Origin of the sequence: Phaeobacter sp. 11ANDIMAR09 (assembly GCF_001294455.1) — a bacterium.
Classification (GTDB): Bacteria; Pseudomonadota; Alphaproteobacteria; order Rhodobacterales; family Rhodobacteraceae; genus Pseudophaeobacter.
In genome coordinates this window covers 57,214-113,242 of sequence record NZ_LIKT01000008.1, presented here as the reverse complement: position 1 = coordinate 113,242, position 56,029 = coordinate 57,214, and the positions used below count along the sequence as shown (strand labels likewise).

The window sequence follows — 56,029 nt, the reverse complement described above, 5'->3', positions numbered from 1 at the left end:
CATCGCGGGTGTAGATACGATCCAGATCGGTGATGCCTGCCTTGGCGGCGCGGCCCTTTTCGTCGTCGTTGCGGAACAACAGTCGGCCAAACATCTGGCCGCCCATGCATTTCAATGCAGCCGCCGCCAGCACACCCTCGGGAGCGCCACCCTGGCCCATATACATATCAATGCCGGTGGTTTCTGATTCGGCGCAATGCATCACACCGGCAACATCGCCATCGGTGATCAGGCGAATGGCTGCACCAGTTTCGCGCACTTCAGCAATCATCGCCTCATGGCGGGGACGTTCCAGAATGCAAACGGTGATGTCGGAGGGGGCGCAGCCTTTGGCGGCAGCCAGGGCTTCAACCCGCGCGCGCGGCGACATGTCGAGGGAGACAACACCTTCGGGATAGCCAGGGCCAACGGCCAGCTTGTCCATATAGGTATCGGGGGCGTGCAGCATCGAACCCCGGGGGCCCATGGCAATCACGGTCAGCGCGTTTGGCATGTCCTTGGCAGTCAGCGTGGTGCCTTCCAGCGGGTCCAGGGCGATGTCTACGCCAGGGCCGGAGCCGGTTCCGACCTCTTCACCGATATAGAGCATTGGGGCTTCGTCGCGTTCACCTTCACCAATGACCACGACACCCTTGATGTCGAGCAGGTTCAGCTGTTCGCGCATGGCGTTCACGGCGGCTTGGTCTGCAGCTTTTTCATCGCCACGTCCAACCAGCGAGGCAGAGGCCAGGGCGGCCTGTTCCGCGACTCGGGCCAGGCCCAGAGACAGCATGCGGTCGTTGAAAGCGGCGTCGGAGGAGGTCACGGTCATTCTCAATATCCTGTTCAAATCCGGGCGGGTTGCCTGTCGCATAGCCTTTTGCAGGGGGGGCGGGCAAGGGATGATAGCGCAAGCTTAGGCAGGAAGACGCGCGATGTGCCCTCAGAAGAGCAGATTTCGCGCGTCTTGCCGCCAGTTTTGCGGTGGTTCAGAGCTCTTCGATACGCAGAGCGACGGGGTCGCCATCCACAACACTGGTCTGAGCGAGGGCGCTGAGCGCCACCTCCAGGGTCGCAGAGGTGCATTTATGGGTGACGATCAACACCGGGGCAGTGGGTTCGGAATGGCCGTATTGGCGCATCCGGTCGATCGAAATCCCGGCGTCGCCCAGAGCGGCGGCCACTTTGGCCAGGGCGCCGGGTTTGTCTTGCAATGCCAGGCGCAGATAATAGGGCGCGGGCAAGCCGGTCTGAGCTGCGGGGATCTCTTGCAGGCTGGAGGCGGGTTGGCCAAAGGTGGCGATGCGCAACCCCCGTGCCAGATCACAGATATCGCCCAGTACAGCGCTGGCGGTGGGGCCTTCCCCGGCACCGGGGCCACGTAGCACCACCTGCTCCACGGCGTCGCCTTCGATCACGACCATATTGGTGCCGCCTTCCAACTGGCCAAGCGGAGAATTCGCCGGCACCAGGCAGGGGGTCATGCGCTGTTCCAGCCCACGGGCTGTGCGCTGCGCCACCCCCAGCAGTTTGATGCGGTAGCCCATGTCGGCAGCATGGCGAATATCGTCGATGGCAATGCGCTGGATGCCCTGCAAAACCACATCGACAAAGGCGGGTTTGCTGCCAAAGGCGATCGAGGACAACAGGGCCAGCTTATGCCCCGCATCAATGCCGCCCACATCCAGATTGGGATCGGCTTCGAGATAGCCAAGGCGACCACATTCCTCAAACAGAGTGTTGTAGCCGTCGCCGGTGGCTTCCATCCGGGTGAGGATGTAATTGCAGGTGCCGTTCATCACCCCCATGATCCGGGTGACCTGGTTGCCAGCCAGGCCTTCGGTCAGGGATTTGACGACCGGAATACCGCCAGCAACGGCGGCTTCAAAGCGGATCACCTGGCCTGCGGCTTCGGCCTGTTCGGCCAGGGCCTGACCGTGGATGGCCAGCAGCGCCTTATTGGCGGTGACTACATCCTTGCCTGAGGCCAGGGCGGCTTCGGTTGCGGCTTTGGCCGGACCGTCATGCCCGCCCATCAATTCGACAAAAACATCGACATCATCACGCTTGGCCAGCGCAACGGGGTCGCTCTCCCAGGCATATCCGGTGAGGGCAACGCCGCGGTCTTTGGCTGCATCGCGCGCCGAGACGGCAGTGATCACCACCGGGCGGCCCGTGCGCATCTCCAGCATTTCGGCCTGGCGACGGATGATTTTCACCACGCCAACGCCAACCGTGCCCAAACCTGCAATCCCAAGACGAAGCGGTTTTGTCATAGCCGGAGATCCTTTTTGTTCCATCAGTGTTGTCTCGCCTTAGCCGGTTCAGAGAAAGGGTGCAACGGCGCTGGTCGGGGCAGGTGCAAAATCCCATAGCCATAAGCAGAGCGCGCGGTCTTTTTGGGCATGAAAATAGCGCGTATCAGAGAGCGGTCAGCCAGAGCAGCCGGATTTCTGATCCGGCGCGGCGCGCAGGTCTCTCCTAAAGGGGCCTCAGGGGCCTCAAACTAGTGGGTCGCGCGGCGTAGCGCATCTGCCCGACGTTGCAGGCTGGTGCTGCGTGCATCCAGGTTATTTTCCAGCTGCGTGCTTTCTGTTTCAGGCGCGGGCAACAGAGGCGCCAGATCCTCTATCGGCAACAGAGTTGGATAGTCTGCATCGCGGAGTTCGGGCGTGAGTTGGTTTTTCAGCTCTGGATCATTGCTGCACCCGGCCAAAGCCGCAAGGCCGAGGGTGGCAAAGAGAAAGGTCAGGGGCAGCGGGCGGGTCATGTGGTTTTCCTTTGGCCTGGCCCCTTGATGCACAATCACCGTCCAGTGTACAAGCCAGCCCGACCTCAAGCGGCTAAATTTGTGCGCCGGGCGGGGCTGGGCTGGGGCTGCCTCAAATTTGTCCAAGCCTTGCGTTTGGAACAGCTATCTTGTTGTGGGGGTCTTTTTTCTGAACGAATGTTCAGTTACCCTATCCACCATGGCACGTACACAGGGTTCCCATTCTGACATCACCGGACCGCGCATTCGCAGCGCGGCGCTGCAGCTTTTTGCCCAGCATGGCTACGCTGCGGTGTCGATGCGCCAGATTGCCAAGGAGGTCGGGGTGCAGGCCGGGGCGTTGTACAATTACACCCCGGACAAGCAAAGCCTGCTGCATTCCCTGATGGAGGGGCATATGCGCGAGCTTCTGGCGGCCTGGCAGGCGGTTGATACGCCCAAAGATCTACCTGGAGATCCGCTGGACCGGCTGGAGCGTTTTGTGCGGTTTCACATCGGGTTCCATATGCAGCGTCCGGATGCGGTTTTTATCGCCTATATGGAGCTGCGCAATCTGAGTGAAGAGAACTTTGCCGCGATCGAAGCGCTGCGGCGCTCCTATGAGGATGCCTTGGAGGCGATCCTGAAACGGGGGGTGGAGAGCGGACAGTTCACTTTGAGCGACAGCAAGATCGCCACCCTGGCGGTGATTGCCATGCTGAACGGTGTGATGACCTGGTATCGTAGCGGTGGGCGCCTGTCGTTGGATGAGGTGGAAAACGTCTATTGGGATATGGTGCGCAAATCCGTCACCGCCTGAGGCAAACTGGGGAGCGTGACCAAATTGAGCGCTACCGCGCAAGTTTGTTCAGCATTTGGCAAGGCGACGAAGACCGGAGACCGAGGTCTGATCTGAGAGCGGTTCGTAGCTGCTGAGAAGGCTTTGAGGGACAGGACTGCCCCCCAAAGCCCGATGCAATTTTTCATGTTTTGCGCGTCAAGGACAAGCCGCCTTGTCAGGCGGGGCCTGCGGCCTCCTTGACCCGCCAGTCTGGCTTCTATTGGTCAATGGGCCGGTGCGATGAAGGTGCCGTTGCGCAGATCCTTGAAGGCCTGTTGCAGCTCGGCGCGAGTGTTCATTACGATGGGCCCGTGCCAGGCGACGGGCTCTTGGATCGGCGCCCCTGAAATCAGCAAAAAACGCAGACCTTCGGGGCCGGCCTGGACTGTGACCTCATCCCCGGTGCCAAAGCGCACCAGGGTGCGGTTGCCGGAGAGATCGCGGATATTGACCTCTTGGCCGGCAACCTCTTTTTCCAACAGAACGCCCTGCGGGGCAGAGGCATCTACAAAGGCACCAGAGCCCTCAAAAACATAGGCGAAGGCCCGCCGGTAGGTATCGATGCGGAAGCTTTTGGTCCGTCCAGCCGGAACGCGGATGTCGAGATACTGCGGGTCCGAAGCGATCCCATCCACCGGGCCCCGCTTCCCCCAGAACTCACCGGTGATCACCCGGACATGGGTGCCGTCGTCATCCGTCACTTCGGGGATTTCTAGGGCGGCGACATCCTGATAGCGCGGTGCGCACATTTTCTGATCCGAGGGCAGATTGCCCCAGAGCTGAAAACCGTGCATTTGGCCCTTGGCATTGCCGCGCGGCATTTCCTGATGCAGGATGCCGGACCCGGCAGTCATCCATTGCACATCACCTGCCCCAAGGCTGCCGGTATTGCCTAAGGAATCGCTGTGCTCGACCTCGCCCGAGAGCACATAGGTGATGGTCTCGATGCCGCGATGGGGGTGCCAGGGGAAGCCCTGCTGGTAGTCTGCCGGGGTCTCGTTGCGGAAATCGTCAAACAAAAGGAAAGGGTCCAGCTCGCTGGGATCTTGAAAGCCGAAGGCGCGGTGCAGTTTGACACCAGCACCCTCGAGCGTCGGGCGGGCCTGGCGGGTTTCCAGTATAGAGCGGGGCGAAGCAGGGCTGAGTGACATGGGGACGGTCCTGTGCATGGTGACTGTACCGCAAAGCTAGGGGCATGAGCGGCAGCACGAAACACCCAGTAGGTCACCGGAGCTGTGCGGGAATGCACATCTCCCCTCAGCTGGCTTTGCCCGCCTGCTGTTTTTTGTCCTGCGCCCACCACGCACCTGGTTTGACGCGCCCACCGTGGTCTTTGGCCAGGCGCAGGGCCAGTTTGCGAAAGGGGGAGAGCGCCAGCCGCAACCAAAGGCGGTTTTGAATTTTGTCGTAGTTGCGATTAAACGGGCAGACCCGCATGCAGATGGCACAGTCCGAAGCCATCTTGGCCCAGAAGGAGAAGCATTTTTCAGCGTCAGAGGTCCATTTGCGCACGCCCTTGATGGCCGAGATATTGCCGCCGCCCTCTAGTGGCGGGCCAAGAGGCAGGGCCTTGACCGGGCAGGCATCGGCGCATTTGGTGCAGATGTCACAAAAGGCACGCACGCCCAGGGGTTTGGGGGCATCATGGGCGAGTGGCAGGTTGGTGAAGATCTTGGAAAACCGCAGGCGGGGGCCAAATTCAGGGGTGATCACCATCTGGTTGCGGGCGTATTCACCCAGGCCTGCCTTGACCGCATAGGGGATCACCAGGCCAGTGTCATTCATCGAGGGCACTGCCTCATAGCCGAGGTTGCGGATATAGGCGGCCAGCTGCATCACCACCGAGGCCTCGTGGCTGTATTCGCGTCCCGTGGCGGCACCTGCCAGGGCAGACGGGTAGGTGGCGACCAGATCAGCCTCCATTTCATGGCCCAGAACAATGACGCTGTTCAGCCCTTCGGGCAGATCATGGGGGGCTTCGGAAAAATCGCGGGTGTCGACACGGGAGGTGTAAAGCCAGCGGTCATCCAGATCGGTAATGCCACAGAGATCGGCGCCAAAGAATTTTGAGATTCGTTTGACCTCGGCGCTCATCCGGGCGGGATCTTCGATCTCGATGGGCTCAGGGGCGACGGGGGTGTCGCTTTGAATTGCGGCCTGAAACCCCTCGCGGATGCCATCACCGCCGCGACGGTTTGAGATCACATCCGAGATCAGCCAGGCGGCGTTGCGCAGGGCAAAATCGCGTTGGGTGAACCCATCGCCGCGGCGCGGCGCCGCTTCCATCCGATAAGAGGCAAAGAACGTGGCTGTCTGTTTGGATTTCACCTTTGGGTCCCAGAAGGCACGGGTGAAGATATCGTTGCGTTGGGTGAAGCGCTCGAAATTATCGGTAACCTCGATGCCGGCGGCGGTATCGCTGTCCTGGCGGGGAGCTGTGTTTTTGGGCCAATTCATGGCGCGACGGTACTGTCAGCGCGTTGGGCAGGCAAGAGGGATTGGTCAGGACGCTAGCTCTGCCTTTTGGCGGCATGGCCGGGAGGGCTGTTCGTTGCCCCAAATTCAGGATATGGCCTGCGTGACAAAGCCTCCGACGCGGTGGCACGGCATGGCAGGAGAGCAAAAATGACAGATGAAGTCCTGGTAACAGTTGAGGCCTCGGGCCTACGGCGTGTCATGGGTGTCACCATGCTGGCAGTGGTTGGTGTGGCTCTGCTGTCTGTTGCGGTCTCTAACCCGCCATCCCTGGCCTGGCTGGTGTTTCTGCTGGTGGTCGGGCTTGGGGCGCTGTGGTTGGCGGTGCGGATGTGGCAGGGGACGCAATATAAAATCGAGCTGACCGAAGAGGTGCTGCGCTGCACGGATGGCACGGTGATTGCGCAGGTTTCTGATATCGAGGCCATTGATCGCGGATTTTTTGCGTTTAAGCCCTCCAATGGGTTTTTGATCCGCACAGCGACGCCGGGCGCGCGGGTCTGGTTGCCGGGCCTGTGGTGGCGCGCTGGGAGGCGTATTGGCATTGGTGGCGTGACACCAGGATCGCAGAGCAAAACCATGTCAGAGATTTTGTCTGCGATGATCGCCAAGCGTAGCTTCTGATTTAGCGGGTGAGTTTCGCTTACTCTTCTGCGGGCGCATCGTCGTCATGAGAGCCGGAAACAATGTCGACGCCTTCGAAATGAACCAGAGGGGCAAATCGTGGGCGGGAAAAGACAAAATTGTCCAGATCCATTGAGGGCAGGCCAACTTTGAAGGCTGGCTCCAGATCGTTGCGGGTCTCTACCAGGATCACCCGTTCCTGGTCAGGCATGACGGGCAATCTTTCTTCGACTTCACTGATAGTCGCATTGGTCCATTCGACAAAGGATTCGCCGCGCTCTTTGGACCAATCAAGATAATAGCGGTCATCCTCTTCGTCCCAGCGGACCACCGAAATACGGATGGAGGTGGCAGAGTCTGATCGGATCAACAGTTGGCTCATCGCATACATGCTGTCGATATAGGTTTCGTTCAGCTCAGTGGTTTCGCGCGAGACCAAATCCGAAATGGTATAGGCCGCTTTGAGATTGACAGCATCCTGACGAAAGGCGTCAAAGAAGGTGTAGATCGCAGCAAAGGTCCACAACAAGAGTGGTGCTAGGAGCATAAACTCGACGGTCAGTGCGCCTTCGGTATTTTGGCGAAAACCGCGCAGTTGTTTGAGCAATGAAGTCAACATGGCTTTACTGCGGCTCCTGAACAAAGGCCGAAGTGGCCACCAAGCTGACCAACCCAAGACCGGCCCCATCGGCATTGGCAAGGTCTTCGCCCAGGCCCCAACTTGAAAAGATTGGCTTAAACCGCATACAGGCGCGGATCAGCATGAGGTCATTGGAGTTGCCGCTTCTGTTGAACTCGCGCGGGGAGTTGATCACCTCAGGGTCACTGATGCAGTCGGGTTCTGGATCGGGCGCCGCCCAGGCAAAGGGGTCCAATTGGATCATCTCCAACCGCAAGGAGCTTTCACAATTGTCAATCAACCCCGACAGATCGCAGATGGTGTCGCGCATGGTGTCATGGTCCTTCACCGCTCCGGTGTTCAGGCGGACCTCTCGCACAGCGATATCCAGGGCACGCTCCAGTTGGGAGTGGCGCAGATTGACCAATCCAAGCTCCACGGTCGAGATGAGCAAAAGAAGATACAGCGGCATGAGAAGCGCAAATTCGACGGTCACGACGGCGTCATTTTCCCGCCGGAACCGGCGCAACAGAGCGCATGTGGCGGCGCGGATCATTGGGTCAGCCTCAGCTGGCGGATCGAGGTTGCGATGGATTTAAAGGCTTCTTTGATCTCTAGCCCGTCGACATCATAGAAATGCGCGTCGGTGCTGGCGCAGTCCCGCAGAACTGCCCGGCCATCATAGGGGGCTTCAAAACCGATGGTGTAGACAACGATGCCCTGGGCCTTGGCGGCGTCGCAGATTGCTTTGGTGCGAGAGTTCTTTTCGGAGTTGCCATTGGAACTGACAAAACTGCGGTTAACAAGGTAATCGCGCACCCATCTTACTGACGTATATGAAAAGAGCTCGGGATAGCTCAGATTGAAAGCGTTCTGGCCCCCAGCCACAGAGCTCCTCCAACCAGAGCTGTGCCCATACTGGGTTTTGACCCAGTAATAGTAGCTGTTCGTGGTGCTTTTCACCGAATACTGGGCGTTGTTTGGGTCATACCAGACGTCCGATTGGGGGTCTCGGTAAGACGGTTTGATGAAGTATTGGCTGGTGTTCTGTCCATCCGTCATCAGGACGACGATTTTCAGCGTGTCCGCGTCAGGATCGTTATGGGCAAAGGGGCGGTTTGAAAAAACACTGGGAACATCAGCGCCTGCGCCGGAGGACAGGGCCGCGATGGCGGGCTGGGTCGAGGGATCCAGCAGCGCCGTGCCCCATTTCATGCCGATATCGATGGATGTATTGCCCCAGGCTGATAGGTTTTGGATGAAGTTCTTGAGCGTGGTTTCATCTTTCTCCATCACCAAGGCTTCACGCGAGCTCAACGTGTCGCAGACTTCGTTGTTGATATGGCTGCTGCCAAGAGGCGTCTTTCTGTATCTGTACCACGGATCAAAATGCATGGTGCGTTCATAGGTGGCCGACAGCGGCATCGCCGTTGTGTTAAAGTCCGATCCGTCAAAGTTTATGCAATTGGCAAAGGCGTTCACACCGGTGGTATTGAACTGCGCCATTAGACTATCCGAGACCGAAACCTGGGTGGCATAGGGCACGATCGAAACCGACATTTTGCCGTCTTCGGTGTTTGCCACCATGGTTTCGATGAAATCCTTGGCGGCGACTTTCAGGTTGCTGAGGCGGCTGCCCCGCATTGAGCCGGAGACATCCAGAACCAGCGAGATCTCCAGATTGTCGATGCTCTCTTCCGCTTTGGAAGCTGCATAGATAGGCATATCGCTGCCATTGGAAAATTTTAGCAGATGCGCTTCAAAGGTGGCTTCAACGGAAGCCGACACGCTTTTGCGGCCAATGGTTTCGTCATCGACCACGACATTCTCTGCAGAATAATATTCTCCCAAACCTGCCTTATTCAGGTAGTCTTGCACCACCAATTTGCCGTCCAGAGTCTGGTCGAGATCGGCAGCGGCAAGAACCGCGCGATCTAGCGTTGCCTGCAAATGGGTCCTATCCCGCTCCATTCGCATAAAGTCCACGCCGATGCCGCCGATGCCGAGCATCATCAACATAAAGGCAATTGTCGGATAGGTCATGGCGCCGTCATCACTACGCCGGAAGACACGCAGCCGGTTTACGCCCTGTTGTAGGACATAGCGCGGGAGAGCCGTGGCGGTATTGAAGCGCGGGGTCATGAAAAACAACCTCTTTGGCCCCAGGTGTGGAGCATAGGAGTGGAACGGGTTTTGTCTCGTTTACATTTGGTTGGGGAAGATGGCGGAAATGGGGCACCCCCAAGTCCATTTGGTTTCAATTTTATGAATCAAGGGGGTAATCCGGCGTCAAGCCGGGCATTGTTTACGGATTCTTAGCCAATTGGCAGGTCGGCAACTCTGGCAAAGGCGAATCGAGTGTGTGTTTGGTTCTGAACAATTTTTGGAATGGAATGGTCAAAAAGGTCGCACTCTTTAAACATCCGTGCATAGAGTTGCCGTAGCGATAGGAATCAGTCGTTGAAAGAGTACGGAGAACCGCCAATGAGCAGCCCCCAAGAACCCAGTTTCCGCGAAAGCGTTGATCTCATGTTCAACAGAGCCGTCGCCTTGATGGATCTGCCGCCTGGGTTGGAGGAAAAGATCCGCGTTTGCAACGCGACCTATACGGTGCGTTTTGGGGTGCGCCTGCGCGGTGAAATGGTAACCTTTACGGGCTACCGGTCGGTTCATTCCGAACATATGGAGCCGGTAAAGGGCGGGATCCGCTATGCCATCAATGTGCACCAGGACGAGGTCGAGGCGCTCGCAGCGCTGATGACCTATAAATGTGCTTTGGTCGAAGCCCCTTTTGGTGGCTCCAAAGGCGGGCTCTGCATTGATCCGCGCAAATACGAAGAGCACGAGCTGGAGCTGATCACCCGCCGCTTTGCCTATGAGCTGGCCAAGCGTGACCTGATCAATCCCTCGCAAAACGTACCGGCCCCGGATATGGGCACGGGCGAGCGCGAAATGGCCTGGATCGCCGACCAATACGCGCGCATGAATACCACCGACATCAACGCCAGAGCCTGTGTGACAGGCAAGCCGCTCAATGCCGGCGGGATTTCCGGCCGGGTCGAGGCCACCGGGCGCGGGGTCCAATATGCCCTGCGTGAATTCTTCCGTCACCCCGAAGACGTGGCTAAGGCTGGTATGGAAGGCAAGCTGAAAGGCAAGCGGGTCATCGTACAGGGGCTTGGCAATGTGGGTTACCATGCCGCCAAATTCCTCAGCCAGGAAGATGGAGCGCTGATCACGGGCATTATTGAACGCGACGGGGCTCTGTTCCGTCCCGAAGGTCTGGATGTGGATGCGGTGCACAACTGGATTGTCAAACACGGTGGCATTTCCGGCTACCCGGATGCGCAGCTGATGGAAGACGGGGCAAAATTGCTCGAACAGGAATGCGATATCTTGATCCCTGCTGCGCTGGAAGGGGTGATCAATCTGACCAATGCCGATCGGGTCAAGGCGCCCTTGATCATTGAAGCCGCAAACGGCCCGGTGACGGCCGGGGCAGATGAGATCCTGCGCGAAAAGGGCACCGTGATCATTCCCGACATGTATGCCAATGCAGGCGGTGTGACGGTTTCCTATTTTGAATGGGTCAAGAACCTCAGCCATATCCGCTTTGGTCGTATGCAGCGCCGCCAGGAAGAGGCGCGTCACCAGTTGGTGGTGGATGAGCTGGAGGGGCTGTCTGAAAGCATGGGGAAAACCTGGAGCCTGAATGAGGGCTTCAAAGAAAAGTATCTGCGCGGTGCGGATGAACTGGAACTGGTGCGTTCGGGTCTCGATGACACCATGCGGATTGCCTATCAGTCGATGCGCGAGGTCTGGCACAACCGTGATGATGTCACCGATCTGCGTACCGCCGCCTATCTTGTCTCCATTGAGAAGGTCGCCGCCAGCTACCGCGCCAAAGGACTGTAATCCTGCGGTCTTTCTAAGGGCGGGATCCTGTCTGGACATCTTAAACGGCGGGCCTCTGGCTCGCCGTTTTTCTTTGCAGGCCCCTCCATCAGATGGCCTATTTTGCACCCCCTACTAGACAGGGGTGCCCATTATGTGGCCAAGTGCAGGCAAGAGCTTACCTGCCTGTTGAAAAATTTAACGGGGGGCTAGGCGCAATGCGGCAAAGCCGCTAGCAATATCACAGGTTTACCATTGGCTCTTTGCTGGTGATGGGCGGGATGCGAACGGGGAGGGGCGTGATGCGATTTTCAGGATGGCGGGTGCTCAAGGAAGGGCTGACCGGCAATAAGGGCTGGGGCCCGCAGTGGCGTGATCCGGAACCCAAGCGCGACTATGACGTGGTGATCATCGGCGGTGGGGGGCATGGGCTGGCCACTGCCTATTACCTGGCGGCTGAACATGGGATCACTAATGTTGCGGTGCTTGAGAAGGGCTACCTTGGCGGTGGCAATGTCGGGCGCAATACCACCATCGTGCGGGCCAATTATTACCTGCCCGGAAATTCCGAGTTCTACTCTCACTCATTGCGGCTCTGGGAGGGGCTGGAGCAGGAGCTGAATTACAACGCAATGATGTCGCAGCGTGGCATTCTGAATCTCTACCACAATGATGGGCAGCGCGATGCGGCCGTGCGCCGTGGCAATTCGATCATCAACCAGGGCGATGACGCGGAACTGCTGAACCGTGATCAGGTTCGCGCTCTGGCACCCTATCTGAACTTTGACAACAACCGCTTTCCGATCATGGGGGCGCTTATGCAGCGTCGGGCGGGAACCGCGCGCCACGATGCGGTGGCCTGGGGCTTTGCCCGAGGGGCCGATATGCGCGGGGTGGATCTGATCCAGAACTGTGAGGTCACCGGGATTGATGTGGAGGCGGGCAAGGTCACCGGCGTGCAGACCTCACGCGGGGTGATCCGTGCCAAAAAAGTGGCGCTGGCCGCCGCCGGGCGCTCGGGACAAGTGGCCGCCATGGCCGGGCTGACCCTGCCGATCGAGAGCCATGTCCTGCAGGCCTTTGTCTCCGAAGGGGTGAAACCGCTGATTGATCAGGTGATCACCTTTGCCGAGGGTCATCTGTACATCAGCCAGTCCGACAAGGGCGGGCTGGTCTTTGGCAGTTACCTGGATTTTTACAGCTCCTATGCGGCGCGGGGAAATCTGCCCATGGTGGAACATACCATGGAGAACTGTGTGGCCATGGTGCCTGCGGTCAGCAAGGCGCGTTTGTTGCGCAGTTGGGGCGGGATCATGGATATGACCCCGGATGGCTCGCCCATTATTGATCACGCGCCCATCGATGGTCTCTATCTGAATTGTGGTTGGTGTTACGGCGGCTTCAAGGCAACGCCGGGATCGGGCAATGCCTATGCACATCTGATTGCCACGGATCGCCCCCATGGGGCCGCAGCCTGGTTCAAGCTGGATCGGTTTCGTTCTGGCTATGGGTTGATGGATGAGGAGGGGACCGGTGCACAACATAACCTGCATTGAGCCTGTGGCGCGCGGATCTGGGGCTCTGCCCCGTTCGCAGGCGAAACCCTCCTTGGGAGGGTTTCCGGGGAGCCTGCTCTCCCCCCGGAATATTTTTGGAAAGATGATGGGGAGAGGGTCATGAGAATTGCCTGTCCGATCTGTGGTGAGCGTGACCGCCGCGAGTTTTATGTCAAAGGTGCCGCCTTGGAGCGTCCTGTTGAGGGGGCTGGGTTGGAGGCGTGGCATGCCCATGTAAACCTGCGGGCAAACCCCGCTGGGGTCATTGCAGAGCTGTGGTATCACGAAATGGGCTGCGGCAGCTGGCTCACGGTGACACGAAACACTGCGACGCATGAGGTTCTGAAGGTAGAGCTGGCATCTGAGTCCGGGCTGGGAGGTGCGGCATGAGGATCGCGGGTAAGGGGCTTGCAACCGGCAGCAAGACGGTCAATTTCACCTTTAATGGGCGGCATCTGATGGGGCTGGAGGGGGATACGCTTGCCTCGGCACTGCTGGCCAATGATATTCATCTTGTTGGGCGCTCGTTTAAGTACCACCGCCCAAGGGGCATCCTGACCGCTGGCAGTGAAGAGCCCAACGCGCTGGTCACCCTGGGCACTGGTGCGGTGCAGGATCCCAATATTCGCGCCACCACGCAGGAGCTTTATGAGGGGCTGGAGGCGCGAAGCCAGAATTGTTGGCCTGGCGTTGAGTTTGATATCGGCGCGGTCAACAATCTGATGGCGCCCTTTCTGAGCGCGGGGTTTTACTACAAGACCTTCATGTGGCCTGCGGCCTTTTGGGAAAAGCTCTATGAGCCGCTGATCCGCCGCGCGGCGGGTCTGGGCGCGCTGTCTGGAGAGACGGATACCGACAGCTATGAAAAGGCCTTTGCCTTTTGTGATCTTCTAGTGGTTGGCTCGGGGCCTGCAGGGCTGATGGCGGCGCTGACAGCGGGCCGCGCCGGAGCGGATGTTTTGCTGTTGGAAGAGGACCGCGATCTGGGCGGCCGCCTGCTGGTCGAACAGGAAGAAATCGATGGCAAACCGGCTGCGACCTGGCTGGCGGAGGCTGTAGCAGAGCTGCGGAGCCTGGAAAACGTCCGGTTGATGACCCGCACCGCGGTCACAGGCGCCTATGATCAGGGAACCTATGGCGCGCTGGAGCGGGTCGGGCATCATGAACGGCGGCATCATTCCCTGAAGGGTAGCCATCGCCCGCGGGAGTGTTTCTGGCGCATTGCTGCCAAACATTGCATCCTGGCAGCCGGGGCGATCGAGCGCCCGGTGGCTTTTCGCAACAATGACCGGCCCGGGGTGATGATGGCCAGCGCCGTGCGCGCCTACCTCAACCGATGGGGGGTGGCACCGGGTGAGCGCATGACCCTGTTTGCCAATAATGACGACGCCCATCGTACGGCCCGTGATTTGGTCAAGGCGGGCGTTCATCTGGCGGCGGTGATCGACAGTCGCCATGATGCTCCGGAGAGTGATCTTTACCCGGTGATGCGGGGCGCGCAGGTCTGCAATACCGCAGGTGGCAAGCGGCTTGAGAGTGTCACGGTGCGTTCGGTGCGCGGCGAGGAACGGATCCAAACCGATTGTTTGGCGATGTCGGGGGGGTGGAACCCTTCGGTACATTTGACCTGTCACTTGAATGCTCGGCCTGTCTGGCGGCGTGATCTGCTGGCCTTTGTGCCGCGTCCTGACGCGGTGCCTGGGCTGCGGGCCGTCGGGGCCTGCAATGGTACATTCTCTACCCAAGGCGCCTTGAGCGAGGGTGCGGCAGCTGCAGAGGCAGTGCTGGACTCGCTGAGATTGCAGCCTGCGCAGGGTGCCATACCGGTGGCTGAGGATGCGGCTTACGAGATTGCCGCGCTTTGGGCTGTGCCGGGAAAGGGGCGGGCTTGGCTCGATTTTCAGAATGATGTCACGGTCAAGGATGTCACCCAGGCGGCCTCCGAGAACTTCCGGTCGGTTGAGCATATGAAGCGCTATACCACCCAGGGCATGGCCACGGATCAGGGGAAGAACTCCAATGTGGCGGCGCTGGCGGTGCTGGCGGATGTGACCGGGCGCTCTATTCCCGACACCGGTACCACGACTTTCCGGCCGCCCTTTGTGCCGGTGTCAATTGGTGCCATGGGGGCGGGGGCTACTGATCAGGGCTTCAAACCACAACGGTTCCTGACCTCGCATGGTGCCTCCGAGGAGCGCGGCGCCAGCCAGCTGGAGGTGGGGCTGTGGTATCGCGCCGCCTATTTCCCCAAACCTGGGGAAACCAATTGGCGTCAATCCTGTGATCGCGAAGTCATGGCGGTGCGCAAGGCCGTTGGGGTCTGCGATGTTTCTACGCTGGGTAAAATAGACATCCAAGGCACGGATGCGGCCAGGTTATTGGATTTTGTCTATACCAATACCTTTAGCACACTGAAGATTGGCAGGGTGCGCTATGGGCTGATGCTGCGCGAGGACGGTTTTGTCATGGATGACGGCACCTGTGCGCGCCTCGGCGAGAGCCACTATGTGATGACCACCACCACGGCTGCGGCAGGTGAGGTTATGGCGCACCTGGAATTTGTGGCTCAGGTTCTGCGGCCCGAATGGGACGTGCGCTTCACCTCAGTGACGGAGCACTGGGCGCAGTTTGCTGTTGCAGGCCCCAAATCACGGGAGCTGTTGAACAGTCTGCTGGACCAGCCCATAGACAATGACAACTGGCCCTTCATGGCCTGCGGCGAGGTTTCGGTCTTGGGCGTCAAAGGGCGTCTGTTCCGGATCTCCTTTTCCGGGGAAGAGGCCTATGAGTTGGCGCTGCCTGCGGGCTACGGTGACAGCCTGTACCGGAGCTTGCTGGCCCGTGCCGAGGCGCTGGGCGGTGGCGCCTATGGGATGGAGGCCCTGAACGTACTCAGGATCGAGAAGGGCTTTATAACCCATGCCGAGATCAATGGCACGGTGACGGCGCATGATCTGGGCATGGCGGGCCTGCTTTCCAAGAAAAAGGATTTCATCGGCAAAGCTATGGCGCATCGGCCTGGTTTGATTGATGCGGATCGCATGCAGATGATTGGCCTGAGACCCATTGGCGCGGTGAAAGAGCTGAGCGCCGGGGCGCATCTTTTCTCTCCGGAGGATCCGGTGGAGCGGGTGCATGATCAGGGCTATGTTACCTCGGCCGGGTTTTCCCCGGTCTATGGGCATATGATTGCCCTTGGCTTTTTGAAACGGGGCGCCGCCCGGATCGGAGAGCGGGTACGGTTGGTTGATCATATGCGGGGCATCGATACGCTTTGTGAGGTGGTGAAACCGGTGTTTTACGATCCAGAGGGGGAACGGACCCGTGGCTGAACTGCTTGTCAAAACTGCCTGTGATGGGTTTGAGATGCTAAATATCGGCGGGCTCTCCCTGCGCGAGGCCGCACCACAGGCCCTGACTACGATCGCTCCCTTCAAAGGCCAGCATGAGGCGCTGGACAAGGCGATGCAGGCGGCTCATGGGATTGGCTTTCCCGGGCTCAAGGGGGCAAGTTTTGGGCATGATGCGGTGCGGTCGATCTGGTTTGGCCGCGAAATGGCGCTGTTGATCGGAGTAGAGCCCGATGCCGGTCTGGCACAATACGCGGCCCTGACGGATCAAACCGCCGGCTGGGCCGTGCTGGAGCTTGAGGGGCCGGGCTGCGAAGATGTATTGGCCCGATTGTGCCCGGTGGATCTGCGGCTGGCGCAGTTTGGCATCGGCGCGGCTGTACGCACCGAAGCCAAGCACATGATGGCTTCGATCTGCCGCCTAGACAAAGATCGCTTTCAGATCATGGTGTTCCGCTCGATGGCCCGGACAGTTCATCATGATCTCAAAACAGCGATGGAAGCCCGGGCTGCGCGGGGGTAATCTCGGCGGATCATCAACTGATTCCGGGAGCGATCCATGATCCGCATCACCCTTGCTGCCATTTTGTTGGCGGCACCTGCCTATGCCGCTGATTCCAAAGAAGACAGCTGCAAGTATCAGGGCCAGGTCATGGCCGCCGTTCAGACCGCGCGTTTGGATCGGATCAAAGAGGCTGATGTTGAACAGCATATTCTGGCCAGCGAACCCGCCTGGCCCGCGCAATACTCCAAGGCGATCCCGCAATTGACGGCCCATATCTATGCGATGAAGCGCCGGGATCTGAAGGCCACCGAATTTGGCCCTCTGATGGAACAGCAATGTCTGGAAAGCTGGGATCAGATTCAGGCGATGAAACAACAGCTGAATTCTAACTGACATGTCTTTGACGCCTGGATTTCTGGATGAACTGCGCACCCGGATCAGCATCTCTGATGTTGTCGGGCGCAAAGTCATGTGGGATCAGCGCAAATCCAATGTCGGCAAAGGCGACCTCTGGGCGCCTTGCCCCTTTCATCACGAGAAAAGCGCGTCTTTTCACGTGGATGACCGGAAGGGGTACTATTATTGCTTTGGTTGCCAGGCCAAGGGAGACGCACTGAAATTTGTCCAGGAGACCGAAAACGTCGGATTCATGGAGGCGGTGGAGATCCTGGCCCGCGAGGCTGGCATGGAGATGCCCGCGCGGGACCCCAAAGCGCAGCAAAAACAAGACCGCCGCACGCTGTTGGTCGAGGTAATGGAGCAGGCGGTACAATTCTTCCGGCTGCAATTGAAGACCAACAATGCCGCCATGGCCCGCAGCTATCTGCAGGGCAGGGGCTTTACCCCGCCCAGTTTAGACCGTTGGGAGATCGGCTTTGCGCCCAATGGCTGGCAGAATCTTTGGGATCATCTGCGCGGCAAGAATGTACCCGAAGATCTGATCATGGCCGCAGGTCTGGCCAAACCCTCAAGCAAGGGCGGCAAGCCCTATGACACCTTCCGCAACCGGATCATGTTCCCAATCCGCGATGCGCGTGGCCGCGCCATTGCCTTTGGTGGCCGGGCCATGGATCCCAATGACAATGCCAAATATCTGAATTCCCCCGAGACCGAGCTGTTTGACAAGGGCCGGAACCTGTACAATCAGGCCCCGGCGCGAGCGGCGGCCGGGCGCGGAACACCGCTGATCGTGGCCGAAGGCTATATGGACGTAATTGCCCTCTCCGAGGCTGGCTTCCAGTCCTCGGTGGCCCCCTTGGGGACCGCGGTGACGGAAAACCAGCTGCAGATGATGTGGCGCATGTCAGATGAGCCGATCATCGCCCTTGATGGGGATCAGGCAGGGCTGCGCGCCGCCATGCGTGTGGTGGATCTGGCCCTGCCACTGCTGCAGGCGGGCAAATCCCTGCGCTTTGCCATCATGCCGGATGGGCAGGATCCGGATGACCTGATCAAGGCCAAGGGACCACAAGCGGTAAGAGAGGTGCTGGATCAAGCCCTGCCCATGGTGAAGCTGCTGTGGCAGCGCGAAACCGAAGGCAAGGTCTTTGACAGCCCCGAACGCAAGGCCTCCCTGGACAAGGCGCTGCGTGACAAGATCCGCCTGATCCGTGATCCCTCGATCCGCAAGCACTACGGCGAGGATATCAAGGACCTGCGCTGGGAGCTATTTCGCGGCAACCGTCCTGAGGGGCGGAATCGCGACTTTGACACCGGCGGCTCGAGCGAGGGTTGGAAGAGCGGCAACGACTGGAAGCCGGGCCGCAAGGGCGGCTTTGGCGATGGCGCGCGCAGGCCCTGGAAGGGGCAGAAAGTTGCGCCTGCGCCACTGGCCAGCACCCGCAGCTCGCTGGTTGCTGCGGCCGATGAGGCAGAGATTGCCCGGGCCCGCGAGGCGGTGGTGTTGGCCGTGGCCATTTCGACGCCGGAAATGGTTGTTGAGTTCGAGGGTAACCTGGAGCGCATGCACTGTGCCGATGCCGATCTGGGCCGCTTGCGGGATCAAGTGTTGCGATTTGGCATCGATGCTCCACAGGATCTGAAAACCCACATCACGGAAAATCTGGGGCTGCAGGCTCTTGAAAACCTGATGGCGCTTCGCCATGTGGCAATCATCCCTTGCCTGCGTAGACCCAGCGATTTTGATGCGGCCCGACAGACCCTGGCCGAAGAATTTGCCAAACTGGAAGCGATGCGGGGCTTGGATGCTGAGCTGGCCGAGGCCGAGGAAGACCTGACAGGGCTGGCGGATGAGGCCTTAACCTGGCGCTTGAAACAGGCGGCAGAAGCCCGAAACCGTGCCGTGCGCAGTGAGAATGAGGACAAGGCCAACTTTGATGTGGGCGAGAATGGCGCGCGGCTTGATCGCGAAGAGCTCGACGCTTTTGGCGCCCTTTTGGACAGGATTGGCTTCTCTCAGAAGTGATTCGTGTGGCACATGAGTCGTTTTGCTAAGGAAGAGCCAAAGAAAATTCGCTAAACCGGGTGACGAATCACAAGATCGCGCTAATGATTCGGCATCCGAATCGCCCAGCCTCTTAGGGAGCATTGAATGGCCGCCAAAGATAACGACGACCGTAAACCTGACGATCAGGACGCTGAAATTTCTCTGGACATGAGCCAGGCCGCGGTCAAAAAGATGATCGCTGAAGCCCGTGAAAAGGGCTACATCACCTATGATCAGCTCAACCAGGTGCTGCCCCCTGATCAGGTCAGCTCGGAGCAGATCGAAGATGTGATGTCGATGCTGTCAGAGATGGGCATCAACATTATCGAGGATGAGGAAGTCGAAGAGGAAGAGCAGAAGGGCTCGACCGAACTGGTTTCTGCCGAAGGTCCGCGTGAAGTTGCGGTGGCCGGAGCCGCCTCTGAAAAGCTCGACCGTACGGATGATCCGGTCCGGATGTATCTGCGCGAGATGGGCACGGTTGAGCTGCTGAGCCGCGAGGGCGAGATCGCCATCGCCAAGCGGATCGAGGCTGGCCGCAACACCATGATCGCCGGGCTGTGTGAAAGCCCGTTGACCTTTCAGGCGATCACCATCTGGCATGACGAACTTCTCTCCGAGGACATTTTGCTGCGCGACGTGATCGATCTGGAGGCCACCTTTGGCAACCAGATGGATGAAGACGGCGAAGAAGAACCGGTGGTGCCGGTGGTTCCCGGTGCTGCACCCGCTGCGCAGCCTGCCAAGGAAGCGACGCAGGAACTCGACGCCGACGGCAACCCGATTACTGCGGATGATGACGACGACGAAGACGAGCAGGCCAACATGTCGCTGGCTGCGATGGAGGCCGCGCTCAAGGACCGGGTCCTGACCACGCTGGAGCGGATCTCGACCGATTTTGCTCAGCTGTCGGAAATGCAGGACAGCCGGATTTCGGCGACCCTGAACGAGGACGGCTCTTTCGGCAAGCAGGACGAGGCCACCTATCAGGCGCTGCGCTCGGAGATCGTGGAACTGGTGAATGGTCTGCATCTTCACAACAACCGTATTGATGCGTTGATTGACCAGCTCTATGGCATCAACCGCCGCGTCATGCAGATCGACAGCTCGATGGTGAAACTGGCCGACCAGGCCCGCATCAACCGTCGCGAATTTGTCGAGGCCTACCGTGGCCGCGAACTGGACCCCAACTGGCTGTCCGAAATGGGCGAAAAGCCGGGTCGTGGCTGGCAGATGTTCATCGAGCGCTCCACCGAGAAGGTCGAAGAGCTGCGCGCTGACATGGCCCAGGTCGGGCAGTATGTCGGTCTGGATATCTCTGAATTCCGCCGCATCGTGCAGCAGGTTCAGAAGGGCGAAAAAGAAGCCCGTCAGGCGAAGAAGGAAATGGTCGAAGCCAACCTGCGCCTGGTGATTTCGATCGCCAAGAAATACACCAACCGAGGCCTGCAGTTCCTGGACCTGATCCAGGAAGGCAACATCGGCCTGATGAAGGCGGTGGACAAGTTCGAATACCGCCGCGGTTACAAGTTCTCCACCTATGCGACCTGGTGGATCCGTCAGGCCATCACCCGCTCCATCGCGGATCAGGCCCGGACCATCCGTATTCCGGTCCATATGATCGAGACCATCAACAAGCTGGTCCGCACTGGCCGTCAGATGCTGCATGAAATCGGCCGCGAGCCAACGCCGGAAGAGCTGGCCGAAAAGCTGCAGATGCCGCTCGAGAAGGTCCGCAAGGTCATGAAGATCGCCAAGGAGCCGATCTCGCTTGAGACGCCAATTGGCGACGAAGAAGACAGCCAGCTGGGCGATTTCATCGAGGACAAGAATGCCGTGCTGCCGCTGGACAGCGCCATTCAGGAAAACCTCAAAGAAACCACCACCCGGGTTCTGGCCTCGCTCACCCCGCGCGAAGAGCGGGTTCTGCGGATGCGTTTTGGCATTGGCATGAACACCGATCATACGCTGGAAGAAGTCGGTCAGCAGTTCTCTGTGACACGGGAACGAATTCGCCAGATCGAGGCCAAGGCGCTCAGGAAATTGAAGCACCCCAGCCGAAGCCGCAAGCTGCGCAGCTTCCTGGATCAGTAACTAAAGGGCGCCCTGCGGGGCGCCTTTTTCTATTTGGAGGCCAGTTTGCGTTTTTCCTTTTCCTGCTTAGTCCTGTTGGCTTCGGTCCAATCTGCAGGGGCGTGTCCTGTCAGCTCACAAACCCTGGTTTCCTGTTCCTTCAAAGGCGGCAGCAAGGTACTTACAACCTGTTTGTCGGGCAATCAGGTGAGCTACGCCTTTGGGGGCCGGGACGAAGAGCCCGATTTGGCGCTGCGGCGCAACGTGCGGAACGTGGGCATGGTGCCTTGGCCAGGGATCGGAGGGGCGATCTGGGAGGAGTTTACTCTTAAGAACAAAGGTATCTCTTACACGGTGTACTACAGTCAGGAGCGCAATGCAGGCGAAGGGGCACCTCTGACTGGCGGTGTTATTGTCGAACGAGGCGGGGAGGAGCTGGCGCATCTGCGCTGCGATCGAGGCAGTGTTGAAAGTTCCGGTTATGGTCTGCCTTTGTTTGAGGCCAAAGAACGCGCGGGGCAGGTCTATTCGCTGGAAGCCGGGAGCTGGCAATAGGTGCCGGGACCTGGAGGCAAAGGTCGCGCAATCCAGCTGGACCACGATCTCATCGTGTTTGATGGGGAATGCCTGCTTTGCTCGAAGTTTTTCCAGTTCATGCTGCGTTATGACAGATCTCAGCGTTTCTCCTTTGCCACGGCACAATCCGCTCTGGGGCAGCAGCTTTTTCGGGACCAGGGCCTGCCACAGGATGATTTTGAAACCCTGCTCGTTTTTGTGGATGGGCGCTGCTATCAACGTCTGGATGCCATTGCCGCTGCGATGCGGGCCTTGCCGAGGGCTTGGCGCGTTCTGGGGCTCTGTCGCTATCTGCCCGGCGTGCTGAAGGATCCGCTGTACCGCGGACTGGCCCGCAATCGCTACCGCCTCTTTGGTCGTGCCAATCGTTGCATGGTGCCAAACGCTGATATCCGGGCGCGATTTCTGGATTGGGAGCCGGTAGAGGAGGAACCCACTGCCTGATTGCTCCGTTAACCATTGCTTAACGTGATGGCTTGTTGTTCCACACCGGCGAGTTCTACAATATCCCCACCTGTCTCGCTGCCTATCCGAGATAAACATGCCAAGGGGGGACCGATGTCTGCAAATCAAAAACTGACCGAGGCGCTGGCCGTTCTGCAAGGCCAGCTGGAGTCGCTGAAATCCCTGACGGATGCCAATGAGTTCATGGTCACAGCCCTGAAGGAACAGGGTGACGCCCTGAAGTCGATGGAGGCAGAGCCAGCCCGCGAGATGCTGCGTCAGCAGGCGCGGGTGCAGTTCGGCCCGGATCAGGGTCTCTCTCCTGATGCCGCGGTTCTGAATATTCTAGAAAAGAGCCTGGGCAAGGGCCTTGGGGCGGAAATCATCCCCTTTCCGGGGGCTGCGGTGAAACAGGCAGACTAGCGCGTCCCAAGCATGCGAGGGCCGGTTGTGGGACACTCAGCGTGGCCCGGCGTGGTCTTTGCGATCGATCACGGTTTTGCGAGCTTTCCCCTTGGAACCCTGCAAACCGCTCCCTATGTAGGTCGAAACCTGGGAGCATATTTTATGAAAAAATCACTCATTTCATTTGGACTGGCTGCGGCGCTTGTGGCTCCTTTGGCGGCTCAGGCCTTTACCACACCGGGCGGCGTGCGGGTCAATCCAGTCGACAACGAGGTCTTTGAAGTCATCCCCAAATCCTCAGGATCCTTTGACGAATTCTGGTGCGGGGCCTCTGAGTATGCCCGCCGGGTTAAAGGAGCCGCTTGGCAGGACTTAATTTATGTGGTTCAGGGGCGCAGCACCAGCGTGACAACAGGACGAAAATCTGCCGTGCAGTTTTCGCTGTCACCTGAATTGGCCGGTGAACCTCTGCCGTCTCCCTTGGGCTGGCTGGCTTTGGGATTCAAACCTGGAAACAGAATGACGGTGCAAGATGCGCGCAGCTATTGCAACCGCTCCCCGGTGCGCCTCTAGGGCGCATCAACTCCCCTGATTACCCGAGCAATGCCTTTCCGGATCGGGCCTTGTTTTCAGGAGCTCCACACGGTTGCGTGTAGCACAGTGACGTGACTGGCACTGCGGAACAGTTTTCCTATCTTGTATTTCAGACGCAGAGATCCTGGGTCTGATAGACCGGCTGGGAAGTCCGGGCTTTCGAGAAGAAAGGAATGGGTGTGCTATGACAAAACTCTCTATTACAGTCTTGATGCTTGGCTTGTTGAGCCTGGCCGGCGCAGAAGCCAGTGCCTTTACCGCGCGTGAAGGCAGCAGGGTCAACCCTGTCTCCGAAAGGGTGTTTGAGGTGGTGCCAAAGGCCGGTGGGCTGGGGCGCAACTTTTGGTGCGCGGCTGGCGATTATGCGCAACGGGCGCTGAAATCCTCCTGGCAGGCGCATGTTTATGTGTCTCGTGCTCGTGGCAAGAGTGAGACCACTCACCGGCGGTCGGCGGTTCAGTTTACGTTGGACCCAGCTTTGGCCGGGTCGCCGGAAAAAGGGGCCTACCGCAGTGTAAACGCCTTGGAGCGCGGTGATAATATGCGGGTGCGCGACGCTTTTAATCTCTGCAGCCAACTGCCTGTTGGCTTCTGAGGGTGGCGCATTTTGTGATACTTGCAGCGGCTGCTATACTGCTTTGATAGAGGTTGTTCCGGGAACCATCGGAAGAGTGAGCTGGCTTTGCAGAAGATGTTTGAGGGTAAAGGTATCACAAAGGCACTCGCAGCCGGGCTGCTGGCTGGGTTGATCTGCCTGCCAGTGAGCGCGCAGGCTTGGCGGGCCTGGAACCGTCACGAGGTTCTGCCGGTGTCCGAAGGGGTTTGGGAAGTCGTCAACCGGGTTGGTTCGGGCGCACAGGACTATTGGTGTGGTATCGGAGATTTTGCCATTCGTCAGCTGCGCAGCCAGGCCACCCAGCGGATCTATATATGGCAGGGGATTGGTCCTTCGGTACATCGGCCTGGGCGAAAATCTGTGCAGTTTTCTTTGTCTCCACCTCCCGGCAGCGACACCAGCCCGCGTCTGTCGCTTAGCGTTAAGATTCGAGGTGACAATCTGAATGCAGCGACAGCGCGGAATTATTGCTATGACCGCATTGAAGATTGGCGCTTTCGCTTCAAGTGAAACAGGCTGAATGCAAAAGCCGCTGCATTGTCCCCTTGTGAAAGACCCCGACCTGTAGCAGAGCAGACCTATGCAAAAACTGTTTCAGATCTCGACCCGGGGACCGGGGCTTTATGAATTCACCCGGGAGCTCACAAGCTGGCTGCAGGAGGCAGGCTGTAGCGAAGGGCTGCTGACCCTGTTTGTGCGCCACACCTCTTGTTCTTTGCTGATACAGGAAAATGCGGACCCAGAAGTGCAGGACGATCTGCAGGCCTTCTTTTCGCGTCTGGTTCCGCCCTCGACCCATCCTTCGATGGCCTATCTGCGGCATACATATGAGGGGCCGGATGACATGCCTGCCCATATCAAATCGGCCCTGCTGCCTGTCAGCCTGTCGATCCCGATAGCGGGTGGCGTATTGGCCTTGGGAACCTGGCAGGGTGTCTATCTGCTTGAGCATCGAGACGCCCCCCACAGCCGTCGGATTCTGGCGCATATCAGCGGTTGAGCCGCTTGATCTAGGGGGTGAATTTCCCCACTACCCAATTCCTAGCGGCTGCCCTATAGTTGTGGATAACTGTGCAGGTTTTGGCACAAATGGCTGGTATTAAGAAAAGGGGATCCGCAGATGCGCTGTCCGTTTTGCGGGAATATCGATACTCAGGTGAAGGATTCACGCCCCGCCGAGGATCACGTATCCATCCGTCGGCGCCGCTTCTGCCCCGCCTGTGGTGGACGGTTTACCACCTATGAGCGGGTGCAATTGCGGGATCTTGTGGTCGTTAAGACCAACGGCAAACGCGAGGATTTTGATCGCGACAAGCTGGAACGCTCGATCCGCATTTCTATGCAGAAACGCCCCATCGACCCCGAACGCATTGATCAGATGATCTCAGGGATCGTGCGACGGCTGGAAAGCATGGGCGAGACGGATATCTCCTCTAGCAAGATTGGCGAGATCGTCATGGAGGCGCTGGCTCGGATCGATACCGTTGCCTATGTGCGCTTTGCCAGTGTTTATAAAAACTTCCAAGCGGCGGATGACTTTGAGGATTTTGTGCACGAGCTGCGCCCCGATACTCCCGGCGAAGAGTAGAGCGGGGTTCGGGCTTGGCCGGGTGATCCTGGATCATGGCGGCGGGTTATGGCATCGACGGGTAGTGACCTGATTTCAGGCCCGGATTGGCATAGGCCGATCCGGGCCTGTGTGTGACAACAGATAGGTGGGCAAGACGTGACCCAAACAGATAGTCGATATATGGCGCTGGCTCTGTCGCTGGGGCGACGCGGGCAGGGCAATTGCTGGCCCAATCCGGCTGTGGGCTGTGTGCTGGTGCGCGATGGGCGCATTGTCGGGCGTGGCTGGACCCAACCCGGTGGCCGCCCCCATGCCGAGGTTGTGGCGCTGGCGCAGGCTGGCGATCAGGCGCGCGGTGCCACCGCCTATGTCACGCTGGAACCCTGCTCGCACCACGGCAAAACCCCACCCTGCAGCCAGGCGCTGATTGACGCTGGGATTGCCCGGATGGTGGCCGCAGTCGGCGACAGCGATCCACGGGTCTCGGGGCAGGGTTTTGAGATGCTGCGCCAGGCAGGGATTGAGGTTCAGGTTGGAGTGCTGGCTGAGGAGGCCGCGCGCGATCACGCCGGGTTCTTTTACAAGACCGAACAGGGCCGCCCGCTGGTGACGCTCAAGATGGCCAGCAGTTTTGATGGCCGCATTGCCACGGGCACGGGGCAGAGCAAATGGATCACCGGGCCAGAGGCGCGTCGCGCAGTTCATGCCATGCGAGCCCGTCATGATGCGGTCATGGTTGGGGCGGGGACCGCGCGGGCAGATGATCCCTCTTTGACCGTGCGCGACCTCGGCGTTGCACATCAGCCCGTGCGGGTGGTGATCTCGCGGCATCTGGATCTGCCATTGATCAGTCAGTTGGCAACCTCCGCCGCTGAGATACCCCTGTGGCTGTGCCACGGCCAGGGCGCTGACATTGAACGTAAGCAAGCCTGGGAGGGCCTTGGCGCGCGTCTGCTGCCCTGTGCGAGCCGGGGTGTGCAGTTGGATCCGCATGACATTCTGCAACAGCTTGGCGCGGCCGGGCTGACGCGGGTGTTCTGTGAGGGAGGTTCTGCGCTGGCGGCTTCGCTTTTGGCCTTTGATCTGGTGGACGAGCTGATCGGGTTCACCGCCGGTCTGGGTATCGGCGCCGAAGGGTTGCCTTCGATTGGGGCTCTGGGGCTGCACAGTCTGGAGGCCGCCAACCGGTTTGAGCTGATCGAGACCAATTCGGTTGGGGGCGATGTCATGCATCGTTGGCGGCGCGCGGGCTAAGCTGCGGCTAACCGCGCCGCCACAGATGAGCATAGGTGGCCAGTGAACCCTGCAGCTTCGACAGGGCCCTATTGCCCAAGCCAGGCTTGGGCAGGGCGCCGGTCTTCAGTCTTTCTACCACCACCTCGGGCGGGCAGGGGTGCTTGGTGACCGGGTCGAAGTAGCGCGGATAGTCGATCAGGACAGCATGGGCCAGCCCCAACAGATCGGGGCGCGCCTGTCGCCAGGGGGGCGGAGTGCGCTTATCCTGGGTCAGCCCCCAGCCGGCATAAAAGGGGAGACCCAGAGTGGTGACCTTGGCGCCACGCAGCAGGGCTTCAAACCCCAAAAGCGAGGTCATGGTCCAGACCTCCTGCACCATATCCAAAAGCGCCATCGGGTCGCAGTTGCTGGCCACAACATCTGCCAGCTCCTCGGGAACCGCATCAGCCGCCAATCCGCCGGGGCGCAGCCCAGCCTCCACATCCGGGTGCGGCTTATAGATGATCACCGCCTTGGGATTGGCTTTGCGAGTGGCGCGCAACAGTTCCAGATTGGTGTTGATGCGTCCACATCCGGCCTCGATCGAAGCGTCATCCTCCACCTGCCCCGGCACCAAAATACGGTGTCCCTCGGGCAGGGCAGGGGGGGCGCCAGATAGATTGTATTTTGACAGGCTGTTGCGGATCAGTTGTTGGATCAAGGCTTCGGCGCGCAGGGCTTCGGCGGGACCAAGATCGGCGCGTTGGGTGATCAGGTCATCCAGATCTGAAGGTTGCCGGGGATCGTAGTAGATACCCTGCCGGTCCAGCACCAGGGACAGAGGAGGCACCAGTTCGGCCCCCAAGCCGCGTGAGCGCAGAAACCCGTCTTCGACACGGGTGGCACCGGCATGGCTTTTGGCATCGCCTTTGCTGGCCCAGACCATCCAGTTGCGGCCACTCTTGCGCGCCTCTTCGGGGCTTTCGGTGAAAGTGAGCTTTTTGGTCTGGCCAAAGAAACCCTGAAGCGGCTTACGCTTCCACAGGCTCATACCCGAGGCCGCCCAGCCAGCCCGGTCCTGCCGCCAGGCGCGGGTAGTGGCTTCTAGCGTGTCGATGACCCGCTCCAGCTCACATAGGCGATCACTATAGGGGTCGTACCAGGTTGGATAGAGAAACATTGCAGCTGAAAACAGTTGGGCCCGAGTGAGTTTGCGTTGTCTCCGTGGCAGCGGGTCTTCGTCTTGGGTCAAGCCCCAGCCTGCATAGAAGGGCTGGCCAAAGACGCGTGGCTTGTGACCGGCCAGAATGGCCTCAAATCCCAGTTGCGAAGACACGGTATAGACCGCGATGGCCCCTTCCAGCAGATCCCAGGGAGAGACGGCATCGCTGAACAGCGCGATCCGTCCCTGCGCATCCTTGTTGGTGAAATGTCCGGGCCGATGGCCCTCGCGGGTTTCGGGATGGGTCTTGATCAGGATGCGCGCGCCGGGGTGTTCTTCCTGGGCAAAGACCAGCATCTCGAGAAAACGCGCGCGATCCGCCTTGGAGGCTGCAACCGAGGCATCGCCGCGCAGCTGGTCCACCACCAGAACATAGCCGGGATCTGGCACTGGGGCACTGGGTAAGAAGGCATTGTATTTGCTTAAGTTTGCATCCTGCAGTCGACCAATGGCATTGCGCGCGCGCCGCATCATATGGCTGTCATCCAGCGGGTGGTTGGCCAGCAGCTCTTCCAGATCAGAGGGCTGGGCGGGGTCAAAATGCGCCCCCTTGCGGTCCAGCAGCAGCCCTAACGGGGGTTCGCCAGCGCGACCGGGGTGAATGGAGCGCAAAAAAGCGTCTTCCACGCAGAGCAGTTTCGCATCGTATTTTGCGGCAACAGCCCGGCCCCGCTGAGCGGTTGGGGAATTGCCCCAGATGCCAACCAGATCGTCCTGTTGTGGCAAGCCCAACCGGATCGTGTAGCCCGCCAAACTCAGAATGCGGCGCAGCCTCGGCTGCATGACGAAGCCGCCATTGTACACAAAAAGCCGGGAGCGCGGGCCCCCGGCTTTGGTTTTGGCAGATGTGCCGGTCACGTTGCTAGCTGCCGCCAAACAGCGTCTCGACGCTGGCGAGAGGTGTCAGCGGGCTGGCCAGCAGCGAAATGGTTTTGGTCCACTGGGCATAGGGGGCTTCGGTGACATAAAGCGTGTCTTCATCGCGGATCACAAAGTCGCGGGCGATGAACAGCCCGTTGGGCTGGGTGAGGTTCAGCACATAGACCATGCGCTGGGCGCCAACCAGATCGTCGCGGCCCAACACCTGATTGGAAATCTCTGCGGGCTCATTGCGGAAAACAAAGACCCCGGTGGGATCTGAAGAGGTCGAGATCAGGCCGCCAACCTGCGCAATGGCTTCCAGGGCCGACAGGTCCTGGCTTTCAAAAGGTACACGCGCCTGAGCACTGGTGGCGCCAAGCGCGGTAAAGGAACGGCTATCGGTTTCGACCAAAATACGGTCGCCACCGCGCAGAGCGATATCAAGCTCTGGGTGATTGAACAGATCCTGGAACCAGATCTTGCCCTGCTCGTTGCCGCGGATCACAGTGATCTGGGCAATCTCGGGCTCAATTGCAACGCCCCCAGCCCGCGCCAGCATGGTCGACAGTGTGCGGGTCGGGCGCTCAATGGCATAAACGCCCTGGCCACCTACGGCGCCCGTCAGGCTGACCGTCGAGCCATCTCCTGCGACGCGGCGCACCTGCACCTGCGGATCGGGGGTCTGATCTTCGAGCTTTTTGGTAATTTCTTCCCGCAGCTGTTCGGGCGTATTGCCCGCTGCGCGCAACCGACCGGCATAGGGTACAAAAATGTAGCCGCCACTATCGACCTGGACTTCCTCCAGCGCGGTGGCATTGGTGGCCTCGCCAGCCAAAAGCCCGTCATCGACGTTTTCCCAGATGGTCAGACCCAGAACATCACCAGGACGGATGGTGTCTGAGGTCAGTCGCCCAGCGTTGATGAAGCTCTGCGAGAAGCCAAGCGCCGGGACCACGGCAGTGGCGCGGGTGACGCGGTCATTAACGGAGACGATAAAGGCATCGCCTTCTTTTTGGACCGATCCGGCAAAGATCTGGCGTTTGTTGGGGCCGACTTTTGGCAGGCCGCAAGACGCTGCAAGCGTCAATGCAGCAAGAATCGCCACGGGCCGCACCCAAGAAAAGGGGACGTTTTTCACTGCTCGGTCTCCTCGACCTATTATTGTTCTGCCTCAGTTTTTTGAACAACCTAGCGCGGTTCGAGGTGAAAATCCAGTGTTGCGAGCGGTTTCGCCTAGCGGACCACGGATAACTGTTGCCGCGGAGCCGCTGTGCCATGGCGCAGGGCATCATAGGGATCATGTGGAGACAGCATCATATCGACAACATGGCGCAGCAACTGGCGCCGCCCTGAGCGAGAATAAAAACCGCCCGGCACCTGCGAGGTCTCCAAAAGGTAACGCCGGTAGTCCTTATAGGCACGATTGTCCGGGCGGGCCGGTGCGGCAAAGAACTGTGCCAATGGCTGTTCCGAAGTGAACTCGATCTTGTCATAGACCGCAGCGCCAAAGACCTTGAGCGGAATGCCGCGCCAAAGCACCTGCTGCCCGGCGGTCGAATTCACGGTGACGGCAGTGCGGGCTTCGTTCAGCAGTTCCGCCAGCTTGCCACCACGCACATAATGTACCCGATCCTGAATGCCATGTTCGCGAGCCAGACGGCGCAGGTCATGACGGATCGGGCTGCGCCCATCCTCCAGCGGATGCGCCTTGATCACCAGGTGGTGGTGGCGGGGGGCACCGGCGGCAAATCCTGCAATGACCTCGGTCAGAAAACTGCCCATGCTGTCAAAAGGCGAATGCATCTGAAAGGAGCTGTCATGCTCGAGCTGCAATAGCGCCAGATGATAAGGAAAGCCGCCATTGCGAATGCGCCGGGTCGCCAGTCGACGTTCCAGGGCCTGGGCGGGCATCAATAGCAATCGCTTCAGGTAGAGCTGAAACTCGCGGGTCACTGGCAGGGCACGATGGGGCTGGAAATTGCGGTACTTGCGGTTCCAGAACATCACAAACCAGTGGTACAATGCCCCATAAAACACGTGCTGGCGCATATCGCCCCAATGAGAGGGCGGCAACGGAGCCTCCATGTCCGACAGCTCCAGTGCCGTCTGCATCTGGGCCACATCGGTCTGCATCAGACGCGAATGCCCATTAGAGCCGCCCCGCTCATAGGTGACCCAGTAAGGGCGCAGATAGCCCTCTTCAAAGACATGTACCTGCACTCCCAACCGCTGTGCCAGGACGATTGCCTCTGCGTGAATGGGGCGGGTATCGCCATAGAGAACAATATCTGTAATGCCCTTGGTCTGGCAGGTGGTTTCCAAAAATCCCGGCCAGTCGGTAAGAGCCCCGCGAAAGGGCAGATACTGCGCCTTGTCGCGCCAAAAAACCTGATCGCCCGCGTTGAAGCCAATCCGCCAGACATCACAGCCCGCCGTGCGCAGCATCCGACCTAGGGCGTTGAAGAACGGCCCATGGGGTCCTTGCAGGAATAAAAAGACGCGGTGCTTGGCATTGGAGTTTTGCATCGGGGCGAGCTTTGGCACAGGGCGGTTACGGTTGCTGTTGGGCGGATCTGTCGTCAGAGGGTAGCGCTGGACTGGGGCATAACTATGACCGGGATGGGCAGCAAGGCATTCTTGCCACAGTAGGGGCAAGGACACAGTCCCGGCAAGCCGGGCGGCAAACCTTTAAGCGGGGACGGGTGCCCTTGCGTTTTGCTGCAGCGGAGGGCTTGTGAAACAGGGGGGGCTTGGGCTACCTCTTCGGCAGGGATTTTCCGCCAAAGACATAGCCTAGGAGCGCGCAGAATGTTCACCGGTATCGTGACAGACATTGGAACCATTGCTCAGCTGGATCAGCAGGGCGACCTGCGGGTGCGGATTGCCACCAGCTATGATACCGCAGGCATTGATCTGGGCGCTTCCATTGCCTCCGATGGGGTCTGCCTCACGGTGATCGAGCTGGGGTCGGATTGGTATGATGTGCAGATCTCGGCCGAAACCGTATCAAAGACCAATATCGGCGCCTGGCAGATCGGCAAGCGGGTCAACCTGGAACGCGCTTTGAAGGTCGGCGACGAGCTCGGCGGTCATATTGTTTCGGGCCATGTGGACGGCGTGGCCGAGGTGGTCAAGCTGCAGGACGAGGGCGACAGCACCCGCGTCACACTGCGCGCGCCCCAGGATCTGGCGCGCTTTATCGCCCCCAAAGGCTCCGTGGCTCTGAACGGCACCTCGCTGACGGTGAATGATGTGGAGGGCTGCGATTTTGGCATCAACTTCATCCCCCACACCAAAGAGGTCACCACCTGGGGGGATGTCAAACTTGGCGATCAGGTTAATCTCGAGATCGACACTCTGGCGCGCTACGTCGCCCGGTTGCACGAGGCAGGCTAGAGCCTTTTCATTTGGCCCTAAATATCCCGAGGTGAGGCCGAAGGCCGAGGGGCAGCGCCCCTCTCTTTGTTGTTGTCTTCCTACCACATATCTCCAACGGTATAGCCCTGCGGAAAGGGGTCACTAGGATCCAGCGTGTAAGAGGCAAGCCCGTAGATCCAACCCTGACCCGACAGGCTGGGAATGATGGCGGGATGATCCCCAACGGTTGTGGTCTCCAGAATGCGCCCGGTAAAGGTGGTGCCCAGGGGACCCGCATTCACATAGTCTTCGCCAACCCCCAGCAGGCCACGGGCATGCAGCACCGCCATCTTGGCGCAGGTGCCGGTGCCACAGGGGGAGCGATCCAAAATGCCGCTGGCATCCTGGGGGCGGGCCGGATCAAAGGTGCCTGTCGAGATGGTGATGGCCCCGCGCCCATGGGTGCCCTCAGCGATTGGCGGCGCCCAAAGGTTGGAGATGGTCGGCCCAGTGATCTCCGGGTTTTCAGGGTGTTGGACTGGCAATTGCTCGGCGGTGGCATGGCGGATCGCTTCGCTAATGCGCACAATCTCTGCACCATTTTCGGCCGTGGGATCCAGACCGATGGTCTCGCCATTGATCAGAACAAAGAACATGCCGCCCCAGGCGACATCCACCTTGACCGTGCCCAGCCCCGCCACCTCGACCGGCGCATCCAGATGTATGGCAAAAGCGGGGACGTTTTTGAAGGTAACCCGCGTTACCTTGCCATGGCGGCAGTCTGCCCGCACCTTGATCAGCCCGGCAGGCGCTTCCAATGTCAGCTCGGTCACCGGTTCCTGCATCTGCACAATGCCTGTTTCCAAAAGCACAGTGACAACGCAGATGGTATTGGAGCCCGACATGGGCGGGTATTCTGTTTGTTCAAAGATGATGAAACCGGCATCGGCCTCCGGGTGACAGGGTGGCACGATCGCATTGCCACAGAGGCCGGGATTGCCGCGCGGCTCACGCAGCATTTGCAGGCGGATATCATCATGATTTTGCGCCATATCTTGCATTTTCTCAAAGACAGAATTGCCCTTCAGCAAGGGCATGCCACCGGTGATGACACGGCCTGGTTCGCCCTCGGCATGGGCGTCGACGGCTTGTAGGATGCGGGATGCGCGCATGGGGCTCTCTCCGGGATTGTGCATATTGTATCCAATCCTTCCTTTCTGCCCCAAGGCAAACGCCGCGTCTAGCCTTTGCTGTGCCGCAGCTGGGGCTGGCCTTTGCGGCAAGGCTGGGCTATTTCGCCTATATACCCGACGGGCGATGGGCCCCTGGGCATCTGTACCGAAAGGCTATCAGCATGAGCTTTGAAACACCGGGGCCGGTCGAGGCCCGTTTGCGCGCGGCGATCAGCCCGATTGAAGAGATCATCAATGAGGCCCGTGCCGGGCGGATGTTCATCCTGGTCGATCATGAGGACCGCGAGAACGAAGGCGATCTGGTGATCCCGGCTCAGAGCGCAGATGCGGCAGCGATCAATTTCATGGCCACCCATGGGCGGGGTCTGATTTGCCTGACCCTGCCTGCTGAGCGGATCGATGAGCTGGGCCTGCCAATGATGGCAATGCATAATTCCTCGCGTCATGAAACCGCCTTTACTGTCTCGATTGAGGCGCGCGAGGGCGTCTCCACCGGCATTTCCGCAGCCGACCGTGCCCTGACCGTCGCCACGGCAATCGACCCTGAAAAAAGCGCAGCAGATATCGCCACCCCTGGCCATGTCTTCCCGCTGCGCGCGCGGCGCGGTGGGGTACTGGTACGGGCTGGTCACACCGAGGCGGGCTGCGACGTGGCACGCCTGGCCGGGCATTATCCTGCCTCGGTGATCTGCGAGATCATGAACGAGGACGGCACCATGGCCCGCCTGCCGGATCTGGTGGATTATGCCGAGAAGCATGGTCTCAAGATTGGTACGATCTCTGACCTCATCACCTATCGCGCCCGAAATGATAACTTGGTGGTTGAGACCAGCCGCAGCACGGTTACATCGGAGTTCGGTGGGGAATGGGATATGCGGATTTTTACCGACCAAACCCATGGCGTTGAACATGTTGCTTTGATCAAGGGCGATATTGCCTCTGGTGGTCCGGTGCTGACGCGCACCCATGCACTGCACGAAGCCTCCGACATTCTGGGGCTTGGCCCTAAGCCGGTTAAGGAGTTGCCGCGCGCTATGGAGTTGATCGCAGCAGAGGGGCGCGGTGTGGTTTGCCTGTTCCGCGAGCCGCGACACTCGCTCTATGCGCCAGAGGAGGAAGGGCCGCGTACCATCAAGAACACCGGCCTGGGGGCCCAGATTCTGTCAAGTCTGGGCGTCGAGGAGTTGGAGCTGTTGACGGATTCTCCGTCGACGACCTATCTCGGTATTGATGCCTATGGGCTTTCCATTGTCGGCACCCGCCCCATTCTGAAGGAGTCTTGAATATGGCTGGACACGAACAGCACTACATCATGCCGCGCGCTGAATTCGACAAGCCCGTGAAACTCGCCATTGTGATGTCGCCCTATTACAAAGATATCGCAGATAATATGCTGGCCGGGGCAAAGGCCGAGATCGAGGCCGCAGGTGGTTCTTATGAAGTCGTCGAAGTGCCCGGCGCCCTGGAGATCCCTACGGCGATTGCCATTGCGGATCGCAGCTCCAACTTTGATGGCTTTGTGGCCCTAGGCTGCGTCATTCGCGGGGAAACCACCCATTACGACACCGTCTGCAATGATAGCAGTCGCGCCATCCAATTGCTGGGCCTGCAGGGGCTTTGCATTGGCAACGGTATCCTGACGGTTGAGAACCGCAAACAGGCCGAGGTGCGCGCTGACCCGGAAGATCAAAACAAGGGCGGTGGCGCTGCGGCTGCGGCCTTGCATCTTATCGCGCTGACGCGTAAGTGGGGCGCCCAGACCAAGGGAGTCGGCTTTAAGGCGCCTTCCGAAGCCATTCAGCTGGCTGGCACAGAAAACGGACCCCGCACAGCATGACCCATTCGGACAGCGCCCCCAAGGGCAATGGCAAAACCCAGATGAAATCCGCCGCCCGGCTCTATGCCGTGCAGGCGTTGTTTCAGATGGAGCACAGCGATCTGACCTTTGACAAGGTGATTGCTGAATTTGAAAACCATCGCTTTGGCGCTGTGTATGAGGACGCTGAAATGGCCGAGGGCGACACCGGTCTGTTCCGCAAGCTGTTGAAAGATGCGGTGAACTTTCAGGCCAAGATCGATCAGATGACCGACCGGGGCCTGGTGGCTAAATGGCCCATCGATCGCATCGACCCGACGCTGCGGGCGCTGTTTCGCGCAGCCGGGGCTGAGTTCACTCAGTCCAATACGCCACCAAAGGTGGTGATCAACGAGTTTGTCGATATCGCGCGCGCCTTCTTCCCCGAAGGCAAGGAACCAAAGTTCGTCAATGCGGTGCTCGACCACATGGCACGCGAGGCCAAGCCAGAAGCCTTTTGATCCTGCTTCTGCTGCGGCAGCTGTGATTCGTGATGATTTAAAGCGCGCCTTTACCCGGGCGCGCTTTTTCTTTCTTCCCAATTGCCCTGCGCCTCCAGCACGTGCCTGGCCTAGGGTGCGACACTATTTCTGCCGGAAGGCGGGGTTTCTGTGCTGCGAATGCTGGACCTCGCTGGCTTGAGTGCTAGTCTTTATGGGTAACAGAGATGAGGTCGTCATGCCCAAGCTGGTAAAACTCTACATCAAGAATGTTATCATCGGATTTTGCATCGCCGCTGGTTTTGTCGCCATGCTGCTGTGGTTCAATGTGATGAACCTATGGGGGCTGATCAGCCAATCCAGCGATGGGGTGCTGGCTGTGTTCCTGTTGTGGTTCATGAATGGCATCGTTTTTGCCGGGGTTCAGTTTGCCTGGGTCATCATGGCGATGGCCAAAAAGGATGAGGGTCCGCGTGGTGGTACGCCGGTTGCCCATCATTTTGAACCAGCCCCTGTCCGGGCCGAAGCGCCCTCTGGGCAAAAGCGTCAGCTGAGCAAACGCCGCTAAGTCTAGGTGATTGCCTGCACATCGTTGGGGCTAAAACCTTGGCTTCAGACTAGTCGGCACCCTTTACATGTGAAAAACCGCGCGCTCTGAACAGAGTTCGCGGTTTTCATATGTAAAGGCCCGCAGTGGGCAAGTGTGGCGGGACCACCGCGGACGTGCGGTTTTGATTCCCGGGGACCTGTATGTACAGGTGGGCGCCAGATAAACGGACCAGGATCCGAACAGAGCCAGCTCCCGTGGAATTGCTTAAGGCCACTGGAATGCTGCCGGTCACTGAAAGGGCAGAACCCGCCACGCCTCCTAGGTAGTGCCCGGATGCCCGCAACGCAAGAGGCACTGGTTTTGGTGCGGGGGTGTTTTGCGGCTGGTAAGGCCCGGGAGTTACCAGTCTATCAGTGCCCCCAAAGGGTATGCTGCCGTGACAGATGCAGAGGACTTGATTTTTGTTCCCTAATTGTTCACGGTACTTTCATGATGTACTCCACCCGATCCACTGGCCACCCCACTGGCCCTTCCAAGGCGCGGCTCCAGCCAGGGCAGCGCCTGGCCCGAGGTGTGTCGCGTCACCTGCACACGCTGGGCTTTGTCACACTCGAGGAATTTGTGCCAACGCGCGGGCTGCGGGTGGATGTCTTGGGCCTGGGGCCCAAAGGGGAGCTCTGGGTGGTGGAATGCAAATCCAGTCGTGAGGATTTTCAGTCTGACACCAAATGGCAGGGCTATCTGGACTGGTGTGACCGGTATTTTTGGGCTGTGAGCCCGGATTTCCCGGTTGAAGTGCTGCCCCAAGGCACCGGGTTGATTATGGCCGATGACTACGATGCCGAGCTGGTGCGCATGGCGCCAGAAGATCGGTTGGCTGCCCCTCGGCGCAAGAAGCTGACCCAAAAATTTGCCATGGATGCAGCCCGGAGGCTGCAATCCTTGCGTGATCCGCGTCCCGGTCGGAACGGGCAACTCTTTGCTGCGCCTCTGCCCTAGGCTGGACCGGCGAATGACAGGCTGTTTCAGCCTTTGACGAGGCGGGCAGCCTGGGCGGCAGCGCGCATCTCATCCGCGATTTCTTCGGCTTCTTCGGGCTCAAAATCCATCGGAATCTCGATGCCGTCGGCTTCGATAAAGAGCCGAACCATGCCGTGATCGGTGGGGCCGATTTGGATGTTTGCTTCGATATCGCGTTCGGTATTGATACCCATTTTCTACTCCTGCCGCAGATCTAGTGCCAGTCTTTGGTGCTAGCCTGCACTGGGTTGAAAGGCAAGCTGCTCTGGGGTTTGATGGGCTATGGACCCTGTAGCTCTACGCCGATTCGAACCATCAGATTGCCAATGGTTGGTTGCCCGCCACCAGGATCTCTATGCGCGCGACGAAGGCTTTGATGACAGTTTTGGGCCGCTGGTTGCACAGATTCTGCAGGATTTCTGCGAAACCCATGATCCCCATTGTGAACAGGGCTGGATTGCTCATCGCGGTGTCGAGCGTCTGGGCTCGATCTTCTGTGTGCGCCAAAGTGAAACCACAGCAAAATTACGCCTGTTTTTGCTGACACCCGAAGCTCGTGGGCAGGGGTTGGGCAAGAAACTGATGCGTCAATGTATGTCCTTCGCCCGCAGCTCTGGCTACCGCGATATGCGGCTCTGGACCCATGAAAGCCATACTGCGGCCTGTGCGCTTTATGTGGCTTTTGGCTGGCAATTGGTTTCCAGCAAGCCGGTTCACTCCTTTGGGCAGGATTTGATCGAACAAAGCTGGAAAGTTGTGCTATAAAGCTCTTGCGCTTCGGTTTTCTCTAGGCTAAATCGCCCGCAGTGCCGCCTTAGCTCAGTAGGTTAGAGCGCCTGATTGTGGATCAGGAGGTCCCCCGTTCGAGCCGGGGAGGTGGTACCACCAAATCAAAGACTTACCGGTTTTCAAAAATTGTTTCGGAACATGTTTTCGGAAAGTATGATCCGAATTACCCTGAGTTTCTGAGTCGTACCACTCTGTTTGCGTTGTCAGACCTGTGCCGGGAGCAGCGATTTGTAGTCTGAGATTGCAAGTGCTGGGCTGTATCGCGGAATTCGTGTTCACTGACGCCAAGGGATTTTGCCTCAGTAACTGCACCTGCTCTGATGTCCATCATCATGATCTCTTCCGGCACCTTTGCCAATTTGCGCATTCGCTTCCCGGTCTGGTTCCACCCGCTTGTCGTATTGGGGAGGCCTCTGCTGCGCTTGGCAAGAAGGACTGGGCTCACGGCGTTCTGAGGCCATATAGCAAGTAATCGCTCCCGGATCTCTGGAACCGCGGTCAAATCGAACTCTTAGGGCTCTGGCAGCGAGGCCCTCGTTTTCGAGATGAGCTTGGTCATGGTGGTGAGACCAGGATCGACCATGTCCCGAGTTTTCTAATGGGCGTGAGTTTGCAGCTTGGTGCGGACTTGTACCAAGGCAGAAGTCGACCGGTGGGCGACAAATCCTAAGTTGAACCTCAAAAATGGGACAGCGCGATATATGACGATTTCTAATCACAGGCGCAATGGCCGTCATCCGTTGGGCCATCCGGAAAGGTCCACTACCTGGATCACGGCTTGCCAAGATGCTGGTGCGCAAGCCTCGCATGCTGGTGGCGACTGCACTGGCAAACAAGCTTGCCCGTACTGTTTGGGCGTTAACAACCACAAAAGAGAACTATCGAATTCCAACGCTGGCTACATAAGCTTTGCACCATGCGTTGGAGTAAAGCTGCAATGTGAGAAGGGCGAAGGAAAGTAAGGAACAACGGTCATAAGACGGGGGTGGGAAAACCAGATAGAAGCCAGGAGCCACGTGCTCGCATCAACGATTTGGACCCAATCCACGGACGCCATACAGGCCAGCAGTGAGTGAAAGCTGCATGTACAGGCCAGACACACGACTGCGCTGATCACTTGTTCCAAGTAATCTGAAAAACTTCTTGCGTTGAAAGGGGCATCCACACATGGGTTCTACAACCCGCGGAGACGACATTCATCCCTTGGCGGGAAAAGTCCCTTGGCTTTCGAGAGACAGGCTGCCTAACATGAACTGAGAGACCGGAACTTTTGCGTGGTAAGTCCAAACCAAGTGGGTGTCCGCAAGGTACTTGTTTCAGAACAGGCCCAGAAGACAACAACTAAGAACTTAAGAACCTGCACTAGCTAGAAGGAGCAATCCTCGCTATGAAGGAAGATGCGTTCCAATCGCCAGTGACGTAGATTGCGCAGATAGAGATCCTGACAATTGTGCTGCCTAGCCCGGCTTGGCCCAGTCCTCCCAACCGGTGCCAGTGGCCGCAATCGGGCCTTCCCAGGCAAACGGCATTTGATGGATCGATGTGTCCGCCCCGTCAATGAGCAACACAAAGTAAGACGGAGCCATGGGAGCGCCCTTTAGCAATTCCGCTTCGTTGAAATCCGGGATGGACTGGTTGCCGGTCGAAGGTACGCTGGCAAATTGAACCCCGGCAAAACTCCCGTGGATCGGGGCATGCACATGGCCGAAGTGGACATAGTCTAACTTGGCTGCGTGATCCTGGATCAGGTCACGGAAAGGGCCGCGGTCTTCTTCAACCAGGGCAATTTTGTCTACTGCTGGGAGGTTCAACAGCATCGGATTGTGATGCAGAAAGATACGGGCACGGTCGCAGCGAACAAGTTCGTTTTGTAACCATGCGCGACGCGTTTCGCAAAAATGGCCCGCGTGGGTTTGTTCCCCAACACTATCGAGGTAGATGAAGCGCACGTCATCAAGAGTTTCAGCGTGATTTACAAACCCAGCCGTATCAGTGGGATGATCCTTAAAAACGGAGAGGAATGCTCTGCGATTGTCGTGATTTCCGATCATCAGTCGCACTGGTGTTTGCTGACCTGCGATTGCCTGTTGCAGCGCTTCATAGGCCGCCTGTTCACCCCAATGGGTCAGATCACCAGTTATGATGATACGCGCTGCATCAGCATGATGGGTGGCGATATCCGCCAGCGCCTGTTCAAAACGCGCATGGGGGTCCAATCCGCCCATCTCTTCGCCGGGAACTGTCAGGTGAATGTCCGAAATGTGGATGATTTTCATGTGTTTCTGTCCAAAGGAAATGCGGCCGCGCGGGCAATTCCACGCGGCCGAAGTAAAAAGGTCTAGCCGTTTGGCAGCAGGTCAGCGACTTCTTCAACCAGTTCCTGTTGAAGCACTTTCATGTCGGTGGCGTCGCCCGTGACAATGCGCTCGATCCCGTCGTAGATCACCTGGGTGATCGCCAGACCGTTGTCGCCCGGATAGGCCAGCCAGTCGCGCAGCAGTGGCAGCTGATCAACGGCAGTCTGCTTGTTTGGGTTCTGGTCGTAGAAATCTGCTAGGATCACTTCGTTTGCAGCCTTGTTCGGCGGCATGTAACCAGTGGTCTTTGCCACTTCCGCAGCGCCGTCCCCCGAGGTGATGAACTTGAGCCAGGCCCATGCTGCCTCTTGCACCTTGGGGTCGTCCGAAGTGGAGGTCAGCAAGGCGGCGTTGCCACCGGCGGGCAGGCCTTTGGGTGTTTCGCCCATGCCTGGGAAAGGCCCTGTGACCAGTTCAAAATCACCCTGCGAACGCTCAACCGCGCCCAGAGCGGAGGTCGACCAGAACATCATGCCGATGTCACCGGCGGAGAAAGAAGCAAGTGCCGCTTTCCACTCAAGGTTCTGCATTTCACATTTGGTGAAGATCTCTTGCATCTGCTCCATGGCAGCGAGGGCTTCGGGGCTGTCGACGGTCACGTGCCCGTTGTCGACAATCGCTTTGTCCTGGGACCACATCAGGGCCTGCATGAACCAGTTGCCAGTGATGTTCCAACCCCAGAAGATGGGGTTCTCAACGCCATTGGCCTTCATGGTTTCGCAGGCAGAGATCACCTCGTCCCAAGTGGTTGGCAGGGCGTCGATGCCACCCGCGCTAAGTACATCCATGTTGTAATAGCCAACCGGCAGGGAAACTGAGAATGGCAGCCCGTGTACGTTGCCGTCAAAGGTAGACAGGGACAACATGGCATCATGATAGCCTTCTTTGGCAAAATCCGCTTCCTTGGCGATGAAGGGCTCCAGAGATTTTGCAATGCCTTTGTCGACAAGGATCTGCTGACGGTTCAGGCCCTGCATGGTCACATCAGGCAGGTTGCCCGATACGGCTTCGCGCAGGATCGTATTGGTGCCATCTTCATAGGATTCATATGTGGCGCGGAATTTCACCTCGATGTTTGGGTGCGCTTCTTTGAAGGCGGGCATCATCGCTTCGTAAGTCACATCAAACAGATGGCTATAGGGATAGGCAAATTCGATGGTTACGGTGTCTTCGGCGAAAACGGCGGTGGCGCTCAGGGCCAAGGCCATTGCGGTGGCGGTCAGTTTCATGGAATAGTCCTCTCTTGCCGGGTCTTGGAGCCGTTGTTTGCAGACGGAGGCTCCGGGTTTGTCCCTTGCGGGATTTCGGGTTGGGGGTACCTGTGAGGGTGCCCCCAAAATCATTTCATGCCGCTCAATGTGATGCCCTCGATGAAGCGCCGTTGCGCCAGCATAAAGGCCACGATCAGAGGGGTTACGATGACGGTGGCGGTCGCCATCATTGGGCCAAAAAACGAGCCATCGCCGCCGCCCTTGAATTCGCGCAAGCCTAGGGGGGGCGTGAACAGGTCGCGGTTGCCAGTGACGACAATACGCGGCCAGAAATAGTCGTTCCAATGGGCCACGATCGAGAAGATGGCAAAGGCAAGAAGTGCCGGGATCGCCGTGGGCAGCATCACTCGCCAGACAATGGCAAACTCGCTCATCCCGTCCATGCGCGCGGCATCAATCAGATCGTCAGGTACTGTCATAAAGAACTGGCGCATCAGGAAGATGCCAAAGACCGAGATCGTCCAGGGTACCACCAATGCAGCATAGGTATTGGTCAATCCCAGCTTGGCCAGCAGGATGTAGAGCGGCAGGGCTATCGCGTGAACTGGGATCAAAAGGCAAAACAGAACCAGCGCAAAGACCGCATCTCGCCCCCAGAACTTGAGCTTGGCCAAGGCATAGGCCGCTGGCAGGGCCACCACGACCTGGATCAGAAAAATAGATGCGGTTACAATGATGCCATTCATCAAGTAGCGCAGCAGAGGCGCCTCGGTGAAGGCCATAGTGTAGTTGAACACCACCGGGCGCATGGAGCAGTCGGTTTCTGCTTCAGCAACGAGGGCGTCACGAATGCCCCTGTCATTTTGCCCCGGAAACCTCGGAGCCGCGGCGGTGATTTCGGCTCGGCTTGGATCTCTCCGAACAACGCATCGCTCATCAACCATCATCTCTTGGCGGCCAAAGAAACCACCTTCGCCCCGGTCGATTTCTCCTGGCGACTTAAAGGAGTAGCTGACCATCATGTAAAACGGGGCAATGACAACGATCACGCCGAGGATCAAAAGGAGATGTTTCCACCAATCATGGGTCATCAGTAGTGGACCTTTCGTTCCACCAGCCAGCGCTGGATCAGGGTGAGGAACATGACAAATGCGAGAAACACCATGGTGATGGCCGAACCGATACCGATCAGGTTCTGCTGCACGCCTTTTTCAAAAATGGCGAACATCATCACATAGGTGGATTTGTTGGGGCCGCCGCCCTGGGGCCAAAAGGCCTCGATTGTGTCAAAGACCTGAAAGGCACGGATACAGGAGATGGTGACAACAAAAACCGTGGTTGGCCCCAAGGCTGGCCAGGTCACCAGCCGGAACCGCTCCCAGGCGGATTTTGCGCCATCCATTTCAGCGGCGTGATAGAGCTCCCGGTGAACGCTGGTCAGACCAGCAAGGTACAACACCATATTGAAACCAAAGCCTTGCCAGATGCCGATAAAGCTGATGACCCAGATCGCATAACGTTTGTCGCCCAACCAGACCGGGAAGTGCCCGGCACAGCCATTGGCCATGAAGGGCCAGATCCGTTCCAGAAACGTGCCGCAGCCCATTTCAAGCGTGCGATTGATCATGCCAATGGAAGGATGCAACATGAACTCCCAGGCGATAGCCATCGCTAGGAGGGTCGCCATGACCGGCAGGAAGTAGATTGTTTTGTAGGCTTCGCGAAACCGGCCCAGGGAATTGATCAACAATGCTGCCCCCAGCCCCAAGCCAACTGAAATAGGCACGACAGTCACAACATAGGTCAGCGTGGCAGTAAACATTTTTGCATAGGTCGAGCGGGTGAACAGCTTTTCGTAGTTTCGGGTGCCGACCCAGTCGAACCCGCTGTTTCCAAGGGAGTAATTGGTAAAGGACAGCAGGCCTGCGACAAGGATTGGAGCCAGCAGAATTGCCACCATCAGGATCAGGGCTGGCCCTGTCAGGATCCAGGCGGCGCGACGTTCTTTGACGTTGTGGGTTTTTGTTTTTGCAGCCACGGCTTCGTGTGGCACTCCGTCTGCCAACGACATGTCAGGCCACCTCGGTTTTCGATGTTGTGGTTGAGTGGATGTCTCGCACACGGGCTCCAATGGCATCAAAAACCAGGGCTTTGTCAGCGTCGAAATCCAGGCCAACCGTTGCTCCTTGGGCCAATGATGCGCGTTTGTCTGGTGTGGTCCGGAAGGTAATGCGAGACCCAAGGCCGTTCACCTCGACCTGGACAAACATCTCTGACCCCAGGTTCTCGGCATGTACAATCTGACCGCGAAGCGGAGCGTTTCTGTCGGTCAGGAAGAGGGCCTCGGGGCGCAATCCAAGGGAGCCAACACCTTTGGTTCGGCGACCTGTCGTGAGGGAAAGAGGCTGACCCAACAAATGGACCTGTCCGGTCTCGCTGAGTTCGACCGGCAACAGGTTGATTTTTGGCGAACCGATGAACTCGGCCACTTCGATCCGGTCTGGATCATCATAGACTGTTTCAGGTGCAGCACATTGCAGAATGCGCCCGCCCATCATGACTGCGATGCGATCCGACATTGTCATCGCTTCGACCTGATCATGGGTCACATAGACGAAGGTTGCCTTCAGTTGGCGGTGTAGTTGAGCAATCTCAGCGCGTGTCTGAACCCGCAGTTTTGCGTCCAGATTGGAGAGTGGCTCATCCAACAGGAAGGCAGCAGGGTCGCGGACCAAGGCCCGCCCGAGCGCCACCCGCTGTCGCTGCCCGCCGGATAACTGCCCAGGTTTTCGGTCCAGCAGATGGGCGATTTCAAGGATCTCAGCAGCATGGGCGACCTCCTTGGCGATCTCCGCTGCCCGTTGCGCTTTCCCGGGTATTACACCGCCAAGCAAAGGCAATCGTTGCAGAGTGTTCATACGCCGCATCTTGAGCGGCACCGCAATGTTTTCGCCGACACTCAGATGGGGATAGAGGGCGTAGGATTGAAACACCATCGACAGATTGCGATCGGCAGCCCGCTGTCCTGCTACGGAGGTCCCGCCGATTTGCACATCGCCTGAGGTTTGCTCTTCCAGGCCTGCAATGATCCGCAGCAATGTGGATTTTCCGCAGCCAGACGGTCCGACAAGTGAAACAAACTCACCATCCGCAATGTCGAGAGACACACCCTTTAGCACTTCGGTCTCGCCAAAGCGTTTGTTGATGTTTGTGATGCTTAGCCCGGCCATCTGATTCCTCCATCTGACAGGGATGGTTTAGGAACTTGGGCCTTCACTTTTGTGACGTCATATTAGTGAAACTAATGGGGGCTAAGTCGAACCGAAAGAGAGGTCCTATGCGCGCCAACCATCATCAGTTTGTGGCCTTTGCCTATGTGGTTCGGGAAGGTAGCTTTTCAGCCGCCGCTGTGCGCCTTGGCGTCACCCAATCGGCCATCACCCAGCATGTGACAAAGCTGGAAAAACAGGTTGGTTCGCAACTGTTGTTGCGCAGTCGTGAAGGCATTGCACTGACCCGAACGGGGCAGGACCTGTATGATCTGGCAGATCGCCTTGTCACTTTGGATTCTTCGATCCGCGAGCGTCTGGAGGGCTATGAGGCCATGGCGCGTGGACATCTCAAGATAATTGCAAATGCGCCACTTCCGGCTCTACGGGCAATCAGCCAATTTCGCATGGCCTATCCAGACGTAGAAATCGACTTCGCGCTTTATGGTTGGACCACCGCAACCCGGCTTTTGCGCGAGCGGCGCGCGGATGTCGGGTTGATCACTGACGCGCCCAAAATTGATGATTGGGAACGGATACCCGTTCAAAAGACCCGCTACGTTGCATACCTGTTGCCCTCGTCGTCGCTGGCAGATCGGGAGATTTTGAGCTTTGAGGACTTGAGACAGGAAACAGTGATTTTACCAGAAAGCGGGTCATTGACCGAGCGTGTGGTACGGGAGGCTGAAGCCAAAAAGGGCATCCAGCTCCAACGCAAAATAAAAATGACTACCTTTCCCCTCATGTGCGAAGCCGTATTTCAAGGGGCAGGCATTGCCATCTTTCTCGGGAACAGCGGATTAATATCGCGCGGCCTGAGGGAAGTGCCTATAGCGGAGCTCACGGAAACCCATGAAACCGCTGTTGTGGCGCCAAAAGACCGGGCAGGTCTACGGTTGGTGAAGGCCTTTATCGATACGGCGTCGTCTTCGGCCTTTTCTGACCCTGAGCGGTAGAAGTGAATCTTAGCCCCATTTGTCTCGCCTGGTAGGGCTTGTGCCTAGCCACAGTAAAGGTCTGGATTATTGACGCTGCATTGCGGCGCGTTACTGAGCAGTCAATGTCTGCTATGGGCCGTCAGTGTCAAAGCGGTGTTGGACCCTCTAGCCCCAATTTAAGCCGTTCGATCTGCATAGACGTGGAATGTGCTCTTACAATGAATTGAATAGAGGTTTCCCACTTTCTCCCTATGTTCATGGTATGTACTGGGAAATTTTGCGGCTAGAGGGCTGAAAAGGAGGCAAAACCTACAGCCTTGAAAACCGTTGAACGTGAGAGCGTTCCCAGGGTTCGAATCCCTGTCTCCCCGCCACCATATTCTGTATGCTATTAAAACTCGTCTGACACCTTGAACGCGAAGGTGGTTTCAGGCGTTCGAAGTCCTTCATTTCTTGGGTAGAAAATTTGCTCTGCAAAGGCCAAGCTTGCCTCCTAAGATGAAATTGAAGTCCGCCGAGATCGCAGCCAAGAAAACTCTCATGAGTTTGGCAGGAGGAGATCGGCTTTGTTTTATGGAGCGAAAGGTCATGTACTTGATGCCCGCGTTCACTGCGAGTTCCTTTTGTTGCGAGCCCGTCGTCACGCGAGTAGCCAGCAGGTGTTGGTGGATAGCTGTTGCAGAGGTGTTGCTGCGTCGGCATGCGCATTCTGTTTCGCGATAGTTCATGAGATAGTTTTCGCGGAAGTACCTTAACAATCGCATCTAGGAAGTGCTGCATGTTTAAAATTAGGAAAAACCGCAGTGTAAACTTGGGTATGACCGCTCGTAGAATGATCCGATTTGTGGGCAGGTGTCACGCCGCTGCGATGCGCCTGAGCAAGAAATCAACATCCGTGGTTACCCATTTGCAAGAGTGCGCTGGCCAGCGTCCTAAAAACGCCAAATCAATCGCGACAATCACGACCCCACCAGGGGGCAGCGCTCATTCTCCATGGGCATTTCCAAGACTTCCGTGGCTTCCAGCCTGGGAAATCTTCCAACTCCGGCTGCATGAGCATCAAGCCCAACCGTCAGACGAGGACTAAGATCGAAAAATCTGCACCAAAGCAGAAGTGTTGGGTTCTTGATGCGAGCACTTGCGGGGCCATAGTTTTACGTGCGCTCACATTTTCGCGCCGTAGAGCTGTAGGATACGCGGTCTTTCGTTGATCGGCAGCATCTCGTTGACAGTCAAATCATCGGTTGCGAGGTTTTCCTGACCTCCGTACGTGATCAAGCAGGTGCCTCCTGATCATTTCAGGCATTGGATGAGGTTACCGTGCTCACTTGGCATTGGGGATTTTGCATCTCTTTGTTGCACGAGTTGCCTTCTGCCACGGCGATGTTTGCGTCACTGGCTGGAACCAGTTTAGCGGATTAGCGACAGAATCGGATTGAACAGTTCCTCTCATGTCGCCGGATTTGTTTGGCCGCTATTGCCTCATGGGTTTCGAAATCGGGTAACGCCCTGAAATACGGCGGTTTAAAATTATTGAAAATAATAGTTATATAGAATAACAATTATGGACACGTATCAATGGAAGTGCCTTTGCATTGCTATTGGTCGGTCTTAAGGGAGGAACCAATGACCAAATCTCGAAGAAGTATTCTGCTGTACGCACGCGCAGCCGCTGTTTCGGCGTTGGCCTTGAGCGTCACAGCCACAAGCGCTCTCGCTGCCGACATTACTCTACGGATGCACCAGTTCCTGCCAGCGCAGGCAAGTGTTCCCAAGAACATTCTGGATGTTTGGGCTGACAAAATTGAAACCGAATCCGATGGTCGCATTGAGATACAGCGGTATCCTTCGATGCAGCTGGGGGGCAAACCGCCGCAACTGATCGATCAGGCTGTTGATGGTATTGCCGATATCGTCTGGACGGTATCCGGTTATACGCCTGGTCGCTTCCCGCGGGCAGAAGTCTTCGAACTTCCCTTCACTATGACCAATGCCGAGGCCGTCTCACGGGCATATTGGGAACTGGCTGAAGAAACCATGATGGACACCGACTTCAAGCAATTTAAAGTGTTGGGTCTTTGGGTGCATGGCCCCGGTCTTATTCACTCGGCTAAGCCGATTTCATCTCTTGAAGATCTGAACGGCGTAAAGCTTCGAGCGCCGACACGCGTGACCAACACGATGTTCCAGTCTTTGGGCGCGACCCCTGTCGGCATGCCGATTCCGGCCGTCCCTGAGGCTCTATCGAAAGGTGTTATCGACGCCACGGTCATTCCCTGGGAGGTAACGGTTCCGCTGAAAGTGAACGAGTTGGTGAGCAATCACACAACTTTCGGAGACTCGTCACTCTATACCACCACCTTCATTTTTGCGATGAATAGGGCCCGTTGGGATGCACTGCCTGATGATCTGAAAGCTGTGATCGACGCCAACTCTGGCGTGGAGTTCTCGGCTTTTGCCGGGCGTCAGATGCAGGCAGATGACGCGCCTGGCCTGAAGCAGGCAACTGAGCGCGGCAACAACATCATTTCCCTGTCCGAGTCACAAGTCGACGAGTGGAAAGCCGCCTCTGCACCGTCAACTGAGGCCTGGGTCGCCGAAATGGATGGCAAGGGCCTGGATGGTACTGGTCTGCGCGCACGTGCGCTGGAACTGATTGCCAAACATACGTCAGAGTAAATCTTATATTCCCCAAGCCATCCGGTTTGGGGAATTTGTCTTCTGGGAGGAAAGACATGCTGAAATGGGTGGAGCGAATGGCGCGTATGCTGGCGGTTACAGGGGGGCTGGTGCTGACCTTTCTGGTCTTGCTGACCTGCGTCAGTGTTTTGGGGCGCGGTCTGAATACCTTGGGTCATTCGGAAATCTTAGCATCCCTATCGGAGGGGGCAGGAAGGGCCTTGATCTCCACCGGGGTTGGCCCTGTCATCGGCGATTTTGAGCTGGTTGAAGCCGGAGTGGCCTTTGCGATCTTTGCCTTTCTTCCAGTTTGCCAGCTTTATGGCAGCCATGCGACTGTTGATGTTTTTACCAATGGGCTGGGCAGCAAAGCGAACAGGTTTATCGCAGTGTTTTGGGAAGTCGTTCTGACGAGTGTGATTATTCTGATCACAGCGCGCCTGTTTGCCGGGTTGCAAAGCAAATTGGCATACGAGGAGACAACGTTTCTGCTGCAGTTTCCTGTCTGGTGGGCCTATGCCGCAAGTTTTCTGGCAGCTGTCTTATCCGTGCTCGTTGGCATCTATTGTGCCGCAGCTCGGCTGGCCGAACTGGTCTCGGGACGGCAATACCTGCCCTATGCAGGGGGGCAGTCCATTGACGATGCTTGAAATGGGCTATGCGTCCTTCCCCTTCTTGTTGTTGATGATTTTCCTGCGGGCCCCGATTGGTTTGGCGATGCTGCTGTGCGGGATTGGTGGTCTTTACTTTGCTATGGGTGGCGCGAACATGTTTCTCGCCAAGCTCAAGTCCGAAACCTATACCACCTTTTCCAGCTATTCACTGACCATCATTCCGATGTTTCTGCTGATGGGGCAATTTGCAACCCTGTCAGGCATGTCATCGGCACTGTTCAAGGCCGCAGAAAGCTGGCTTGGGCATCGTAAGGGGGGCGTTGCCATGGCTTCGGTTGGGGCCTGTGCCGGTTTTGGTGCGATCTGTGGTTCATCGCTTGCAACAGCCGCTACCATGAGCCGTGTGGCTTTGCCTGAACTGCGCCGCTATGGCTATTCTGGCGGGTTCTCAACCGCGACGCTGGCTGCGGGTGGAACCCTTGGTATTTTAATTCCCCCATCCGTCATTTTGGTGATCTATGCCATCCTGACAGAACAGAATATCGCCAAGCTGTTTCTGGCGGCTTTTGTGCCGGGGGTTTTGGCGGCGGTCGGCTATATCATTACCATTTCGATCTATGTACGCCTGAACCCGGATTCCGCCGGAACCCGGGCGGCCGTACCCTATTCAGATCGCTTCCGCGCATTGGTGGATGTCTGGCCCGTATTGCTGGTTTTTGGGCTTGTTGTGGGCGGCATCTATCTGGGTTGGTTCACCCCCACCGAGGGGGCCGCAGTGGGAGCGGCGGGCACCGGGGTTATCGCCTTGCTGTCAGGCAACCTCAGCTGGAATGTCTTTGTTGAAAGCATCATCGCTACAGCGACCAGCACGGCCATGATCTTTTTCATTGTCTTGGGGGCTGGGCTGTACAACAGTTTCCTTGCTCTGAGCCAGGTCCCGCAGGAGCTTTCTGCCTGGGTGGTAGGACTGGGGCTGAGCCCTTGGGCCGTGTTGTCACTGATCCTTGTCTTCTATCTGATCTTTGGCTGCTTGATGGACAGTCTCAGCATGATCCTACTGACCATACCGATCTTCTTCCCGGTCATCAGCGCGCTGGATTTTGGCATGAGCCCAGAACATGTTGCAATCTGGTTCGGTATCCTTGTTCTGATTGTGGTTGAAGTTGGGTTGATCACACCGCCGGTGGGAATGAACTTGTTCATTATCAATGCGATGGATCGATCTACGCCCATGGTGGAAACCTATAAAGCGGTGATGTGGTTTGTCACGTCGGACATCCTGCGCGTCATCATCTTGGTCATGTTTCCGGCGATTACACTGTTCCTGATCCCAAAATAAATGGCGGTTGCAAAGACAAGAGCATGACGCGGGCAGAAAAATGAGAGCAAGGCAATGATCGAACAAACTAGGTTGGAGGGGTTCAAATGCGAATAGACGGAAATATCGCACTGGTCACAGGTGGCGGGAGCGGCCTTGGCGCGGCAACCGCGCGGCGTCTGGCCGCACAGGGCGCAAAGGTTGCGGTGGTGGATTTCAACATTGACGGAGCACAGGCCGTCGCCGAGGAAATCGGCGGTATCGCCGTGCAGGCCGATGTGTCGGATGAAACCGCCGTAGGGGCGGCTTTTGATGAAGCTGAACAAAAGCTTGGCGGAGCTCCGCGCATTGTTGTGAGCTGCGCCGGGGTTGGCATGGCTGCGCGGATTGTCGGGCGGGAACGGAAACTCTCCTTCGATGTGTTTGAGCAAACCCTGAAGGTGAACCTGTTTGGCACCTACAATGTGATGAGCCACGGCGCCTGTCGCATGGCCGAACTGGAGCCCTTGGAAGATGGCGAACGCGGCGTGGTTATTAACACAGCCTCGGTCGCCTGGCAGGACGAGCAACTTGGACAGGCAGCCTATGCAGCTTCGAAAGGCGCGATTGCCTCGATGTGCCTGCCCGCTGCCCGCGAGTTTGCTCAATCCGGCATTCGGGTCATGGCCATTGCGCCGGGGCTTTTCCACACGCCGATGATGGAAGGCCTGCCTGAAGAGGTGGCCGTAAAAATCACCGCCAACATCCCCTTTCCGTCGCGGTTGGGAGAACCTCAAGAATTTGCCATGCTGGCAGAACAGATCATTGCAAACCCGTTCCTAAACGGAACCACAATTCGGCTGGACGGCGCGGTCCGCCTGCCGCCGCGCTAAGGACATCTATATGACATCTGAAATCCTGAAGATCGAGGTCGATGGCCCAGTCGCTACTCTGACCATGAACCGACCTGGTAAACGCAATGCGATGTGCGAGGAGCTTCTCAACGCGCTTGATGCATTTTTCTCGGCGCCGCCAAAGGAGGTTCGGGTGGTAATCCTGACCGGGATCGAGGGGCACTATTGTTCTGGGTTGGACCTGTCAGAACATGTACACCGTTCGGCCGAAGAAAACCTTCACCATTCGCGCCATTGGCACGGGGTGATGGATAAAATTCAATCCGGTGGTTTGGCTGTTGTCTCTGCGATGTTTGGCGCGGTGATCGGGGGGGGGATGGAGCTTGCGGCCTCAACCCACGTACGCATCGCCGAAAGCTCGACAATCTTTCAGCTTCCCGAAGGGCGTCGCGGTATATTTGTTGGGGGCGGGGCCACCGCACGTGTCGGCCGGTTGCTTGGTGCGGACCGTATGACCGAGATGATGTTGACGGGTCGAAAGTACGGTTCCGAAGACGGTGTCGCACTTGGACTTGCGCATTATTCAGTAGGTGAAGGGGAAGCCTTGCCTCTGGCGCAAAATCTGGCCGGCAAAATCGCACGTAATGCGCCGATGTCAAACTATCTGATGATCAACGCGATCGCTCGGATCAATGACATGAGCCAAGCCGACGGGCTGTTCACAGAATCTTTGGCGGCCGCCCTGTCGCAAACCACGCCAGATGCCGAGGAAGGTCTGCGCGCCTTTCTGGAAAAACGCGCCCCTAAATTCCGGTGATGACATGAAAAAACCTGCCTCGAAACCCGCTGAAGCCACTGCTGTCCATCAAGTCGATGATGAAACGCTCCGCAATTTCATCGGCTACCACATGAAGCGCGCGTTTAACGTGGTCCAAGCCGACCTTGTGCAGACACTGAAGCCATTTGATTTGCGGATGTTGACCTATACGGCGCTGGTTCTGATCGTCGACAATCCCGGATTGCGCCAGTCTCAACTGGCCGATGCAATGGACATAGAACGCCCCAACCTTGTCGTCATCATCGACGAGTTGGAGCGACGCGAGTTGATCAATCGCGAACGGGTGCCCACCGACCGTCGGGCCTATGCGCTGATAGCGACGCTGGCGGGGCGGCGTTTGTATGAAAAGGCCGTGGCTGCCGTCATCGCGCACGAATCTGTGCTGCTTGACGGAATTGACGAGACCACCCGCGCCACGGTGATCGCTGCCATGAAGCAGATCGAGAAAAGCCCGAGAAAGGGGTGAGCCATGAAACGGACATCAGAGTTCAAAAACCACTCGGTTCTGCGGGAAGACCGAAACGACGGGACAATCTTGCTGCGCTCGACACATGAATTGGGCCCGGTTGTCGACAAAACCGGTGTCTGGTTGCACGAATGGGCAGAAAAGGCACCCGAGCGCATCTTTTTAGCCGAACGCAGCGGTGCGGGCTGGCGCGAGGAGGGCTATGGCGAAACCCTGCAAAAGGTCCGGGCCATCGCCGCATCCTTGCTGGCGCGCGGCATGGGGCCGGATACGCCAATCATTATTATGTCAGGCAATGGAGTCGATCACGGGCTGTTGTCGCTGGCCGCGCAATATGTCGGCGTGCCAACGGCACCGGTCGCCGAACAATACTCGCTGATCCACGGGGCCCATGGCCGGCTGCAACATGCCATCGAACTGGTGCACCCCAAAATGGCCTATGTGGTGGATGCCGACCAATACGCTGAGGCCCTGGCATTGGATGCACTGGACGGCATAGAGGTCGTTGCCAGCCGCCCGGGCAAGAATAGCAAAGTAACGGCCTTTGATGAGTTGCTGAAGGGCGATAGCGGCGTTGATGTCGATGCGGCCTATGCCAAGGTCACACCGGATACCGTTGCCAAAATCCTGATGACCTCGGGCTCCACGTCGGCGCCCAAAGGGGTGAAGACCACGCAGCGCATGATGTGTGTAAACCAGACTCAGATTGCGGACGCTCTGCCCTTCCTGCGCGCCCGCCCACCACGTGTGGTCGACTGGCTGCCGTGGAATCACGTCTTTGGTGGTTCGCATAACTTCAACATGATGCTGGCCAATGGTGGCAGTTTTTACATTGATGACGGTAAGCCCGTGAAAGGCCTGTTCGACCGCACCGTGGAAAACCTGTCGATGGTGACTGGGTCATTGGTGTTCAATGTTCCCGTCGGCTTTGGTCTGCTTCTGGGGGCCTTGCAGCAGGATGCCGATCTGCGCCAGCGCTTCTTTGCCGATCTCGACCTGATCTTCTACGCCGGTGCTTCGCTGCCGCAGGATATCTGGTCGGGCTTTGAACAAATGGCGATGGAGGTGAAGGGCGAAATTCCTTTGATGACATCCTCCTGGGGACTCACTGAAACCGCCCCCGCCACGATGATGCAGAGTGAACCGATTGACCGTTCCGGTGTGGTTGGTGTGCCACTAAACGGGGTGACGCTCAAACTGATCCCGGATGCCGATATGCGTTGCGAGATGCGGATCAAAGGGCCGCAGGTGATGCCCGGCTATTTCGAGGACCCGCAAAAGACAAAAGACGCCTTTGATGATGAAGGGTTTTTTATCACCGGCGACGCCATGCAGTTCATCGACAAGACGGACATGAACAAGGGCATGAAGTTCGACGGACGTATTTCCGAAGATTTTAAACTGCTGACGGGCACCTGGGTGCGCGCCGCGCAACTGCGTATAGACATGCTCGCCTGTCTTGCTCCGCTGGCTGCCGATCTGGTGATCACCGGCGCCGACAAACACCAGATCGGTGTGATGGTCTTCCCCGATGTGACCGAGCTGAAACGCGAAGGTTTTGGTCTGACAGAGGACAACGGAGCCTATCGTTGTGACCTGTTGCAGGGCGAAATCCACCGTCGCCTAGTCGAACGCGCCCGCGAGATTTCAGGCAGCTCGACGCAGATTTCTCGCGCCATCGTGCTCAGCGAGGCTGCCTCGATGCCAGAGGGGGAAATGACCGCTAAGGGCAATTTGAACTTCCGCAAGGTGCTGACGCGCCGCGCGGCTTTGCTGGACCGGCTTTATGATGGCGCCGATCCTGCCACCATCACGTTATAATAAAGGAACAGGACAGATGGTTGATATCTCCAAGGTCCGCGCACTCGACATCCACACCCATGCCGAGGAACCCTGCGGCTGCCATTCCGACGATGGCTATGATGATCTGCAATCCACAATGGCCAACTATTTTGGCGCGCCATGGCAACATCCACCGACCATTCCGCAAACTGCAGCCCATTACCGTGAACAGAACATTGCGGCGGTGATTTTCCCCGTGGATGCGGAACGGGAAACCGGCTATCGGCGCTATTCCAATGACGAGGTGCTTGAACAGGTCAAGGATAACAGCGATGTGCTGATCCCCTTCGCCTCCATCGACCCCTGGAAGGGTAAGATGGCCGTGCGTGAAGCACGTCGTTTGATCGAGGAATGCGGCGTCAAAGGTTTTAAGTTCCACCCGACCATGCAGGGCTTCTTTGCCAATGATCGCATGGCCTACCCCTTCTACGAGGTGTTGGCCGAACATAAATGCGTTGCCCTGTTCCATACTGGGCAAACCGGTGTGGGGTCTGGCATGCGGGGTGGCAACGGCATGCGGCTGAAATACTCCAACCCGATGTATATGGATGATGTGGCAGTGGATTTCCCCGACATGAACATCATTCTGGCGCACCCCTCGTTCCCTTGGCAGGAAGAGGCGCTGGCCGTTGCCCAGCATAAGCCAAATGTCTATATCGACCTGTCGGGCTGGTCGCCAAAATACTTCCCCGAAATCTTGGTGCGGTATTGTAACTCGATCCTCAAGAAGAAGGTGTTGTTTGGTTCTGACTGGCCGATGATCACACCGGAACGCTGGCTGGCTGATTTTGACAAGATCGCGATCAAGGATCACCTGCGCGAAGACATCATCAAGAACAACGCAGCCCGGCTTTTGGGACTGATGTAATACAAATCTGGGTGCCTGCGGCAATCGACTTTCTGAACAAGATTTCGACTGATCAAACCTCGTCGCGAGTCCGCTGAGCCGCACACCCAATGGGGCAAAGCGTGCATTGCACCAAACGTTATTAAAGCATGAGGAAACAATAGCATGAAGCCGTTTCAGGCACCGATTGAGGACATTCTGTTCTCGCTCAACCATGTTGCTGGTGCAGATACGTTGCCGGACTGGGACGCAGAATTCGCAGCTGAAATCGGTGGCCATTTTGCGTCTTTTGCGGAAGGCGAGATTGCCCCGTTGGACGAACCCGGTGACATTCAGGGTTGCACCCTTTCGGATGGTCGCGTGTCGATGCCCGATGGCTTTGCCGAGGTTTACCGCGCCTATGTTGAACAGGGCTGGCCCTCTCTGACAGCACCGGAAGAATATGGTGGTCAAGGATTGGGGGCGCTGACGCTGGCAATCACGTCTGAAATCTTCTCGGGTGCGAACCATAGCCTGCAAATGGTCACCGGCTTGGTCCCCGGCGCGGTGCGCGTGCTGATGCGATTTGGCTCGGACGATCAGAAATTCCGCCACATCCCGCCCTTGGCCTCGGGAGAAACCATCGCCACGATGTGTCTGACGGAACCGGGTGCGGGATCTGATCTTAGTGTTGTACGCTGTCGTGCCGCGCCATCAGGGAGCAGCTGGGGCATCACTGGCGAGAAAATCTTTATCTCGGGCGGCGATCAGGACATGAGCGATAGAATCCTGCACCTTGTGCTGGCCCGAACCTCTGACGACGGGATAAAGGGATTGTCCCTTTTCCTTTGTCCCTGCACCCGGGCCGATGGCAGCCGCAATGGGGTCATGGTCACAAGGATCGAAGAAAAGATGGGGCTACATGCCTCGCCGACCTGCCAGCTGGCCTTTGAGGGGGCCGAAGCCGAATTGATTGGTGAAGAGGGCAAGGGGTTGAAGGCGATGTTCACCATGATGAAC

General features: G+C 57.9%; 55 protein-coding genes, 1 tRNA gene and 1 pseudogene (2 of these 57 running past the window's edge). 38 read left to right on the top strand and 19 right to left on the bottom strand.

Features of this window, described 5'->3' with window-relative positions:
• The 3 genes from glpX to AN476_RS09105 form a co-directional block, all read right to left on the bottom strand.
• Positions 1 to 811, bottom strand: partial view of a class II fructose-bisphosphatase gene (gene glpX / locus AN476_RS09115; protein ID WP_054460979.1) — the 5' portion only. The gene continues 161 nt to the left of window position 1, outside the view; 811 of the gene's 972 nt are visible here — the first part of the coding sequence; its start codon is at positions 809 to 811; the stop codon falls past the left edge of the window.
• Positions 812 to 968: 157 nt separating this feature from the next.
• Positions 969 to 2,255 (bottom strand): homoserine dehydrogenase, encoded by a 1,287-nt coding sequence (locus AN476_RS09110; RefSeq protein WP_054461123.1) that lies wholly within the window; start codon positions 2,253 to 2,255, stop codon positions 969 to 971.
• Between the two features lie 230 nt (positions 2,256 to 2,485).
• On the bottom strand, positions 2,486 to 2,749 hold the full coding sequence (locus AN476_RS09105) for a hypothetical protein (protein WP_253279870.1): 264 nt from the start codon (positions 2,747 to 2,749) through the stop codon (positions 2,486 to 2,488).
• A 199-nt stretch (positions 2,750 to 2,948) separates the two neighbouring features.
• Between AN476_RS09105 and AN476_RS09100 the strand changes: the two genes are divergently transcribed.
• On the top strand, positions 2,949 to 3,548 hold the full coding sequence (locus tag AN476_RS09100; protein ID WP_054461119.1) for a TetR/AcrR family transcriptional regulator: 600 nt from the start codon (positions 2,949 to 2,951) through the stop codon (positions 3,546 to 3,548).
• 245 nt (positions 3,549 to 3,793) lie between these two features.
• Here AN476_RS09100 and AN476_RS09095 read toward each other — a convergent pair whose 3' ends face one another.
• Both AN476_RS09095 and AN476_RS09090 read right to left on the bottom strand, forming a co-directional pair.
• Complete coding sequence (locus AN476_RS09095) at positions 3,794 to 4,720, bottom strand: pirin family protein (RefSeq protein WP_054460977.1); 927 nt, start codon at positions 4,718 to 4,720, stop codon at positions 3,794 to 3,796.
• Between the two features lie 106 nt (positions 4,721 to 4,826).
• Positions 4,827 to 6,026, bottom strand: a complete 1,200-nt coding sequence (locus tag AN476_RS09090; protein ID WP_054460975.1) for a 4Fe-4S double cluster binding domain-containing protein — start codon at positions 6,024 to 6,026, stop codon at positions 4,827 to 4,829.
• A gap of 168 nt (positions 6,027 to 6,194) precedes the next feature.
• Here AN476_RS09090 and AN476_RS09085 point away from each other — a divergent pair, with 168 nt between their 5' ends.
• Positions 6,195 to 6,668, top strand: a complete 474-nt coding sequence (locus AN476_RS09085) for a hypothetical protein (RefSeq protein ID WP_054460973.1) — start codon at positions 6,195 to 6,197, stop codon at positions 6,666 to 6,668.
• Positions 6,669 to 6,687: 19 nt separating this feature from the next.
• On the opposite strand, the gene AN476_RS09080 is transcribed toward AN476_RS09085, so the two are convergent.
• From AN476_RS09080 to AN476_RS09070, 3 genes are read right to left on the bottom strand one after another with little or no spacing between them, the layout of a single operon-like run.
• Positions 6,688 to 7,287: a TadE/TadG family type IV pilus assembly protein gene (locus AN476_RS09080; protein ID WP_054460971.1), complete on the bottom strand. Its 600-nt coding sequence runs from the start codon at positions 7,285 to 7,287 to the stop codon at positions 6,688 to 6,690.
• A 4-nt stretch (positions 7,288 to 7,291) separates the two neighbouring features.
• Entirely contained in the window at positions 7,292 to 7,843 is a 552-nt protein-coding gene (locus AN476_RS09075; protein ID WP_054460969.1) for a TadE/TadG family type IV pilus assembly protein, read from the bottom strand.
• Entirely contained in the window at positions 7,840 to 9,429 is a 1,590-nt protein-coding gene (locus AN476_RS09070) for a pilus assembly protein TadG-related protein (protein WP_054460967.1), read from the bottom strand. Before AN476_RS09070 ends, AN476_RS09075 begins: the two co-directional genes overlap by 4 nt.
• 342 nt (positions 9,430 to 9,771) lie before the next feature.
• Here AN476_RS09070 and AN476_RS09065 point away from each other — a divergent pair, with 342 nt between their 5' ends.
• The 17 genes from AN476_RS09065 to ribD all read left to right on the top strand — a co-directional run bounded on the left by AN476_RS09065 (position 9,772) and on the right by ribD (position 26,570).
• Positions 9,772 to 11,202 carry a Glu/Leu/Phe/Val dehydrogenase gene (locus tag AN476_RS09065; protein WP_054460964.1) on the top strand — a complete coding sequence of 477 codons (1,431 nt, stop codon included), beginning with the start codon at positions 9,772 to 9,774 and terminating at the stop codon, positions 11,200 to 11,202.
• A 281-nt stretch (positions 11,203 to 11,483) separates the two neighbouring features.
• Positions 11,484 to 12,737, top strand: a complete 1,254-nt coding sequence (locus AN476_RS09060; RefSeq protein WP_054460962.1) for a sarcosine oxidase subunit beta family protein — start codon at positions 11,484 to 11,486, stop codon at positions 12,735 to 12,737.
• A 120-nt stretch (positions 12,738 to 12,857) separates the two neighbouring features.
• The gene (locus AN476_RS09055; RefSeq protein ID WP_054460961.1) at positions 12,858 to 13,127 is read left to right on the top strand and encodes a sarcosine oxidase subunit delta; all 270 of its coding nucleotides are present in this window, start codon (positions 12,858 to 12,860) and stop codon (positions 13,125 to 13,127) included.
• The gene (locus tag AN476_RS09050) at positions 13,124 to 16,069 is read left to right on the top strand and encodes a sarcosine oxidase subunit alpha family protein (RefSeq protein ID WP_054460959.1); all 2,946 of its coding nucleotides are present in this window, start codon (positions 13,124 to 13,126) and stop codon (positions 16,067 to 16,069) included. Before AN476_RS09055 ends, AN476_RS09050 begins: the two co-directional genes overlap by 4 nt.
• Positions 16,062 to 16,610 (top strand): sarcosine oxidase subunit gamma, encoded by a 549-nt coding sequence (locus AN476_RS09045; RefSeq protein ID WP_054460957.1) that lies wholly within the window; start codon positions 16,062 to 16,064, stop codon positions 16,608 to 16,610. Before AN476_RS09050 ends, AN476_RS09045 begins: the two co-directional genes overlap by 8 nt.
• Before the next feature lie 36 nt (positions 16,611 to 16,646).
• A complete protein-coding gene (locus AN476_RS09040; RefSeq protein ID WP_054460955.1) occupies positions 16,647 to 16,985 on the top strand; it encodes a hypothetical protein in 339 nt (112 codons plus the stop codon).
• A gap of 1 nt (position 16,986) precedes the next feature.
• On the top strand, positions 16,987 to 19,017 hold the full coding sequence (gene dnaG / locus AN476_RS09035; RefSeq protein ID WP_054460953.1) for a DNA primase: 2,031 nt from the start codon (positions 16,987 to 16,989) through the stop codon (positions 19,015 to 19,017).
• Between the two features lie 126 nt (positions 19,018 to 19,143).
• Positions 19,144 to 21,132, top strand: coding sequence for an RNA polymerase sigma factor RpoD (gene rpoD, locus AN476_RS09030; RefSeq protein ID WP_054460951.1), 1,989 nt, complete (start codon positions 19,144 to 19,146; stop codon positions 21,130 to 21,132).
• 186 nt (positions 21,133 to 21,318) lie between these two features.
• The gene (locus AN476_RS09025; RefSeq protein ID WP_253279869.1) at positions 21,319 to 21,666 is read left to right on the top strand and encodes a hypothetical protein; all 348 of its coding nucleotides are present in this window, start codon (positions 21,319 to 21,321) and stop codon (positions 21,664 to 21,666) included.
• On the top strand, positions 21,667 to 22,131 hold the full coding sequence (locus tag AN476_RS09020; RefSeq protein WP_253279868.1) for a thiol-disulfide oxidoreductase DCC family protein: 465 nt from the start codon (positions 21,667 to 21,669) through the stop codon (positions 22,129 to 22,131).
• Positions 22,132 to 22,245: 114 nt separating this feature from the next.
• Positions 22,246 to 22,554, top strand: coding sequence for a hypothetical protein (locus tag AN476_RS09015; RefSeq protein ID WP_054460947.1), 309 nt, complete (start codon positions 22,246 to 22,248; stop codon positions 22,552 to 22,554).
• 144 nt (positions 22,555 to 22,698) lie between these two features.
• Complete coding sequence (locus AN476_RS09010) at positions 22,699 to 23,109, top strand: hypothetical protein (protein WP_054461111.1); 411 nt, start codon at positions 22,699 to 22,701, stop codon at positions 23,107 to 23,109.
• A 205-nt stretch (positions 23,110 to 23,314) separates the two neighbouring features.
• Positions 23,315 to 23,725, top strand: a complete 411-nt coding sequence (locus tag AN476_RS09005) for a hypothetical protein (RefSeq protein WP_054460945.1) — start codon at positions 23,315 to 23,317, stop codon at positions 23,723 to 23,725.
• Between the two features lie 96 nt (positions 23,726 to 23,821).
• Complete coding sequence (locus AN476_RS09000) at positions 23,822 to 24,256, top strand: hypothetical protein (RefSeq protein ID WP_054460943.1); 435 nt, start codon at positions 23,822 to 23,824, stop codon at positions 24,254 to 24,256.
• Between the two features lie 70 nt (positions 24,257 to 24,326).
• Positions 24,327 to 24,746: a secondary thiamine-phosphate synthase enzyme YjbQ gene (locus AN476_RS08995; RefSeq protein WP_054460941.1), complete on the top strand. Its 420-nt coding sequence runs from the start codon at positions 24,327 to 24,329 to the stop codon at positions 24,744 to 24,746.
• A 120-nt stretch (positions 24,747 to 24,866) separates the two neighbouring features.
• On the top strand, positions 24,867 to 25,334 hold the full coding sequence (nrdR, locus tag AN476_RS08990) for a transcriptional regulator NrdR (protein ID WP_054460938.1): 468 nt from the start codon (positions 24,867 to 24,869) through the stop codon (positions 25,332 to 25,334).
• Between the two features lie 138 nt (positions 25,335 to 25,472).
• Positions 25,473 to 26,570, top strand: coding sequence for a bifunctional diaminohydroxyphosphoribosylaminopyrimidine deaminase/5-amino-6-(5-phosphoribosylamino)uracil reductase RibD (gene ribD, locus AN476_RS08985; RefSeq protein WP_083464296.1), 1,098 nt, complete (start codon positions 25,473 to 25,475; stop codon positions 26,568 to 26,570).
• A 7-nt stretch (positions 26,571 to 26,577) separates the two neighbouring features.
• Here ribD and AN476_RS08980 read toward each other — a convergent pair whose 3' ends face one another.
• The 3 genes from AN476_RS08980 to AN476_RS08970 all read right to left on the bottom strand — a co-directional run bounded on the left by AN476_RS08980 (position 26,578) and on the right by AN476_RS08970 (position 31,140).
• Positions 26,578 to 28,536, bottom strand: coding sequence for a capsular polysaccharide biosynthesis protein (locus AN476_RS08980; RefSeq protein ID WP_157063721.1), 1,959 nt, complete (start codon positions 28,534 to 28,536; stop codon positions 26,578 to 26,580).
• A gap of 79 nt (positions 28,537 to 28,615) precedes the next feature.
• Positions 28,616 to 29,752: a polysaccharide biosynthesis/export family protein gene (locus tag AN476_RS08975; protein ID WP_054460932.1), complete on the bottom strand. Its 1,137-nt coding sequence runs from the start codon at positions 29,750 to 29,752 to the stop codon at positions 28,616 to 28,618.
• 95 nt (positions 29,753 to 29,847) lie between these two features.
• Positions 29,848 to 31,140 carry a capsule biosynthesis protein gene (locus AN476_RS08970; RefSeq protein ID WP_054460930.1) on the bottom strand — a complete coding sequence of 431 codons (1,293 nt, stop codon included), beginning with the start codon at positions 31,138 to 31,140 and terminating at the stop codon, positions 29,848 to 29,850.
• A 282-nt stretch (positions 31,141 to 31,422) separates the two neighbouring features.
• Here AN476_RS08970 and AN476_RS08965 point away from each other — a divergent pair, with 282 nt between their 5' ends.
• On the top strand, positions 31,423 to 32,010 hold the full coding sequence (locus AN476_RS08965) for a riboflavin synthase (protein ID WP_054460927.1): 588 nt from the start codon (positions 31,423 to 31,425) through the stop codon (positions 32,008 to 32,010).
• A gap of 80 nt (positions 32,011 to 32,090) precedes the next feature.
• Here AN476_RS08965 and AN476_RS08960 read toward each other — a convergent pair whose 3' ends face one another.
• Positions 32,091 to 33,143 (bottom strand): proline racemase family protein, encoded by a 1,053-nt coding sequence (locus AN476_RS08960; RefSeq protein ID WP_054460925.1) that lies wholly within the window; start codon positions 33,141 to 33,143, stop codon positions 32,091 to 32,093.
• Between the two features lie 182 nt (positions 33,144 to 33,325).
• Here AN476_RS08960 and ribB point away from each other — a divergent pair, with 182 nt between their 5' ends.
• The 5 genes from ribB to AN476_RS08935 all read left to right on the top strand — a co-directional run bounded on the left by ribB (position 33,326) and on the right by AN476_RS08935 (position 37,008).
• Positions 33,326 to 34,447 (top strand): 3,4-dihydroxy-2-butanone-4-phosphate synthase, encoded by a 1,122-nt coding sequence (gene ribB / locus AN476_RS08955; protein WP_054461110.1) that lies wholly within the window; start codon positions 33,326 to 33,328, stop codon positions 34,445 to 34,447.
• 2 nt (positions 34,448 to 34,449) lie between these two features.
• Positions 34,450 to 35,001 carry a 6,7-dimethyl-8-ribityllumazine synthase gene (locus AN476_RS08950; protein WP_054460923.1) on the top strand — a complete coding sequence of 184 codons (552 nt, stop codon included), beginning with the start codon at positions 34,450 to 34,452 and terminating at the stop codon, positions 34,999 to 35,001.
• Positions 34,998 to 35,480, top strand: coding sequence for a transcription antitermination factor NusB (gene nusB, locus AN476_RS08945; RefSeq protein WP_054460920.1), 483 nt, complete (start codon positions 34,998 to 35,000; stop codon positions 35,478 to 35,480). Before AN476_RS08950 ends, nusB begins: the two co-directional genes overlap by 4 nt.
• 217 nt (positions 35,481 to 35,697) lie before the next feature.
• Entirely contained in the window at positions 35,698 to 36,027 is a 330-nt protein-coding gene (locus AN476_RS08940; protein ID WP_054460917.1) for a hypothetical protein, read from the top strand.
• Between the two features lie 471 nt (positions 36,028 to 36,498).
• On the top strand, positions 36,499 to 37,008 hold the full coding sequence (locus tag AN476_RS08935; RefSeq protein ID WP_253279867.1) for an MmcB family DNA repair protein: 510 nt from the start codon (positions 36,499 to 36,501) through the stop codon (positions 37,006 to 37,008).
• Between the two features lie 26 nt (positions 37,009 to 37,034).
• Here the strand turns inward: AN476_RS08935 and AN476_RS08930 are convergent, their stop codons facing one another.
• Positions 37,035 to 37,223: a DUF6324 family protein gene (locus tag AN476_RS08930; protein WP_054460915.1), complete on the bottom strand. Its 189-nt coding sequence runs from the start codon at positions 37,221 to 37,223 to the stop codon at positions 37,035 to 37,037.
• 88 nt (positions 37,224 to 37,311) lie between these two features.
• On the opposite strand from AN476_RS08930, the gene AN476_RS08925 reads away from it, so the two are divergent.
• From AN476_RS08925 to AN476_RS23550, 3 genes and pseudogenes are all read left to right on the top strand, one after another.
• Positions 37,312 to 37,794 carry a GNAT family N-acetyltransferase gene (locus tag AN476_RS08925; RefSeq protein ID WP_054460913.1) on the top strand — a complete coding sequence of 161 codons (483 nt, stop codon included), beginning with the start codon at positions 37,312 to 37,314 and terminating at the stop codon, positions 37,792 to 37,794.
• Between the two features lie 43 nt (positions 37,795 to 37,837).
• Positions 37,838 to 37,914 (top strand) — tRNA-His (locus AN476_RS08920).
• Between the two features lie 501 nt (positions 37,915 to 38,415).
• Positions 38,416 to 38,493: pseudogene (locus tag AN476_RS23550) on the top strand (transposase); the annotation flags it as partial.
• 782 nt (positions 38,494 to 39,275) lie between these two features.
• Here AN476_RS23550 and AN476_RS08915 read toward each other — a convergent pair.
• The 5 genes from AN476_RS08915 to AN476_RS08895 all read right to left on the bottom strand — a co-directional run bounded on the left by AN476_RS08915 (position 39,276) and on the right by AN476_RS08895 (position 44,616).
• Entirely contained in the window at positions 39,276 to 40,094 is an 819-nt protein-coding gene (locus tag AN476_RS08915) for a metallophosphoesterase (RefSeq protein WP_054460911.1), read from the bottom strand.
• A 62-nt stretch (positions 40,095 to 40,156) separates the two neighbouring features.
• The gene (locus tag AN476_RS08910; RefSeq protein WP_054460910.1) at positions 40,157 to 41,404 is read right to left on the bottom strand and encodes an ABC transporter substrate-binding protein; all 1,248 of its coding nucleotides are present in this window, start codon (positions 41,402 to 41,404) and stop codon (positions 40,157 to 40,159) included.
• A gap of 110 nt (positions 41,405 to 41,514) precedes the next feature.
• Positions 41,515 to 42,477 (bottom strand): carbohydrate ABC transporter permease, encoded by a 963-nt coding sequence (locus AN476_RS08905; RefSeq protein ID WP_054460908.1) that lies wholly within the window; start codon positions 42,475 to 42,477, stop codon positions 41,515 to 41,517.
• Entirely contained in the window at positions 42,477 to 43,457 is a 981-nt protein-coding gene (locus AN476_RS08900; protein WP_054460906.1) for a carbohydrate ABC transporter permease, read from the bottom strand. Before AN476_RS08900 ends, AN476_RS08905 begins: the two co-directional genes overlap by 1 nt.
• A gap of 1 nt (position 43,458) precedes the next feature.
• Entirely contained in the window at positions 43,459 to 44,616 is a 1,158-nt protein-coding gene (locus AN476_RS08895; RefSeq protein WP_054460903.1) for an ABC transporter ATP-binding protein, read from the bottom strand.
• Positions 44,617 to 44,723: 107 nt separating this feature from the next.
• Here AN476_RS08895 and AN476_RS08890 point away from each other — a divergent pair, with 107 nt between their 5' ends.
• Entirely contained in the window at positions 44,724 to 45,611 is an 888-nt protein-coding gene (locus AN476_RS08890; RefSeq protein WP_054460901.1) for a LysR family transcriptional regulator, read from the top strand.
• A gap of 428 nt (positions 45,612 to 46,039) precedes the next feature.
• Here the strand turns inward: AN476_RS08890 and AN476_RS08885 are convergent, their stop codons facing one another.
• Positions 46,040 to 46,321, bottom strand: a complete 282-nt coding sequence (locus AN476_RS08885) for a hypothetical protein (RefSeq protein ID WP_157063720.1) — start codon at positions 46,319 to 46,321, stop codon at positions 46,040 to 46,042.
• An 898-nt stretch (positions 46,322 to 47,219) separates the two neighbouring features.
• Here AN476_RS08885 and AN476_RS08880 point away from each other — a divergent pair.
• The 9 genes from AN476_RS08880 to AN476_RS08840 all read left to right on the top strand — a co-directional run.
• Entirely contained in the window at positions 47,220 to 48,272 is a 1,053-nt protein-coding gene (locus AN476_RS08880) for a TRAP transporter substrate-binding protein (RefSeq protein ID WP_054460897.1), read from the top strand.
• A gap of 56 nt (positions 48,273 to 48,328) precedes the next feature.
• The gene (locus AN476_RS08875) at positions 48,329 to 48,922 is read left to right on the top strand and encodes a TRAP transporter small permease (protein WP_054460895.1); all 594 of its coding nucleotides are present in this window, start codon (positions 48,329 to 48,331) and stop codon (positions 48,920 to 48,922) included.
• Positions 48,909 to 50,225: a TRAP transporter large permease gene (locus AN476_RS08870; protein ID WP_054460894.1), complete on the top strand. Its 1,317-nt coding sequence runs from the start codon at positions 48,909 to 48,911 to the stop codon at positions 50,223 to 50,225. The genes AN476_RS08875 and AN476_RS08870 overlap by 14 nt, the downstream gene beginning before the upstream one ends.
• A gap of 86 nt (positions 50,226 to 50,311) precedes the next feature.
• Entirely contained in the window at positions 50,312 to 51,076 is a 765-nt protein-coding gene (locus tag AN476_RS08865) for an SDR family NAD(P)-dependent oxidoreductase (RefSeq protein ID WP_054460892.1), read from the top strand.
• Between the two features lie 10 nt (positions 51,077 to 51,086).
• The gene (locus AN476_RS08860) at positions 51,087 to 51,854 is read left to right on the top strand and encodes a crotonase/enoyl-CoA hydratase family protein (protein ID WP_054460890.1); all 768 of its coding nucleotides are present in this window, start codon (positions 51,087 to 51,089) and stop codon (positions 51,852 to 51,854) included.
• Between the two features lie 4 nt (positions 51,855 to 51,858).
• Complete coding sequence (locus AN476_RS08855; RefSeq protein ID WP_054460889.1) at positions 51,859 to 52,341, top strand: MarR family winged helix-turn-helix transcriptional regulator; 483 nt, start codon at positions 51,859 to 51,861, stop codon at positions 52,339 to 52,341.
• Positions 52,342 to 52,344: 3 nt separating this feature from the next.
• Positions 52,345 to 54,162: a feruloyl-CoA synthase gene (locus AN476_RS08850; protein ID WP_054460887.1), complete on the top strand. Its 1,818-nt coding sequence runs from the start codon at positions 52,345 to 52,347 to the stop codon at positions 54,160 to 54,162.
• Positions 54,163 to 54,178: 16 nt separating this feature from the next.
• Entirely contained in the window at positions 54,179 to 55,051 is an 873-nt protein-coding gene (locus tag AN476_RS08845; RefSeq protein ID WP_054460884.1) for an amidohydrolase family protein, read from the top strand.
• 144 nt (positions 55,052 to 55,195) lie between these two features.
• Positions 55,196 to 56,029, top strand: the 5' portion of a protein-coding gene (locus tag AN476_RS08840) for an acyl-CoA dehydrogenase family protein (protein ID WP_054460882.1). Its footprint extends 699 nt past the window's final position; the window shows 834 of its 1,533 coding nt (coding positions 1-834); the start codon lies at positions 55,196 to 55,198; its stop codon lies off the right edge, out of view.

What these genes read in the sequence shown, in the direction of transcription:
- AN476_RS09005 (WP_054460945.1), top strand. Translation starts at nt 23,315, where the DNA reads ATGACAAAACTCTCTATTACAGTCTTGATGCTTGGCTTGTTGAGCCTG.
- AN476_RS09050 (WP_054460959.1), top strand. Translation starts at nt 13,124, where the DNA reads ATGAGGATCGCGGGTAAGGGGCTTGCAACCGGCAGCAAGACGGTCAAT.
- AN476_RS08965 (WP_054460927.1), top strand. Translation starts at nt 31,423, where the DNA reads ATGTTCACCGGTATCGTGACAGACATTGGAACCATTGCTCAGCTGGAT.
- AN476_RS09070 (WP_054460967.1), bottom strand. Translation starts at nt 9,429, where the DNA reads ATGACCCCGCGCTTCAATACCGCCACGGCTCTCCCGCGCTATGTCCTA.
- AN476_RS09015 (WP_054460947.1), top strand. Translation starts at nt 22,246, where the DNA reads ATGTCTGCAAATCAAAAACTGACCGAGGCGCTGGCCGTTCTGCAAGGC.
- AN476_RS09060 (WP_054460962.1), top strand. Translation starts at nt 11,484, where the DNA reads ATGCGATTTTCAGGATGGCGGGTGCTCAAGGAAGGGCTGACCGGCAAT.
- AN476_RS08950 (WP_054460923.1), top strand. Translation starts at nt 34,450, where the DNA reads ATGGCTGGACACGAACAGCACTACATCATGCCGCGCGCTGAATTCGAC.
- AN476_RS08900 (WP_054460906.1), bottom strand. Translation starts at nt 43,457, where the DNA reads ATGTCGTTGGCAGACGGAGTGCCACACGAAGCCGTGGCTGCAAAAACA.
- AN476_RS08855 (WP_054460889.1), top strand. Translation starts at nt 51,859, where the DNA reads ATGAAAAAACCTGCCTCGAAACCCGCTGAAGCCACTGCTGTCCATCAA.
- AN476_RS08905 (WP_054460908.1), bottom strand. Translation starts at nt 42,477, where the DNA reads ATGACCCATGATTGGTGGAAACATCTCCTTTTGATCCTCGGCGTGATC.
- AN476_RS09075 (WP_054460969.1), bottom strand. Translation starts at nt 7,843, where the DNA reads ATGATCCGCGCCGCCACATGCGCTCTGTTGCGCCGGTTCCGGCGGGAA.
- AN476_RS09105 (WP_253279870.1), bottom strand. Translation starts at nt 2,749, where the DNA reads ATGACCCGCCCGCTGCCCCTGACCTTTCTCTTTGCCACCCTCGGCCTT.
- AN476_RS08960 (WP_054460925.1), bottom strand. Translation starts at nt 33,143, where the DNA reads ATGCGCGCATCCCGCATCCTACAAGCCGTCGACGCCCATGCCGAGGGC.
- AN476_RS08925 (WP_054460913.1), top strand. Translation starts at nt 37,312, where the DNA reads ATGGACCCTGTAGCTCTACGCCGATTCGAACCATCAGATTGCCAATGG.
- AN476_RS08880 (WP_054460897.1), top strand. Translation starts at nt 47,220, where the DNA reads ATGACCAAATCTCGAAGAAGTATTCTGCTGTACGCACGCGCAGCCGCT.
- AN476_RS08995 (WP_054460941.1), top strand. Translation starts at nt 24,327, where the DNA reads ATGCAAAAACTGTTTCAGATCTCGACCCGGGGACCGGGGCTTTATGAA.
- AN476_RS08865 (WP_054460892.1), top strand. Translation starts at nt 50,312, where the DNA reads ATGCGAATAGACGGAAATATCGCACTGGTCACAGGTGGCGGGAGCGGC.
- AN476_RS08915 (WP_054460911.1), bottom strand. Translation starts at nt 40,094, where the DNA reads ATGAAAATCATCCACATTTCGGACATTCACCTGACAGTTCCCGGCGAA.
- AN476_RS09085 (WP_054460973.1), top strand. Translation starts at nt 6,195, where the DNA reads ATGACAGATGAAGTCCTGGTAACAGTTGAGGCCTCGGGCCTACGGCGT.
- AN476_RS09000 (WP_054460943.1), top strand. Translation starts at nt 23,822, where the DNA reads ATGTTTGAGGGTAAAGGTATCACAAAGGCACTCGCAGCCGGGCTGCTG.
- dnaG (WP_054460953.1), top strand. Translation starts at nt 16,987, where the DNA reads ATGTCTTTGACGCCTGGATTTCTGGATGAACTGCGCACCCGGATCAGC.
- AN476_RS09110 (WP_054461123.1), bottom strand. Translation starts at nt 2,255, where the DNA reads ATGACAAAACCGCTTCGTCTTGGGATTGCAGGTTTGGGCACGGTTGGC.
- AN476_RS08860 (WP_054460890.1), top strand. Translation starts at nt 51,087, where the DNA reads ATGACATCTGAAATCCTGAAGATCGAGGTCGATGGCCCAGTCGCTACT.
- AN476_RS08885 (WP_157063720.1), bottom strand. Translation starts at nt 46,321, where the DNA reads ATGAACTATCGCGAAACAGAATGCGCATGCCGACGCAGCAACACCTCT.
- AN476_RS09090 (WP_054460975.1), bottom strand. Translation starts at nt 6,026, where the DNA reads ATGAATTGGCCCAAAAACACAGCTCCCCGCCAGGACAGCGATACCGCC.
- AN476_RS09010 (WP_054461111.1), top strand. Translation starts at nt 22,699, where the DNA reads ATGAAAAAATCACTCATTTCATTTGGACTGGCTGCGGCGCTTGTGGCT.
- AN476_RS08875 (WP_054460895.1), top strand. Translation starts at nt 48,329, where the DNA reads ATGCTGAAATGGGTGGAGCGAATGGCGCGTATGCTGGCGGTTACAGGG.
- AN476_RS08895 (WP_054460903.1), bottom strand. Translation starts at nt 44,616, where the DNA reads ATGGCCGGGCTAAGCATCACAAACATCAACAAACGCTTTGGCGAGACC.
- AN476_RS08850 (WP_054460887.1), top strand. Translation starts at nt 52,345, where the DNA reads ATGAAACGGACATCAGAGTTCAAAAACCACTCGGTTCTGCGGGAAGAC.
- AN476_RS08980 (WP_157063721.1), bottom strand. Translation starts at nt 28,536, where the DNA reads ATGCAGCCGAGGCTGCGCCGCATTCTGAGTTTGGCGGGCTACACGATC.
- AN476_RS09080 (WP_054460971.1), bottom strand. Translation starts at nt 7,287, where the DNA reads ATGTTGACTTCATTGCTCAAACAACTGCGCGGTTTTCGCCAAAATACC.
- nusB (WP_054460920.1), top strand. Translation starts at nt 34,998, where the DNA reads ATGACCCATTCGGACAGCGCCCCCAAGGGCAATGGCAAAACCCAGATG.
- AN476_RS08935 (WP_253279867.1), top strand. Translation starts at nt 36,499, where the DNA reads ATGATGTACTCCACCCGATCCACTGGCCACCCCACTGGCCCTTCCAAG.
- nrdR (WP_054460938.1), top strand. Translation starts at nt 24,867, where the DNA reads ATGCGCTGTCCGTTTTGCGGGAATATCGATACTCAGGTGAAGGATTCA.
- AN476_RS08910 (WP_054460910.1), bottom strand. Translation starts at nt 41,404, where the DNA reads ATGAAACTGACCGCCACCGCAATGGCCTTGGCCCTGAGCGCCACCGCC.
- AN476_RS09095 (WP_054460977.1), bottom strand. Translation starts at nt 4,720, where the DNA reads ATGTCACTCAGCCCTGCTTCGCCCCGCTCTATACTGGAAACCCGCCAG.
- AN476_RS08940 (WP_054460917.1), top strand. Translation starts at nt 35,698, where the DNA reads ATGCCCAAGCTGGTAAAACTCTACATCAAGAATGTTATCATCGGATTT.
- AN476_RS08845 (WP_054460884.1), top strand. Translation starts at nt 54,179, where the DNA reads ATGGTTGATATCTCCAAGGTCCGCGCACTCGACATCCACACCCATGCC.
- AN476_RS09055 (WP_054460961.1), top strand. Translation starts at nt 12,858, where the DNA reads ATGAGAATTGCCTGTCCGATCTGTGGTGAGCGTGACCGCCGCGAGTTT.
- AN476_RS08930 (WP_054460915.1), bottom strand. Translation starts at nt 37,223, where the DNA reads ATGGGTATCAATACCGAACGCGATATCGAAGCAAACATCCAAATCGGC.
- AN476_RS09040 (WP_054460955.1), top strand. Translation starts at nt 16,647, where the DNA reads ATGATCCGCATCACCCTTGCTGCCATTTTGTTGGCGGCACCTGCCTAT.
- AN476_RS08970 (WP_054460930.1), bottom strand. Translation starts at nt 31,140, where the DNA reads ATGCAAAACTCCAATGCCAAGCACCGCGTCTTTTTATTCCTGCAAGGA.
- ribB (WP_054461110.1), top strand. Translation starts at nt 33,326, where the DNA reads ATGAGCTTTGAAACACCGGGGCCGGTCGAGGCCCGTTTGCGCGCGGCG.
- AN476_RS09100 (WP_054461119.1), top strand. Translation starts at nt 2,949, where the DNA reads ATGGCACGTACACAGGGTTCCCATTCTGACATCACCGGACCGCGCATT.
- rpoD (WP_054460951.1), top strand. Translation starts at nt 19,144, where the DNA reads ATGGCCGCCAAAGATAACGACGACCGTAAACCTGACGATCAGGACGCT.
- AN476_RS09065 (WP_054460964.1), top strand. Translation starts at nt 9,772, where the DNA reads ATGAGCAGCCCCCAAGAACCCAGTTTCCGCGAAAGCGTTGATCTCATG.
- AN476_RS08890 (WP_054460901.1), top strand. Translation starts at nt 44,724, where the DNA reads ATGCGCGCCAACCATCATCAGTTTGTGGCCTTTGCCTATGTGGTTCGG.